Source organism: Bacteroides sp. HPS0048 (genome assembly GCF_964240755.1).
GTDB lineage: Bacteria > Bacteroidota > Bacteroidia > Bacteroidales > Bacteroidaceae > Bacteroides > Bacteroides nordii.
This window is the reverse complement of sequence record NZ_CAXSVC010000026.1, coordinates 1-57,671: the sequence shown is the minus strand read 5'-3', so window position 1 is coordinate 57,671 and position 57,671 is coordinate 1. Positions and strand designations below refer to the sequence as shown.

General features: G+C 41.1%; 34 protein-coding genes and 3 pseudogenes (1 of these 37 running past the window's edge). 27 read left to right on the top strand and 10 right to left on the bottom strand.

Going from position 1 to position 57,671, the window contains the following annotated elements:
* The 9 genes and pseudogenes from ACESQI_RS17895 to ACESQI_RS17855 form a co-directional block, all read left to right on the top strand.
* Positions 1 to 172, top strand: the final stretch of a protein-coding gene (locus ACESQI_RS17895) for a DUF4998 domain-containing protein (RefSeq protein WP_007487277.1). It extends 533 nt beyond the left edge of the window; only the last 172 of its 705 coding nucleotides appear in the window; its start codon lies beyond the left edge, outside the window; the stop codon is at positions 170 to 172.
* Between the two features lie 660 nt (positions 173 to 832).
* Entirely contained in the window at positions 833 to 3,538 is a 2,706-nt protein-coding gene (locus tag ACESQI_RS17890; protein WP_373126638.1) for a sugar-binding domain-containing protein, read from the top strand.
* Positions 3,539 to 3,546: 8 nt separating this feature from the next.
* Positions 3,547 to 6,126: a glycoside hydrolase family 2 protein gene (locus tag ACESQI_RS17885; protein ID WP_373126621.1), complete on the top strand. Its 2,580-nt coding sequence runs from the start codon at positions 3,547 to 3,549 to the stop codon at positions 6,124 to 6,126.
* Between the two features lie 22 nt (positions 6,127 to 6,148).
* A complete protein-coding gene (locus ACESQI_RS17880) occupies positions 6,149 to 7,720 on the top strand; it encodes a glycoside hydrolase family 28 protein (protein ID WP_007487280.1) in 1,572 nt (523 codons plus the stop codon).
* Positions 7,721 to 7,775: 55 nt separating this feature from the next.
* Positions 7,776 to 8,972, top strand: a complete 1,197-nt coding sequence (locus ACESQI_RS17875; protein WP_007487281.1) for a glycoside hydrolase family 88 protein — start codon at positions 7,776 to 7,778, stop codon at positions 8,970 to 8,972.
* Positions 8,973 to 8,982: 10 nt separating this feature from the next.
* Entirely contained in the window at positions 8,983 to 10,446 is a 1,464-nt protein-coding gene (locus tag ACESQI_RS17870; protein WP_320935114.1) for a glycosyl hydrolase family 28 protein, read from the top strand.
* Positions 10,447 to 10,456: 10 nt separating this feature from the next.
* The gene (locus ACESQI_RS17865; protein ID WP_373126620.1) at positions 10,457 to 15,241 is read left to right on the top strand and encodes a family 78 glycoside hydrolase catalytic domain; all 4,785 of its coding nucleotides are present in this window, start codon (positions 10,457 to 10,459) and stop codon (positions 15,239 to 15,241) included.
* A 302-nt stretch (positions 15,242 to 15,543) separates the two neighbouring features.
* Positions 15,544 to 15,741 (top strand): annotated as a pseudogene (locus tag ACESQI_RS17860) (SGNH/GDSL hydrolase N-terminal domain-containing protein); the annotation flags it as partial.
* Between the two features lie 151 nt (positions 15,742 to 15,892).
* A pseudogene (locus ACESQI_RS17855) lies at positions 15,893 to 16,342 on the top strand (deaminase); the annotation flags it as partial.
* A gap of 8 nt (positions 16,343 to 16,350) precedes the next feature.
* Here ACESQI_RS17855 and ACESQI_RS17850 read toward each other — a convergent pair.
* Entirely contained in the window at positions 16,351 to 17,247 is an 897-nt protein-coding gene (locus tag ACESQI_RS17850; RefSeq protein WP_234130236.1) for an Abi family protein, read from the bottom strand.
* A 402-nt stretch (positions 17,248 to 17,649) separates the two neighbouring features.
* Here ACESQI_RS17850 and ACESQI_RS17845 point away from each other — a divergent pair, with 402 nt between their 5' ends.
* Entirely contained in the window at positions 17,650 to 18,717 is a 1,068-nt protein-coding gene (locus ACESQI_RS17845; protein ID WP_234130235.1) for an SGNH/GDSL hydrolase family protein, read from the top strand.
* 187 nt (positions 18,718 to 18,904) lie between these two features.
* On the opposite strand, the gene ACESQI_RS17840 is transcribed toward ACESQI_RS17845, so the two are convergent.
* The 4 genes from ACESQI_RS17840 to ACESQI_RS17825 form a co-directional block, all read right to left on the bottom strand.
* Positions 18,905 to 20,164 (bottom strand): ABC transporter permease, encoded by a 1,260-nt coding sequence (locus ACESQI_RS17840; protein ID WP_002562225.1) that lies wholly within the window; start codon positions 20,162 to 20,164, stop codon positions 18,905 to 18,907.
* On the bottom strand, positions 20,164 to 21,345 hold the full coding sequence (locus ACESQI_RS17835; RefSeq protein WP_002562224.1) for an ABC transporter permease: 1,182 nt from the start codon (positions 21,343 to 21,345) through the stop codon (positions 20,164 to 20,166). Before ACESQI_RS17835 ends, ACESQI_RS17840 begins: the two co-directional genes overlap by 1 nt.
* A gap of 353 nt (positions 21,346 to 21,698) precedes the next feature.
* Positions 21,699 to 22,691, bottom strand: coding sequence for an HlyD family secretion protein (locus ACESQI_RS17830; RefSeq protein ID WP_007487285.1), 993 nt, complete (start codon positions 22,689 to 22,691; stop codon positions 21,699 to 21,701).
* Positions 22,692 to 22,895: 204 nt separating this feature from the next.
* Positions 22,896 to 24,365 (bottom strand): TolC family protein, encoded by a 1,470-nt coding sequence (locus tag ACESQI_RS17825; RefSeq protein ID WP_002562222.1) that lies wholly within the window; start codon positions 24,363 to 24,365, stop codon positions 22,896 to 22,898.
* Between the two features lie 563 nt (positions 24,366 to 24,928).
* Between ACESQI_RS17825 and ACESQI_RS17820 the strand changes: the two genes are divergently transcribed.
* The 4 genes from ACESQI_RS17820 to ACESQI_RS17805 all read left to right on the top strand — a co-directional run bounded on the left by ACESQI_RS17820 (position 24,929) and on the right by ACESQI_RS17805 (position 35,975).
* Complete coding sequence (locus tag ACESQI_RS17820) at positions 24,929 to 28,393, top strand: SusC/RagA family TonB-linked outer membrane protein (protein ID WP_373126619.1); 3,465 nt, start codon at positions 24,929 to 24,931, stop codon at positions 28,391 to 28,393.
* Between the two features lie 38 nt (positions 28,394 to 28,431).
* Complete coding sequence (locus ACESQI_RS17815) at positions 28,432 to 30,183, top strand: SusD/RagB family nutrient-binding outer membrane lipoprotein (RefSeq protein ID WP_320908738.1); 1,752 nt, start codon at positions 28,432 to 28,434, stop codon at positions 30,181 to 30,183.
* An 18-nt stretch (positions 30,184 to 30,201) separates the two neighbouring features.
* Positions 30,202 to 32,076, top strand: coding sequence for a hypothetical protein (locus ACESQI_RS17810; protein WP_320908737.1), 1,875 nt, complete (start codon positions 30,202 to 30,204; stop codon positions 32,074 to 32,076).
* 95 nt (positions 32,077 to 32,171) lie between these two features.
* Positions 32,172 to 35,975 carry a LamG-like jellyroll fold domain-containing protein gene (locus tag ACESQI_RS17805; protein ID WP_373126618.1) on the top strand — a complete coding sequence of 1,268 codons (3,804 nt, stop codon included), beginning with the start codon at positions 32,172 to 32,174 and terminating at the stop codon, positions 35,973 to 35,975.
* 259 nt (positions 35,976 to 36,234) lie between these two features.
* On the opposite strand, the gene ACESQI_RS17800 is transcribed toward ACESQI_RS17805, so the two are convergent.
* A complete protein-coding gene (locus tag ACESQI_RS17800; RefSeq protein WP_155896596.1) occupies positions 36,235 to 36,648 on the bottom strand; it encodes a hypothetical protein in 414 nt (137 codons plus the stop codon).
* A gap of 277 nt (positions 36,649 to 36,925) precedes the next feature.
* Positions 36,926 to 37,798 (bottom strand): hypothetical protein, encoded by an 873-nt coding sequence (locus ACESQI_RS17795; protein ID WP_002562212.1) that lies wholly within the window; start codon positions 37,796 to 37,798, stop codon positions 36,926 to 36,928.
* 353 nt (positions 37,799 to 38,151) lie between these two features.
* Between ACESQI_RS17795 and mdh the strand changes: the two genes are divergently transcribed.
* Positions 38,152 to 39,093 carry a malate dehydrogenase gene (mdh, locus tag ACESQI_RS17790; RefSeq protein ID WP_122202221.1) on the top strand — a complete coding sequence of 314 codons (942 nt, stop codon included), beginning with the start codon at positions 38,152 to 38,154 and terminating at the stop codon, positions 39,091 to 39,093.
* A 149-nt stretch (positions 39,094 to 39,242) separates the two neighbouring features.
* On the opposite strand, the gene ACESQI_RS17785 is transcribed toward mdh, so the two are convergent.
* Positions 39,243 to 41,303, bottom strand: coding sequence for a UvrD-helicase domain-containing protein (locus ACESQI_RS17785; RefSeq protein WP_234130232.1), 2,061 nt, complete (start codon positions 41,301 to 41,303; stop codon positions 39,243 to 39,245).
* A gap of 139 nt (positions 41,304 to 41,442) precedes the next feature.
* Between ACESQI_RS17785 and ACESQI_RS17780 the strand changes: the two genes are divergently transcribed.
* Complete coding sequence (locus tag ACESQI_RS17780; protein ID WP_195660019.1) at positions 41,443 to 42,027, top strand: phosphoglycerate mutase family protein; 585 nt, start codon at positions 41,443 to 41,445, stop codon at positions 42,025 to 42,027.
* Between the two features lie 16 nt (positions 42,028 to 42,043).
* On the opposite strand, the gene ACESQI_RS17775 is transcribed toward ACESQI_RS17780, so the two are convergent.
* Positions 42,044 to 42,811: a LuxR C-terminal-related transcriptional regulator gene (locus ACESQI_RS17775; RefSeq protein ID WP_256142907.1), complete on the bottom strand. Its 768-nt coding sequence runs from the start codon at positions 42,809 to 42,811 to the stop codon at positions 42,044 to 42,046.
* Between the two features lie 235 nt (positions 42,812 to 43,046).
* Between ACESQI_RS17775 and ACESQI_RS17770 the strand changes: the two genes are divergently transcribed.
* Positions 43,047 to 43,487: a DUF6078 family protein gene (locus ACESQI_RS17770; RefSeq protein ID WP_221650535.1), complete on the top strand. Its 441-nt coding sequence runs from the start codon at positions 43,047 to 43,049 to the stop codon at positions 43,485 to 43,487.
* Positions 43,477 to 43,617 carry a hypothetical protein gene (locus ACESQI_RS17765; protein ID WP_256142909.1) on the top strand — a complete coding sequence of 47 codons (141 nt, stop codon included), beginning with the start codon at positions 43,477 to 43,479 and terminating at the stop codon, positions 43,615 to 43,617. The genes ACESQI_RS17770 and ACESQI_RS17765 overlap by 11 nt, the downstream gene beginning before the upstream one ends.
* 123 nt (positions 43,618 to 43,740) lie before the next feature.
* Here the strand turns inward: ACESQI_RS17765 and ACESQI_RS17760 are convergent, their stop codons facing one another.
* The gene (locus ACESQI_RS17760; RefSeq protein WP_373126617.1) at positions 43,741 to 49,419 is read right to left on the bottom strand and encodes a C10 family peptidase; all 5,679 of its coding nucleotides are present in this window, start codon (positions 49,417 to 49,419) and stop codon (positions 43,741 to 43,743) included.
* Positions 49,420 to 50,271: 852 nt separating this feature from the next.
* On the opposite strand from ACESQI_RS17760, the gene ACESQI_RS17755 reads away from it, so the two are divergent.
* The 9 genes and pseudogenes from ACESQI_RS17755 to ACESQI_RS17715 form a co-directional block, all read left to right on the top strand.
* The gene (locus ACESQI_RS17755; protein WP_373126616.1) at positions 50,272 to 50,484 is read left to right on the top strand and encodes a hypothetical protein; all 213 of its coding nucleotides are present in this window, start codon (positions 50,272 to 50,274) and stop codon (positions 50,482 to 50,484) included.
* Positions 50,485 to 50,486: 2 nt separating this feature from the next.
* On the top strand, positions 50,487 to 51,191 hold the full coding sequence (locus ACESQI_RS17750) for a hypothetical protein (RefSeq protein WP_007487293.1): 705 nt from the start codon (positions 50,487 to 50,489) through the stop codon (positions 51,189 to 51,191).
* Between the two features lie 160 nt (positions 51,192 to 51,351).
* On the top strand, positions 51,352 to 51,723 hold the full coding sequence (locus tag ACESQI_RS17745) for a hypothetical protein (protein WP_007487294.1): 372 nt from the start codon (positions 51,352 to 51,354) through the stop codon (positions 51,721 to 51,723).
* Between the two features lie 268 nt (positions 51,724 to 51,991).
* Entirely contained in the window at positions 51,992 to 52,129 is a 138-nt protein-coding gene (locus ACESQI_RS17740) for a hypothetical protein (protein WP_373126615.1), read from the top strand.
* 7 nt (positions 52,130 to 52,136) lie between these two features.
* Complete coding sequence (locus ACESQI_RS17735) at positions 52,137 to 53,318, top strand: iron-containing alcohol dehydrogenase (RefSeq protein WP_025868042.1); 1,182 nt, start codon at positions 52,137 to 52,139, stop codon at positions 53,316 to 53,318.
* A gap of 65 nt (positions 53,319 to 53,383) precedes the next feature.
* The gene (locus tag ACESQI_RS17730) at positions 53,384 to 54,226 is read left to right on the top strand and encodes an AraC family transcriptional regulator (RefSeq protein ID WP_195660022.1); all 843 of its coding nucleotides are present in this window, start codon (positions 53,384 to 53,386) and stop codon (positions 54,224 to 54,226) included.
* Positions 54,227 to 54,783: 557 nt separating this feature from the next.
* Positions 54,784 to 56,082 (top strand): phage integrase SAM-like domain-containing protein, encoded by a 1,299-nt coding sequence (locus tag ACESQI_RS17725; protein WP_373126614.1) that lies wholly within the window; start codon positions 54,784 to 54,786, stop codon positions 56,080 to 56,082.
* A gap of 53 nt (positions 56,083 to 56,135) precedes the next feature.
* Positions 56,136 to 57,110: a virulence protein RhuM/Fic/DOC family protein gene (gene rhuM / locus ACESQI_RS17720; RefSeq protein WP_195571069.1), complete on the top strand. Its 975-nt coding sequence runs from the start codon at positions 56,136 to 56,138 to the stop codon at positions 57,108 to 57,110.
* A 25-nt stretch (positions 57,111 to 57,135) separates the two neighbouring features.
* Positions 57,136 to 57,671: pseudogene (locus ACESQI_RS17715) on the top strand (hypothetical protein); the annotation flags it as partial.

The following is a 57,671-nucleotide window of genomic DNA, read 5'->3' as shown; positions in this document are numbered from 1 at the left end:
TGAGAATGGCAATGAAAAAACACTTTCATGGAGTGAACGAACAGCTTATACCCTGACTCTTGAAGGATATGCAGAAGGAGGAATGGTTAAATACAGAAGTTGTTTCTTACCTCAGGAAGGAGCCATTGACGAATTCTGGACAGACTATACTTATTTAGCAGGCAGCGAATGAAAACAAGGATTTAGTTGATATAATAGTCTATTCTGTAAAGTACGTATTTAATGGTGTATTAAATACGTACTTTTTGTATATAAGAGTACGTATTTTTAGGGTATAAAAGTACGTACTCTTTTAATTAAAAGAATTGTATATTACTTTTTCTGTTAACAGTGTTAATCAAATGGTGAATGGTTTTAAAAAAAATCAATAGGATAATGGGTGTATAACTGATTTTTCTTGTTTCTGTTTATGAGTTTTCCGCAATCTGATTACAGATGATTCCGGTAAATGAGGCTTGTTTTTAATTTGTTTTTCCGATATATGCTGTGTTGTAATTCGTGTTTTTCAAAATAAGAAATTTGTCATGAGTGTGTTTAGGTTAATTTTCGATAAATGAGGGTCTAAAAGCTGGATCAGGTTCAAAAGCATACACATTAGGCGAGTATGAATACACGTAATTGATTATTTTTTACTAAAATAGCAGGCGGCCTTTTAAGAGAGTTAAAAACCAATTTTCTCTATACTGGCTCTAAGTGTTTGAGTATGCATCTGTGCCAAAAGTGTATTTCAGGTGTACATGTCCTGTTTATATCTATATATGGCTAAAATGGGCATGTTGTATCCTTTATTCTTTGGCTACATTTGCTTCCAACAAATTAAGTAACAAGTATGATGAACAAGCTATTATGTTTTTTGCTATTATTTCTGTCTGTCTCTAACACAACACAAGGGAGTAATGTAAATTATGCCAGAAACACTGACAGGATTTGGTTGGATTCTAAAGAGGTCCATCAAGGGGAGTATGTTTGGAAAATGAAGAAAGTGGATGAAGTGAAGGCTTCTGCCGGAGAGGTTTCGTCACTTGGATATAATACAAGTGACTGGCTTTCTGCTGTAGTTCCCGGAACTGTATTGAATTCTCTTGTTTACAATGAGAAGTATCCCGAACCTTATTATGGACTAAATAACAAACTGGAGTCCAATAAAATCCCCGATATATCAAAGGTGGGACGTGAGTTTTATACATATTGGTTCCGTACGGAGTTTGAGGTTCCCGAGTCTTTCAAAGGGAAGAACATATGGTTGCAACCGGATGGCATCAACTACCGGGCAGAAGTATGGGTGAATGGTAATCTGTTGAGTACCATTAATGGTATGTTTATAAACGATTATATAAATGTGACGGATTTTGTGAAGACAGGAGGTAAGAATGTACTTGCCGTTAAAGTCTATCCGGTGGATGTGCCGGGCACTACAATGTCTAAACCTTGGGGAGCTGTCGGAGAATTTCATAATGGAGGTAATGGAAACATTGGCTTGAATACAACGATGCTGATGACTGTGGGGTGGGATTTTACCTTTATGGATGGTATCCGTGATCGGAATACAGGTATCTGGAAGAGTATCTCTTTGTATACCACAGGCACGGTAGCTTTACGTCATCCGTTCATCAAATCGGAATTGAAAAAGCCGGGATATGATGTAGCACGCGAGACGATTTCTGTGGAAGTAAATAATCCTCTGAACTCTACGGATACGATTGATTGTGTAGTAAGAGGCGAGATTGTCGGTGAGAATATTATAGTAGAGAAACCGCTTCGTATTCTGCGTGGTGAGGACAAAACGGTTACGTTTACTCCCGAGGAGTTTCCTCAGTTATATATACAGAATCCCCGTTTATGGTGGCCGGTCAATAAGGGGCCTCAGAACTTGTATGAACTGAAAATGACTGTTTCTGTGGACGGAGTGGTTTGCGATTCTGTTAAAACGCGGTTTGGTATTCGTGAAATTACTTCTGATACGAATACACCGGATAAATCACGCGTATTCTATGTGAATGGAAAACGTATCTTCATTCGTGGTACAAACTGGATTCCGGAAGCAATGCTTCGTGGTTCGGATGAACGTACTTATGCTGAATTGCGTTACACGAAGCAGTCCGGAATAAATCTGGTTCGTTTTTGGGGAGGTGGTATTGCCGAATCTGATTATTTCTTTCAGCTTTGTGATGAATTCGGGTTACTTGTCTGGCAGGAATTCTGGATGACGGGAGATACACGCCATCCGCAGGATAAAGGAGTCTATTTAAGTAATGTGGAATCAACTGTGAAACGTATCCGCAATCACCCGGCTTTGGCCTATTACGTGGCTTCCAATGAAAGCTCGGAAGTGACGGGTACACGCGAATTACTGATGGTACTTGACGGAACACGCGGCTATCAGATGCAATCGGAGTGTGAAGGGGTACATGACGGGAGTCCATACAAGCAGGTGAACCCGATGCAGCATTATGAAAATACAGCCTCTCCCAGAGGTAGCCGTGTAGATGGTTTCAATCCTGAATATGGTGCTCCTACACTTCCTACAGTAGAGATCTTGAGGGAGATGATGGATGAAAAAGATCTGTGGCCTATTAATAAAGAGGTGTGGGATTATCTGGATGGCAATGGTTTCCATCTGATGTCTACCATGTATAAAGACCTGGTAAATAACTACGGTAAGTCTTCTTCTATTGATGAATTTGCCCAAAAAGGTCAGTTTGTGGGAGCTATGAATTCAAAGAGCATCTGGGAGGTCTGGAACTATAACAAGCTGGATTATGGAGATCGTTTCTGTTCCGGATTGCTTTTCTGGTATCACAACTGTCCCGTACGTCAGGTCAGTGCCCGTATGTGGGACTGGTCTCTGGAGCCAACTGCATCTCTTTATCATACGGCAAATGCACTTGAACCGTTGCATGCACAGTTTGATTATCTCAAGAATACGGTATCTGTAGTCAATGACTATTATAAGCCTTTTGAGGGTTATACAGTAGTGGCACAGGTATATGATATAAACAGTAAGAAAGTATTTGAAGAGTCTGCTAAGGTGAACTTACCGTCAGACGGAGTAGTGAATGATGCATTGACAATTCGTTTCCCGGAGGATATCTCACAAGTACATTTTATTAAGCTCAGGCTGAAAGATGAAAAGGGGAAAGAAGTCTCTTCTAACTTCTACTGGCGTTCCAATGACAAATACGAAGGTAAGGAAACACTGACCGGTCCTACTTCTTCCGGTTTTGAAGATTTAGCTAAGCTGAAACAGGCAAAGCTTAATACCTCTTATAAAGTAAGAAAGGCGGAGGGTAAGTATTTCGTGGATATCACTTTGAAGAATACTTCCAATTCCATTGCTTTCTTCAATCAGTTGCAATTTCTGGATCAGGAACTCTGCCCGGTTCGCCCGTCATTCTATACAGACAATTTCTTTTCACTCATGCCGGGCGAAAGTAAATCTGTAACGATAGAGACTGCCGATAAGAATCTGCAGGATGCGCCCGTATTGGTTGTTAAAGGATGGAATGTAGATAGAAAGCAGTTTAACCTGAAGAGATAAATTACCGGATGAAAATAAATAGAATCATAACGTTGTTATTGGTTGCGATTCAGTTTTCAATGATGGATGCCCGCCCCTTGCAACAATTCATACACGAGGGGTGGAGTTTCCGTCAGGCACGGGGTACAAATTGGTATCCGGCTACCGTCCCGGGAGTTGTTCATACCGATTTGTTGGACAACGGACTGATTGAGGACCCGTTTTATCGTTTGAACGAGCGGGGTGTACAATGGGTGGACAAAGAAGACTGGATGTATCGTACCACTTTTGATGTGAGCCCGGAACTTCTTTCAAAAGAGAATATTATCTTGCGTTTCGACGGATTGGATACCTATGCGGATGTTACTTTGAATGGAAAGAAGATTCTTTCTGCCGACAATATGTTCAGGGAGTGGCAGGCAGATGTCAGCTCTCTTTTGAAGTTGAAAGACAACCAACTGGAAGTGTACCTGCATTCACCCATCAAGATAGCGATGCCTAAATGGGAGGCGGTTCCGTTTCGATACCGAAGTTCTAATGACCAATCGGAGAATGGAGGACTGTTTGATCGTAAAGTAGGGGTGTTTGTACGTAAAGCCGGTTATCATTTTGGTTGGGATTGGGGGCCGCGCCTGGTTACTTCGGGCATTTGGCGTCCGGTTACTCTTGAAGCCTGGAACGATGCCCGTATCAATGATGTGTTTTACAATCAGAAAGCAGTCACAGAGCGCGAAGCATCTATTGATGTAGTGGTAGAACTGCTGGCAGATAAAGAGGTGACGGCAGAATTGAAAGTGGTGAACCGTACGGATCATCGCACGGAAAACCGTAAGTCTGTACATTTGACCAAAGGTTTGAATAAAGTACCTGTATCGTTTACCATGAAGAAACCTAAACTATGGTGGACGAACGGGCTTGGAGAACCTTTCCTGTATGATATGGCTGTGACCCTGGATCTGAACGGGACGGAGATCGATGTAAAAGAGCAGAAACTGGGGGTTCGTTCGTTGAAAGTAATTACTGCTCCCGATCGATACGGAGAGAGTTTCTATTTCGAACTCAACGGGAAGCCTCTTTTTGCCAAAGGTTCCAATTATATTCCTTGTGATAACTTTCTGCCCCGGGTTACGGACTCTATTTATGATAAGACAATCCGTGATGCGGTGGCTGCCAATATGAATATGCTTCGCGTATGGGGTGGGGGTATTTATGAGAACGACCTCTTTTACGAACTTTGTGATGAGCAGGGCATTCTCGTCTGGCAGGATTTCATGTTTGCTTGCAGCATGTTTCCGGCAGAAGGCGATTTGCTGGAGAATATTCGCAGGGAAGCGATTGATAACGTACGCCGCCTGCGCAATCATGCATGTATTGCTTTGTGGTGTGGAAATAACGAATGCCTGGATGCCTGGTTCAACTGGAACTGGAAGCCGACTTATGATAGGCAGAATCCGGCCTATTCGGAACTTATATGGAAACAGTTTAAAGACCAGTATTTTGTGACACTTCCTCAGGTGGTCGAAGAATATCATCCGGGAGCATGTTACCGGAAGTCTTCTCCCTATTCGGACGATAAGGGGACTCGTAACCATACGGTGGGCGATATGCATTATTGGGAAGTGTGGCAGGGGCTTAAACCCTTGTCGGAGTTTAACAAAGAGCGGAGTCGCTTTTTCAGTGAATACGGTTTCCAGTCGTTCCCGGAGTTTGAATCGATCAAACGCTATGCACCTCATGCCGGAGATTGGGAGCTTACATCGGAAGTGATGATGGCCCATCAGCGCGGAGGAACAGCTGCCAATAAGCGGATCAACGACTTTCTGCTGACTGAATACCGTAAGCCGAAAGATTTCCGGGCATTCACCTATATGAGCCAACTACTCCAGGCGGATGCTATGAAGATGGCAATGGAAGCACACCGGCGGGATATGCCTTATTGCATGGGATCATTGGTATGGCAACACAATGATTGCTGGCCGGTGGCTTCATGGTCGAGCCGTGACTACTACGGACGCTGGAAGGCACAGCATTACTTCACAGTAAAGTCATTTGACGATATATTGGTGTCTCCGATAGAAAAGTCGAAAGGGTTATTAGAAGTTTATGCCGTATCCGACCGCCTGAAACAAACTTCCGGGACATTGACCGTCCGTGTTTTAAAACTGACCGGAGGTATAGTGAAACAAGTAGTGAAGAAAGTGAATGTGCCTGCCAATACGAGTACGCCTATATGGACGGGGGATATGGATGAACTGCTTGGAGGACTTTCGAGAACAGACGTTGTTGTGAATGTGAATTACAAGGACAAGGGCGGAAGAGAATATGTCAACAACTATTTTCTGGCGAAGCAGAAAGACATGCGTTACCCGGAAGCCCGGATACAGAAAGAGATCATCCCGGTTGAGGGAGGATACGAGGTTACTTTAAGCAGTGATGTTTTTGCTCGTGGGGTTTTTGTATCGATAGAGGGAGACACAGACAATTTTGTATCGGACAACTATATGGATTTGCTGCCGGGTGAACCGGTGAAAGTGAGGGTAAACACCTCTCTGGCATCTTCTCCGTTTACTGCAAAGTTGAAGGTGGTTTCTTTCTCTGAAATGTATTAAGGTAAAAAGATTATTAAGAACTATGGTTAGAATTATTTTATTATGTGTACTAATGATAGGTAGTACGATGCTCCGTGCGGCAGAAGCCACACAGGTAGTTACTTATCCGTTGGCATCCTGCTATCAGCAGGGTGAGCAGCATACGCTTCGTGTCGGGGAGACGGAGGTTCCGGTACAGGCGTTTACTCCTATTTACGATTTTACTCACTTTTCGTTTTCGGGCAGACAAACGGTTACTATCACGGTGAACGAGGAAATCACGAATTATACGATAACTCCGCTTTCGTTAGGGCTGAAAGCTACGGTAGATGGTAATAAACTGTCGTTTGATATAGAAGGTTCCCGTTATCTGATTGTGAAGATCAATAATCTGAAGGAACTGGCTATTGCAGGAGACAATCTGGAAACAGAGGTACCCGATAGCGAAGGGGAGGGGATTTATAACATTCTTTCCAAACCATACAAGGCAGATAAGAAAGGAAAGAAACCAAGTACAGTTGCCATTCAGACTGCCATTGACGATGCATGCCGCAACGGCGGTGGAATTGTATATGTGCCGGCTGGCTTGTATTATTGCGGTAACTTGGTTTTGCGCAGCAATGTACATATCTATATGGAAGGGGGAGCCGTCATTCGTGGGACGGGAAACCCGAAAGATTACATCACCCATTACCGGAAAGAATCGTTGCAGATGGATGGTACCTGGTTTATCTATACGGACGAGAACACCTCTAATATAAAGATATACGGTCGCGGTACGATTGATGGTAATGGCTCTTACATGCGTAACCAGCATAAGTACCTGAACAACCTGCTGATGCCTATGCAGTGCAGTGGTTTTACGGTGGATGGCATTACCTTTATCGACAGTGGTTTATGGGGTGTGATCCCTACCCGTTGTGATCATGTGCTGTTGCAAAATACCAAGCATTATAATGAGAATGACAAGGATCATGAAGATGATTCAATCGACATTCAGGAATGCCAGCATGTGTTGGTGAGACATACCATTGCCATTGCGGAAGATGATACTTATTCTACCAAGACGTGGACCCACACTACTGATATTGCCGATAAGTGGTATGGTGATCCCGAACCGCTTGATGATGTGACTTTTGATGACTGCCTGGGATGGAGCCGCTGTGCTACGTTCAAACTGGGATTCGGTGTGGAGCAGGACCAGACGAACCTGCGTTTTGTGAACTCCACCTCTTATAAGAGTATGCGCGCCATCGCTGTCAATCATAAGTGGGGGAAAGGGATAGCCCGTAACGTTGTATTTGATAATATTGATATCGAAGGTTTCTGGCCCAGGGATAAGAACAATAGCCGTTGGCTGGAAATTTATCTGCAAGCCCCTGAGACGGTGGAAGATATTGTGATCCGTAACGTTCGTGTCCGCGATAAAGGCAATACCCCTTCCATCATCAAAGGTTATGATGCAAAGCATCCGTTGAAGAACATTATACTGGAGAATATCTATATGTATGATCGCAACGTACCGGCTTACAGCCTGGAAGAGATGAATATAACCGATGTGAATAAATATATTGAGAGGTTACAACTGATACAGACTTATCATGCCAACCGGTAATAATCTGTATTTTTGCTTTTGATTACTATAAACGATTAAAACGAATTGAATAACCATGAGAATATCAACATTAGTATTTGGAGCTGCTATGGCTTGCTTTTTGTCCGTTGGAGATTTATTGGCTGCTACTCCCAAAGGAAAAGTGGATGTGGACAAAGCTTTGGAGAATGCAGGACGTCAATACCTGTTTATGAGAGATGAGTTGAAAGGGACCGATGTGTTTCCAAAAACATACGATACAAAGAAACAGAAACCGGAGAACAGTTCGTCCAAATGGTGGTGTAGTGGCTTCTATCCCGGTACTTTGTTTTATTTGTATGAGGAAACCGGTAATAAGGAGTTGTGTGCAGAGGGAGAACGTATGCTGAAACTATTGGAACCCGAACAATACAATGTCAGTACACACGATGTTGGTTTCATGCTCTATTGCAGTTATGGTAATGCCAACCGTATCTCACCGAAGCCCGGGTATAAGGACATTATGGTGAATGGTGCCCGTTCATTGATTTCACGTTTCAGCCCTATAGTGGGATGTATTAAATCTCATAATCGTAAACCGAATGACTATGGAGTAATCATTGATAACATGATGAATCTGGAACTGCTGTTCTGGGCTGCCGAGGTTACGGGAGATAATACATTCTATGATATTGCGGTGAAGCATGCCGATACTACTTTAAAGAATCATTTTAGGGCAGACAATAGTCTGTACCATGGTATTAATTACGATCCGAAAACCGGTGGTATTCAGAATTACCAGGGTGGGCAGGGTGTTTCGGAACAATCAGCATGGGCACGTGGCCAGGCTTGGGGATTGTATGGATATACAATGATGTATCGTTTTACGAAGGATCCTAAATACCTCGATCAGGCAGTCAAGATAGCCGAATTTGTACTGAATCATCCTAATATGCCGAAAGACCTGATTCCTTATTGGGATTATAATGCGCCCGGTATACCGGATGCATTGAGAGATGCTTCGGCAGCTGCCATCAACTGTGCGGGATTGCTCGAACTGTCTCAGTATTTGCCGGCGAAGCAAGGAGATAAATATTTTAAAGCAGCCGAGAAGATACTACAGGTGTTATCTTCACCCGAATATACAGCAGAAGTGGGTACGAATGGCGGATTTATCCTGAAGCATTCTGTAGGTAATATGCCCGCAGGTACGGAGGTAGATGCACCTTTGACTTATGCTGATTATTATTATGTAGAGGCCCTGTGCCGATATAAGTCATTAACCAATAAATAAGATACTTGCCATGATAAACAAATGTAAGACAATACTACTGACAGCCTCTTTGCTGTTTTCGTCTACCCTCTTTGCGGTGACGATTGATATAACAAAACGTGGTGCCAAAGGAGATGGTGTTACGGATAACACGGTGGTTATACAAAAAGCGGTGGATGAGTGTTCCGCAAAAGGTGGCGGCACAGTCCTTATCCCTTCCGGAACTTATCTGATACGTCCTATTGAGCTCAAGTCGAATGTGAATCTGCATCTCGACTTCGGTGCATTGGTTTTGGGCAGTACACGTTTGGCGGATTATGATCATGCCTTCCCCTATAAAGAAGGTTCTATGAATCAGTCCTCAGGACTACTGTTTGCACGTGGGCAAAAGAATATTTCGCTTACCGGCTTCGGAACCATAGACGGACAGGGAGGAAATGAGTCGTTTCAGTTTGGCAATGATGCGGACGGTGGTCCGAAACGTCCTAAAATTATCTATTTGGTAGAATGCCAGGGGATTGTTGTGACGGATCTTACGTTGCGCAATTCTGCTTATTGGGTACAGCACTATGAACGATGTGAGGATGTTACTATCCGTGGACTGAAGGTATTCAGCCATTGTAATTATAACAATGACGGACTCGATATTGACGCAAAGAATGCAACGATATCCGATTGCTATATTGATGTGGAAGACGATGCCATCTGTTTTAAGAGTGATCATCCCGAGTTTTGCGAAAATATAACGGTGACTAATTGTGTAACGGCAAGCAATTGCAATGCTATCAAGTTCGGTACCGCTTCTCACGGGGGATATCGCAATATAGCCGTCTCCAATTGTGTGGTTCGCCGGGCTGCCGAAGACAATATACGCCACTGGAGCAAGCAGTTGGAACATATTTCTGCAGAGGTCACCGTCATTTCGGGAGTTGCTATTGAGATGGTAGACGGAGGAATTATTGACGGCATCACTGTGTCTAATATTTCTATGAGAGATGTACAGACACCTGTTTTTATCCGTTTAGGCGACCGGCACCGTACTTTCAGAAAAGAAGGCGGAGTGTTGAAGAACATCAATATCAGTAATATTGTAGCTACTGCCGAGAGCTTGATCGCTTGTTCGATAACCGGTGTGGAGAATTCTTTTGTAGAAAACGTATCCATTAATAATGTACAGGTGAGTTATCCCGGTGGTGGAACAACGGAGATGTTGATGACTCCCGTTCCCGAGGAAGTTAGCAGTTATCCGGAAAACAGAATGTTCGGGAATACGCTTCCGGCAGCCGGATTCTATGTACGCCATGCCCGGAATGTACGGTTTAACAATGTACGATTCTGTGCCAAACAGCCGGATGCACGTCCACTCTTCTTCTTAGACGATGTAGTGGGGGCTGAGTTCAATCAGTGCAAGGGCGTAGCTCCGGCGGATTCTAAATTTATCAGAACCGTACGGAGTTGTGACATCGTGGCGGATGGCAAGTATCTGAGTAAATAAAGGGACTGTTATGAGAAGATTGTTAGTATTATTTTCTTTCGTAGGATTGTTCTTCTCCTCCTTCGCATTTGCGGGAGGAGATGTCAATGCACAAAAAGAGCTGGACGAACTGACCCGGCGGCTGATTGCTTCGCATCTGGAAGGAGAGGTCGATGAGGAGGCTATAGGCCGTTTTATGGAGTCTATGCAATCGGACGGTAGTTTTCCGAAGATTGATTATGTCACTGTATTTGCCGGTTTCCCGGCAGGAACGCATCTGAAGCGTCTGAAAGCCATGGCCCATGCCTACCGCAAGCCGGGGAACAAATATTATAACTCGAAGAAACTGCTCAATAAAATACAATTGGGGTTTGAGTACTGGAACCGGATGCAGCCGAAGTCTAAAAACTGGTGGTTTATCGATATAGGGGCTCCCCAGGATTATATGGTGGCACTGATTCTGCTGAAAGATAAAATCAGTGAGAAGAAGTTGTTGCAATACTCCGCTTATCTGGAAGATCGCACGGGTAACCAGGGGCATAAAGGAAAGAACCGTACCTGGGTTTCGGATGTAACCATCCACAAAGGATGCATTGAGAACAATATGGAACTGGTACGGATTGGATTTGAATCCATTGCTTCCACTATTAAGATTGTACCCCGGCAAGGAGACGAAGGAATAAAGATAGACGGTAGTTTCCATCAGCATCGTCCGCAACTCTATTCGGGAGGGTATGGACTGTCGTTCATGGATGATCTGGTTTATTACATTCATCTGGTGAACGGTACTGCTTTTGCTGCTTATTTTACTCCGGAAAAGAGACAGATCCTTTCGGATGTTCTTTTGAACGGACAGCGTCTCTTTGGGTATAGAAGTACGTTTGAATTTGGGGCGACTGGGCGTAACATCACCCGTAAAGGTGGGGTTAACAATGTTTCTGCCACGATGTTGAACCGTATGATACAGAACGATCCGGAACATGCGGCCGAATATCAGGCATGGATGGAACATTTAGGAGGTGCACCGTTTCCGGTTCCCGGAAACAAGTACTTCTGGAAGTCGGATATCATGACGCAGCACGGTGCCAATTATTATCTGTCGGCAAAAGTTCTTTCTACCCGTACCAACGGGACGGAAATGATTAATAATGAGAATCTGAAAGGATACAATCTACCTTTAGGAGCTACCAATATATTGACTTCAGGAGAGGAGTATAAGAATATATTCCCACTTTGGAACTGGACCCGTATACCCGGTACTACAGCAGTCCAGCATCCCGATTCGGCACGGCTTACAGGGTATTTTTACGGTACGAATGTCTTTGCCGGTGGGGTTAGCTCCGGCAGGAACGGACTGATTGCTTACGAGCATGATTATCGGGGCTTGCAGGCCAAGAAGGCATATTTCTTTCTGGATGATGTGTTGCTTTGTTTAGGAGCAGGCATTACTTCCGATTCGCCGGAAGAGGCAGCTACTACCGTGAACCAATGTTACTTTTCAGGAGAGTTGACCGTTGGTACCACCGCAGGTTCGGTTTCTTACAAAAAAGATGCATGGGTTGAGAATCCGCTATGGGTATACCATGACAGGGTAGGATATCTTTTCCCTATGGGTGGGAATGTTGGTGTCAGTAGTAAAACGCAGACGGGCTCATGGAGAGATATTAATATTGATGGAGACAAGCGTGTACTCTCTGCCGATATTTTTAACCTGTGGATCAGTCATGGCAGAAAGGCTACGGATGCAACGTATGCCTATATGGTAGTGCCCGATCAGTCACTGCCCGATTTTGAGAGATTTGTTACAGATCACACCTATCGAATCATTAAAAACACGGCTGATATCCAGGCTGTGAAATTGGCAAAGGCACAGGCGTATGCCATTGTATTCTATACTCCGGGAACCGTAGATATGGGTGACGGACTGACGGTAGGTGCCGATAAGAAATCCATCGTCTATATAGAGAAGGTAGAGGACGGATTTAAAATATGGGCAGCCGATCCGCTTCATAGCCAAAAGGACGTTCATATCATGCTTAATGGGAGAGAGGTGACGATAGCCTTTCCGGACGGAGCAACTACAGGAAGTACTGCCACCGTAGATATTGCCTGGGTGGAACCTGCCGATTTGCAATGCGAATATCTGAAGAATCCGTTAGGGCTGGATGTTTCCCGCCCGCGTTTGAGCTGGAAAATGGGAACTACCCTGACTGCACGCGGACAAAAACAGACTGCTTATCAGATTCTGGTAGCAAGCAGCCGGGCGCTGCTCGATAAGAATCAGGGTGATTTGTGGGATAGCGGACGGGTGGATTCAGGCGAATCGGTGAATATTGTGTATGACGGAAAACCGCTCGCTACCGGTCTAAAGTGTTTCTGGAAAGTTCGTTTAGTCGATGAACAGGGTAATTGGACATCGTGGAGTGAGCCCGCTACCTGGCAGATGGGCTTGTTTGCCGATGACTGGAAAGCCCGGTGGATAGGTAGTGCCGAAATGGAGTCTCAGAGTGTAGGTGGACGGCCGATAGACAATAAAATGCCCGACCCATGGTTCCGTAAAACGTTCACCTTATCCGAAGCTCCGCAGGAGGCACTGATATATGTAGCTTCCATTGGCTATCATGAACTGTATGTGAACGGAGAGAGAATAGGCGATGCCGTGCTTTCTCCTTCTGTGACGGATCATAAGTCGCGTGCCCGATTCATGACCTATGATATCGCTCCTTATCTGAAAGCCGGGGAGAATGTACTTGCTTTGTGGTTAGGTACTTCCTGGGCTATATTTCCCGCTTATCAGCAGGAAGGCCGGCCGGCTATCCCGATGGTATTGGCACAGGCGGAAATTACTTTACCCTCTGGTGAAAAACTCCGGGTGATGACGGATGATAGTTGGAAGACCCATGCAAGCTCCAATACCTTGATGGGATACTGGGATGCACACCACTTTGCCGGAGAGTTTCAGGATGCTTCTTTAGAGATAGAAGGATGGAATGAAACGGGTTTTGATGATTCAGCCTGGACAGGAGTAAAGGTATACCAGCCACAGATTGTCGTGTCTGCCGATAAGACACAGCCCAACCGGCTGATGGAAGAGATCAAACCGCTTTCTGTCAAGGAGGTGAAACCGGGAGTGTACCGGGTGGATATGGGCATTAATTATGCCGGCTGGTTTGAAATGCAGCTTGCCGGACAGCCGGGCGATTCAATTGTTTTCCAGTTTTCGGAGCGGGAGAAGGATGTGTGCAGCTACGGCATACGTAGTATTTATAAGCTCAGTCCAGATGGAAAGGGCATTTTCTGCAATCACTTTAATTATATGACAGGACGCTGGGTTCAGATCACCGGTTTGCGCTCTGCACCAAAGTTAGAACAGATCCAAGGCTGGATGATTCGTCCTGACTATCAGCAGGCATCCGGCTTTGAATGTGATATGCCTCTGTTGAACGATCTTTATCGCACCACACTGTGGACTTTTGAGAATCTGAGCTTAGGTAATTTTGTTGTAGACTGCCCGCATCGCGAACGTCGCGGATATGGTGGCGATGCATTGGCTACCACGCGTGCCGGCATGGACAATTATCAGTTGCCCGCTTTTTATACAAAGTGGATGGAAGACTGGCGGGATGTACAGGCAGAAGACGGCAGTGTACCGCATACGGCTCCAACCTATATCGGTGGCGGCGGCCCTTCATGGAGCGGATTTTGTATAACCCTTCCCTGGGAGATGTACCGGCAATATGGTGATGTGCGTGTTTTATCAGAGAGCTTTTCTACCATTCAGCGCTGGCTCGATTTTGTAGAAACAAAATCCAAAGACAACATGCTGGTTCGCTGGGGGAGCAAGTGGAGCTTCTTAGGAGACTGGCTTTGGCCGGATGCCTGGACAGAACGCTCGGCTATGGAGAAACAGGGAAAAGCCTTGGGGGATACCCGGGAGACATTGTTCTTCAACAATTGCCACTGGATTTACAGTTTGGAGACGGCTGCCCGCATCGCGGATGTATTGGGAAATGAAACAGCGGCTACTGCCTGGCGTAAAAGAGCGGCGGAAGTACGCAAATCCGTACATACTACTTTCTTCAACTCTCGTGATAACAGCTATGTGAATGGATATCCTTCTTATCTGGCTATCGCCCTGATGGTGGATCTGCCTCCTGAGCATCTGAAAGCAAAGGTTTGGAAACGTCTTGAGCAGGAGATACGTATCAATCGTAAAGGACATTTCTGGGGAGGTATTACGGCAGGTTCTTTCCTCTTCCATACTTTACTGGACAATCATCGGAACGACTTGATCTGCGAGATGGTTACCAAAGAAGATTTCCCGGGTTGGGGGAATATGCTTAAAAAAGGGAACGGTACTTTCTTTGAAGATTGGGAATGCAGAGGGTCTGCTTTGCACAGCTCTTATCTGTATATTGGTACTTGGTTTATTGAGGCATTGGGTGGTATTCAGCGTCCGGAAGCAGGATTCAAGGAGTTCATCATAGCCCCTTGGATCAATGAAAAGGGACCGAAACAGGTACGCTCACACTACAACTCTATGTATGGTACCATCGTTTCCAACTGGGAAGTGCGGGATGGTAAACTGGATATCGAAGTGGTGATACCTGCCAATACCACGGCTCTTTTGAAGCTGCCGAATGTTCGTCTGGCTTCTGTAAAAGAAGGAGGTATCGGATGGAAAGAGGCAAAGGGAGTACGTTTAGAGTCTCAACAAAAGGATACGGTTACTTTCGCATTGGAGGCAGGAACCTATCACTTTTCAGCAATGATGTGCTTCCCGCATGGGGAGGTTCGCCAGGCAATGATTGAGTGAATGTAGTATAATATTACTATCCATGTGCGTTTCGGAACGCTAAATGATGTGTTTGTAATGTGCTGATAATCAGCAATTGTATAGCTCGTTTTCCTCCCCGGAGCCGAGCAGCTTCCTCCCCGGAGCCGAAGGGTCTTCTCCTCGGAGCCGAGGTACCCTCTCCCCGGAGCCGGGCATGACGTGCGGCTTCGGGGAAATGTTTTGTGTAAAATAATAATCAAACGCTTTGCCTTTTCCCAACCTCTCTCTTTACTTGATGAATTTTATTTCTTACCTTTGGGGAGTCTTAATTTCAGTAACATATGAAAAATTACATCCTTTCAGTAGCTTTGCTATTTTGTACGCTGGCTTTAAAAGCCCAGCTTGTGTACCATGATGCTTCCGCCTTTCCATTGTTGGGTAAGGCAACACAAAATTCGGCAACCCGCTATGAGAGGTTACCCGATTCTCTAAGGAGCATCTCTCGCAAGCCTGTATGGGCATTGGGACAAAACAGTGCCGAGGAAGCATACGTTCCTTCCTGAACTTCATCAATAACAGTACCGACTCATGACAGAGTAACCTTCGGGTGCTTCCCGCACGGGGAGGTCCACTCATCATTAAGATGGTGGATTTGCGAGATAACATGAATACGTCCCGGTTGAAAGAACCATTGACGGGTGTGCTGCCTGTGCCGACAAACAGGTAGACGATGTTGTTCTGAAAGCCGATTGCCTGCTCTTGGATGAAGAAACCTATCTGGATGTATTTATGAATCATCTCGGCTGGCCGCTGACGGAGAAAGAAACTTTTGTAGTGGCGCGCCGATTGTAACCTGACGGAAAAAGAAGGGGTGTAGTTCCTTACAGGGGATGCCGTGGCGGAACTTTCACGGATGAAAGGTGCGGGTGACGGGGGGGGATGGTCGCCTACGGTGAAAGAATTGCAGTTGTGTTGCTCAATAGCGGGCTGGCGGATGAAATCGTGGTAGTTACGCTGCCGAAGGTTGCAGGGAGTGACGAAAAGGCTTTGCGGTATATTACGGGTGACGGTGCGGCATGGATGGTGCGGTCTTGTAAGGTGCTGGACGACGAGAAGGTGAGGACGGTGTACGGAAGGGTGTGTGTTGCCTATTTCCAAATATCCTCGTTTTCCCAACCAGCCGGAAAGCCCATAGCACGGACATCTATCGAAGGATAGCGGGAAAGCAAATCCTTGAACCTTTCGACAAATGAGTGGTTCGGATTGATTATATCCAACAGATAAACGGTCATGCTCAATATGAAATAAACCTGCCGTGTGCCATTCGCCGGAAGCGTGACAAAGGGCTTGCGTGGTGAACGGGGCATTAACGGGCGGATGCTAAGTGTCCGATTCCATAAGCGGCAATGATGTGCGCAAATATTACGGATATAAACAATGCTGTGTAACCATGAAGCAAAAACGGTGTCGGGCAACCCGAAATAAGCCGCAATGCTCCGCTTTGCCCTTCCGGGAAGCAGATTATTGTATAGAATCGACAATGTACCGAAAGAAGTTATCTCCATCGTTATCCAACTTGGTGGAAAAGGATCAGAATACTTGGATTTGAAAGCTGTAACAAATTCCTCGTCACTGCGCTGGTACTCTTCAGCTATCTTTGACAATATCTTGGCGTGACGTATCGGATTGTTAAAATGGGAAGCATCGGCAAACCAATATCCATCCCATTGCGAAGAGAGTATATAGGCGGTCTGTGTGCGTACAGCCACTTCAATCTTTTCCAGTTCCGTAATAATCAGCTTGCGAAGCTCGCTATCAAACTTATAGATATTGTAAGCGGTATCGAATGTACTGCCGGGCTTGAACAAATGGTTTTGCTTGTCTGCCAGCAAAGGATACCAGTAGCCGCTCAAGCGGTAATAACTGATATTGCGTAGCAGGTGTAAGGCTTTGGTTTCGTCCGTGAAAACAAGCCCACGCCGTTTGAGCAAAGCAATCTGATCCGGAAAAGATATGAGTTGTTTGGGGTAAGGAATTTTAGTCATGGGGGTATAAAAAATAAAAGGCTTACCCTAAGCGCGCTGATCTGACGGGAAGCGGGGTAAGCATGTTGCTGCAAAGATAAAGTTATTCTCTTGAAATACAAAACACTTGCCATATTTATTTTGATTTTATAGGGGGTATACGGGTGTACGGGTGTACGGGGGCCGTCCCGAACACCCGAAACAAAATTGTGTATTACGGATGTAATGCCTTAAAATCCCGGCTGCCGCTGTCGTCTATCAGCCCGTTCTTACGTAGTCGTAAAAGGATTTCGGTTGTTGACTGACTGAACGGAACGTAGGTATTCCCCTTTTTTCTATCCGTTTCTGTAGTAATCAATGAATAAAGAGGTTATATCTACCACTTTATTCCTATCTTTGCTTCCATCTTAATTTCAATAACCTATGAAACAATTTATCCTTGCAGTAACTTTACTGCTCTATGCATCAATTTCTTACGGCCAGCTTGTGTACCATGATGCTTCCGCCTTTCCATTGTTGGGTAAGGCAACACAAAATTCGGCAACCCGCTATGAGAGGTTACCCGATTCTCTAAGGAGCATCTCTCGCAAGCCTGTATGGGCATTGGGGCAAAACAGTGCCGGGCTGGCACTGCGCTTCCGCTCCAATTCCACCACCATTGCCGCGAAGTGGGAAGTACTTCTCAACCGGAACATGAACCACATGACCCCGACGGGTATCAAAGGGCTCGATCTTTATTGCCTTCAGGATGGCAAGTGGGTATTTGTCAACAGCGGACGTCCGTCCGGTAAGGTAAACGAGGCGAAGATCATCTCCCATATGAAACCGGTGGAACGGGAATATATGCTGTATCTTCCACTTTACGATGGAGTGACTTCACTTTCTATCGGAGTTGATTCACTGGCAGAGATCTCCCAACCGGAAGTTAATCTTCCGATACGTGAGAAACCGGTAGTGTTTTATGGTACCAGCATCTTGCAGGGAGGTTGTGCGAGTCGTCCGGGAATGGCGCATACCAATATTATCTCCCGTTGGCTGAACCGTGAATGTATAAATTTAGGATTTAGCGGAAATGCTTTGCTCGATCTGGAAATAGCGGAGGTAATGGCTGGCGTAGATGCTTCCGTGTATGTGCTCGATTTTGTGCCCAATGCCAATGTGCAACAAATGAAGGAACGTGCCGATAAGTTTTATACAATCATCCGCAGTAGGCATCCTGATACTCCGGTTATCTTTCTGGAAGATCCGATCTTTACTCATACCCGTTTCGATCAGCGTATTGCCGAGGAAGTGGCACGGAAGAACGAAACGGTGAATGCCGTTTTTCAGTCGCTCAAAAAGCGGGGAGAGAAGAATATCTATATGATCTCATCAAAAGATATGTTAGGGCATGATGGAGAGGCTACCGTGGACGGCGTTCATTTTACCGACCTGGGGATGATGCGTTATGCCGAACTGGTCTGCCCCATCATCAAAAAGCATATCCGGTAGCACCATTGCTTTTGAAGAAGGTGCGTTGAAAGCCGGATAAAGCTTCAATATGCAACTTTTAGAAACGCAGATGATCGCTGATTGACGCAGATTTAATTGAATCTTTGCGTCAATTAGCGATCATCTGTGTTTGGTTGATAACGAGTTTTACTTTTGATACCCTCTCTATTGATGGCGAACTCTTTCCTTACTTCTCCCTTCTCAATTCTCCCTTCTCCCTTTCTTTCAGCTCTTTATACCGCTCGATCGCGTGTTTGCGGCTCATCAAAATCTGCCAGCGATATACGAGGCAAGTGGTAAGGAAATAGAATCCGGTTTGCAGCCACAAGGCTTTGTATTCAAATGCTACTTCGCTAAGCGTACCTCCCATATTGTTGATGCGTACAAACCCATTAATGCCGAACGTTGACGGGAAAATATAGGAGAAGTACTTCCAGAACGGAGGGATGGCGGCTCCCGGCCAGGATATTCCCGAAATGAACAGCAGGGGAACGGAGGTGAATACGAAAACCAACATACACGTCTCCCGGTTGCGGATAGCTATGGAAGCGGTCATGGCAAAAAAGATACAGGCTGCCAGATAGGGCAGCATGAACAGTGCCAGGGTACCGGGTTGCCCGATTTGATTCAGACTGAATATGCGCGGAACTACGCAGAGTACATATACTGATACCAACGAATAAACCATGTAGTAACTCAATCCCTTCCCCATAACGATACGCAATGTTCCGTTATAGTGGCGGTTGATGGGTACAAGATCTTTGAAACGGTTGTTCTCCCGGGCAGTTCCTGCCGAGAGACCGATACCAAGCAATAATGTCTGTTGTATCAGCAGAATCAATACGGCCGGGATCAGGAAAGCGGCAAAACCATTGGTGGGATTGAACAAGGCGACATCTTCGTACTCTATCGGATAACCGGTGATTTCGTCCTGTCGGGCAGTGGTGTTGCCCGCGCGTTCTATCTTGATGTCCCGGTTCATATCCAGAGACACGGCTGTATTGGCAAGTAGCATACTCTTGTAATAGAGCAATCCGCTCATGTCACAATAGATGCTGACTTGTGTTTGCTTGCCCCGTGCAATATCCTGGCTGAATTCCGAAGGGATATAGATGATACCATAAGCCAACCGGTCTTTCAACATCTGTTGTGCCTCTTCCATATCGGCACAGTAGGCCACAATATTGATATCCGGAGTAGCGTCTACTTTCCGCAGATACTCACGGCTTAGTGAGCTTCGCGAAGCATCCACGACAACGGCAGGAACTTCGCGTACCACTTCGTTCGTATAAATGAATCCGTAGATGAGCGGGTATACCAGTGGTACGAGTACAAAGAAGATAAGTACCCCCTGGTCACGGAAAGTAGTACGGAACTCTCGCAGCCAAATGTAAAACAGGTCGTTGATGCCTTGTTTCACTTTCTCTTTGAATGTTATATCTTTCATTAGGGTACGTATTTATAGTATATCAATGCTTCTTTCAGGCGGTGAACCACCAGGAAGGGGAGCATCATGAATATCAGTAATGCCATATAGTTGGGCCACGAATAGGCCATACTGTAACCGTTGAGTGCCTGGTCTACATAGATCAGGAAATAATGGCGCAGCGGAAACAGGTTGCTTAATGCCTGAAGAATCGGGTGCATTGCCATTACCGGGAATGAGAAGCCGGAAATGGAGAACGAGATAACTCCCCATAAGGAAGCAAAACTCAATCCGAGACGCAGTGTTGGCAGTGTACCTATCATCACCACCCCACAACATTGGGAAGCAAGCACCAGACAAAGGGTAGCCAGTATCATGGGCAGGATGCCGCTGTTGCACGGGAAATGCAGAAAACCATACAGGTACACATTATAGAAGATACCCATAATGAAGAATATCACCGTGTGGGGCAGTAACTTACCCGCCAATGCAATGTATATGGAGTTGTTACTCATGCGAAGCCATTCACGGGCGGTGCGGTCTTTTATTTCCGTACCGATGGAGTAGACGGTGATCATGAATATCATCAGCATGAGTACGCCGGGTACCAGTGTGTTGCACAGATAAACGGAGTAGTTCAGCCAGGGATTGTTCAGCGGATGTGTATCAATCACAATGGGTTGCAACAGAGCCATTGCCTGGTCTTCGGTAGCTCCTTTGGCATAAAGTACCGAACGGCCGGCAGCTCCGGCCGCCAGTTCGCTCATCATCTTCATATCTTTGAAGAGTAATGAACCGGCTATGAGATAGGAATTGTTGGTATAGAATGAAATCTTGGGCTGACGTTGGCTTTGCGCATCTGCCGATAGTCCTTTGGGGATATAGAAGAAGCCATAAATCTTTCCTTCCTGCACGGCAATACGGGCATCGGCCACGCTTCCGTAATGTGCTACTACTGCCGTCTGTCCGAAAGCATCCAGATTACGGATCAGATTTCGGGAGGTGGCTGACTGGTCCATATCTACCGCACCTACAGGCAGGTTGGTAGGCAGCCCCGAATCCATAAGTGTAGTAAAGAATATGTAGCAGAACAGCGGTGCAATAACCATGCAAAAGAGATAAAGCGGACGTGACACGAGGCGGCGACATTCGCGCTTCATGACCAGCCACAAGGCTATGTATTTCTTTTCTCTTTCTTTCATATGAATAGTGTTCTAATTAATAATGTGTCAATTGGATAATATGCCAATATACCAATATGCCAATTAAATAATATAAGTAATCGTTCATCATTATATGATGCTATTATTGAAACGCAGAAACTCGCAGATTCACGCAAAACATATCATCGCTCAAGTATAGCGCAGCTATTTAATCTGCGAAAATCTGCGATTATTTGCGTTTCAATAAAACGCTGTCATAGTACGAACTAAATTTGAAGTACTACTTACCAATATATTACGCGACAGCAGTACACCTTCCTTGCCTTATTGCACAGCATCATAGCGCAGCCAATTGGCATATTGGCACATTATCCAATTGGCACATTATTCAATTATTTCTTAATAATCACCGACATGCCCGGGCGCAACCCTTCTACAATTTCCATGGGGCGGGCACGTACTTCAAAGGTCTTCAAGTCAAACTGACCGGTTGTCTTAGTTGCTTTCCAGGCTGCATAAGTACCCAGGTCTTTCATATAATCTACCTTTAGTTTGATGGCTTTGTTGTCCAGTGCAGGAACAATGGCCTCAAATTCTGCTCCCATAGTGAGGTTCTTCAACAGGTCTTCGCGTACGTTGAAGGTTACCCACATATCTTTCAGAATGGCAATGTTCATGATGGGGGCTCCGGTACCGACTAACTCACCTACTTTAGGGAATATTTCGGAAACCTCTCCAGCCGCTTGTGCAATGAGGAAAGTCTCTTTAACGTAAGACTCTACTTCTGCCACAGCTCCTTTAGCACGTTCTACAAGAGCGGCAGCAGCCATTTTATCTTCACGTTCGGCACCGTTCTTCGCCATTGTGTATTGGGCTTTTGCTGCTTTCTCTGTAGCAATAGCCGCATTACGTTGTGCAGTCACTTCATCTAATTTCTGTGCTGGCATAACTCCTTGTTCAAACAGGTTTTTAACCCGTTTGTATGATTTCTCGGCAATATCAACACCTGCCTGAGCCTTCTGCCACATTTCGTATGCAGCCTGTATTTGTTCCTGGCGTGCTCCTTTGATTGCTTTCTCATTTTGTGCCTGTGCAGCAGCTTCTGCGGCACGTGCCTGCTCCATTTTTGCAGCAATGTCCGGTGCTTCAAGAATAGCGAGGGTATCTCCCGCTTGTACGGTTTGTCCTTCCTTTACACGAAATTCAAGGATACGTCCCGGGACTTTACTCGATACACGATATTCATCTACCTCTGCCTGCCCTTGGATAATCTCCGGTCCTTTGCGGAGCATGAAGAAACCAACGACTGCAACCAATGCAATAACTCCCAACAGAGTAAGAAATGCAAGCAGCATATTGCTGTTCTGTGATTTTTGTGATGCCATTGTTATTTAGTTATTTAATTGACAATTGACAGTTGACAATTGACAGTTGCTATGCAGGTGTGCAAAACAACTCGTTTTCAACTATTGTTATTTACTTATTTAATTTACAGTTTACAGTTATTTAATTTACAGTTTACAATTGACAATCGTAAATTGATAGTTGACAGCGCAGCTAACTGTCAATTGTCAATTGTCAACTGTCCACTATTTAAGTGTTCCTAATGACTTCTGTAGATATATCTCCGTCAGTTTTACATCTATCTGAGCGTCTATTTTCTCTGATTGGGCAGATAGCCAGGCGGTCTGAGCTTCGAGTACATTGCTGGTAGCTATAACACCCTCTTGAAATCCCAAACGGGCATAGCGCAGATTTTCGTCTGCCTTCTCTTGATTCTTTTCAGCCATTACCAGTTTCTTGGTGGCCTCGTTTACTTTAAAGGCAGCTTGGTTAACCTGTAACTCTATTTTTTCTTTCGCATCCTCCAACTGATATTGTGCGATGCGGGATTCTGCTTTTGCCGCTTTTACTTTATACATTCCCTCTCCCCAGTGCCAGATAGGTAATTGTACCATAACACCTACATTCCACATTCCTTTGAATTTATTTTCAAAGCCGTTGAAGACAGAAGGGTTAGTAACCATGTAGTTTCCCATTAATGCTACCGAGGGCAGATGTTCGGCACGGGTTACGTTTATTTTCTGCTTATATATTTGAGTTGCAAGTTCCAGGCTACGTATCTCCGGACGATTGGCATAGGCAGTGGTCATGTCAAATTGTGCATTTGATTTTAACAGCGGCAAATCTTCTATATTTTCATCAGCTAGCATGATAGGAGTAGTTAAATCAAGACCACATAGTTGACAAAGCAACATTCTTGAAAGACTGAGTCCGTCCTCTACTTTAGTCAGTGTCATTTCGGCTTCGTTTACTTTCACACGTACAGATAATCCATCGGCTTTAGTTGCTACCCCTTCGGCAATCATCTTCTCTACATCGCTATCTAATTTCTGAAGAAGCTCTAGATATCCTTCCGCCAATTTCTTCTTATTTACCAGTGAAACCACTTGCCAGTAAGCCTGATCTGTACTTAAAATAACTTCTTGTAAGCCAGAATGGTGTTGCTGGCGCGCCAGCTCTTCAGCATATTTAGTGATTTTGTTGTAAGCACGGATTTTACCTCCCATATAGAGGGGTTGTGTCAAGGTAATGGCACCTGCATATACATTTCGGGTGTCAGTGCGAAAGGCATCTACCAAAGATTCTCCTGCTCCGTTGAGAGCAGGGATCATTTCGTTTCCCATTTGTGTGATGACCGGGGCGAGCTTTTGTGCTAATTCAGGGGGGAGTTGTCCTAAAACGGCTTGTCCTGCTTGTTGTAAAGGACCTCCTATACTGGTTCCTAACCCTGATAACGCACCCTTTTGAGCATCATTTAATAGCGAAAACTCTTTTTGATTTCTCATGTAGGCTCCCGTTGCCGAGATATTGGGAAGATAATTGGTAAAAGCAGCTTTTCGCTGGTAATGTGCAGCATTTATTTTCTCATTACTGATGAGTAACTCTTTATTATTAGCTAAAGCCAATGCACGGCAACTATCTAAGTTGAGTATACTCTGTGCTTTTGTTGAAAAGAAAATGTTTAGCAGAATTGTCAGAATGAATAATTTTTTCATTGCATCTTGCGTATTATAAAGGTGATACTTCTTTTTTTACAACATAAAATTCAACTACTTTGTTTATGAAGATTTCCTGTTTTTCTCTTGCGATTAGTAGAATAATAATTGCATAAACAACGAAACAAAAGTAGAGGCTTTCTATGAATTGACAAAATGATTTAAGTTTTTTTGAGTATAATAATTGAGTATAATAATAAGGATACTTCTTTTATAGGATAATAAGACGGAATTACGGAACTAATGATAGATACTATTTTTTGTATGTTGATCTTACTCATCAAAGGATTTACTTTACTTAGTTTGCTACATTTATTTTTCAATAATCAGATTTGGGTATAAATAATATAATAAAATACTTTTCTTGTTTAGTATCATTTGTTTTTGGATTGTAATATTAATATATGACCTTAAAATGAGAATTAAAATTAATATATATTGTTTTATATTGAATAATGAAGAACATGAATGAAAAAAGTTAATGGAAGAAAATTTGTATTTAGTACAAAATGTACATCTACGATTAAGGTAATAAGTATTTTGTTAACGTTAAAAAATGCCCAATGAAAAAAAATCTAAAGTACAAGATTGAACTCTTGTTGTTTTCCCTATTTCTTTTTGTTCCATTCTTTACGTATGCTACAGCACAAAATGATGTAACAATAAGTTTGGATTTTACGAATGTTCCTTTAAGTAAAGTATTGAATGAGATCGGTCGTCAAACTTCACTACGTATTGTATACAATACTAAAGATGTGAACCCTGACCAAATTGTTTCAGTGAAAGTGAATTATCAGAAATTATCTTCTGTTATGGCGAATTTACTGGAAAACACTAATGCAACATTTACGGTAAAGAATGATTATCTGGTGCTTTATTCTTCTAAAGGTACTAATGCTGTAAAAGAAGTAGTTCAACAGAATAAGCGTATTATTAAGGGTCTGGTTTCTGATGAATTTGGAGAACCACTAATTGGCGTGAGTGTATTAGTGAAAGGTACTGCTACGGGAACTATCACTGATGTTGGTGGAAATTACTCTATAGAGATTCCAGATGACAATGCCGTACTTGAATTTAGTTATATAGGTTATCAAAAAACGCGATTATCAGTGGCCGGTACTACTTTATTTAATGTCGTTATGAAAGAAGATGCTCAGATTTTAGGTGAGGTAGTTGTAACAGCTATGGGCATTGAACGCGAGGCTAAGTCATTGACGTATGCTACTCAAACAGTAAAAGCTGAGGAAGTGACACGTATTAAAGAACCGAATTTTATTAATTCTCTTCAAGGTAAAAGTGCTGGTTTATTGATTACCCCGAATAATTCAGGAGCTGGCGGGGGATCTACAAAGATTGTATTACGTGGTCAGACTTCTATTTTGGGTACCAATCAGCCATTGATTGTTTTGGATGGTGTGCCGATGTCTAATGGCATGAGTGAACAAGCTACAGAATTAATGTCGGGAGCTGCCAGAGATGGTGGTGATTTACTTTCTACCATTAATCCGGATGATATTGCTTCTATGACAATTTTAAAAGGTCCGAATGCGGCTGCTCTATACGGTAGTTCTGCTAATAATGGTGTAATAATAATTAATACCAAGGCAGGTGAGCAAGGTTCGGTAAAAGTAAATGTTTCAAGCTCTACTTCTGTAGAAACATTATTCATGTATCCTAAAACCCAACAGGTTTATGGGCTAACTCCGAATGCAACATTAGAAGCTTGGGGACCGAAGATTAACGATATGACAACGGATGATATCGCTTCACAACCTTATTATACAGCTAATCCGCGTGATCCGGTGAAAGATTTTTTCGATGTGGGATTAACATTGAATAATGGCGTGACATTGAGTGGTGGTACAGAATTGGCCCGAACTTATTTCTCTTATAATAATACGACGCAATTTGGCATGGTACCTAATAATAAATTCAGTCGTCACAACTTTATGTTCAAAGAATCTTTTTCTCTCTTTAATAAAAAATTGGATATTAGTACTAGTTTGAATTATATTCATCAAAAAACGACTAACCGACCTGTGATTGGACGTGTATTAAGCCCATTACATGCACTTTATAGAATGCCATCTAATGTAGATATGCGTTATTTCCGTAATCACTATCAGCATACAGGAACTACTGCTGATCAGATGGTATATGATACGGCGCGAGGTAATCCTAAATTGGCGGGACAACCCATTCAGACGTGGTATTGGTACGATCAGCATCTGAATAACCCTTATTGGTTAGCTAATATGATGAACGATGAGGCTTATAAAAATCGAATACTTGGGAATTTGACAGCTAGAGTAAAAATATGGAAAAGTGTTGATTATCAAGCACGTGTTAATGTAGATATGACATTGAGTTCCGGGTTGAATACAGAATATGCTACGTCAATGCGTGAAGCACAGGGAAAAGGTGGTAAGTATTGGACTTCAAGTGGTAAGTCTGTAGATATCTATAACGATCATATGGTGACTATGAGTGAGCGTTTTGATGATAAAATAGACTTGAATATAGCTTTGGGTGCCAGCCTTTCGCGCTCATATAGTCGTTCTCATAATATCACAACTGAAATAGATACGGCAGGCATCCCAAATGCATTTGTTCCACAAAATTCGGCCTACAAACGTCCAGGTAATCCGAATGGTAGTGCTACACGAGCAGAAGATACATACGATTATTCTGATTGGTCGGCTGCTACTTTCGCTACGGCTTCAATAGGTTTTTGGGATAAAGTATATGTAGACGGAAGTTATCGTTTGGAATGGGCACAATCTTTTCAGCAGTTTGTAAAGCCTGCTTCCGGTTATACCTCATTTAATTATTATTCTGCTGGTCTTAATATTTTATTGGATAAAGTGCTTCCTTGGGATATGCCTGCTGTAAACCAGATGAAGTTGCGTGGAAGTTGGTCGGTTGTTGGTAACCCGATTCCGAATCAATTCTATGCTCGTCAGCAATACAATTTCAGTGATGGTAGTATATCTGCCCGTCCGCCTACATTCGATGATCCTAAACCCGAAACAACTACTGCCTATGAAACGGGATTAGAAGTTTGGATGTTTGACAATAAGTTCAATTTTGATATTACTTATTATAATGCTACGCTTAAGAACCAATTTATGAAGGTTACGACAAGTACCGGGGAAGAGAAACCTGTGAATACCGGTAAAATCAGAAATTATGGTGTTGAGTTTTCGGCTAATTATCGCTGGGCTATTACTCCTGATTTCCGTTGGACAACCGGCTTTAATATAGCCTATAACAATAATAAAATACTTGAAACGTACAAAACAGCGTCAGGAGCTCCTTATACAGTTCAGATAGGTCCCGTCGGTTTCAAAATTAAATATGTAGAAGGCGGTTCATTCGGTGATATTTATGTAAATAGTTTTGAGAGAAATGATGATGGAAGTATCGTGGTGAATAATGCCGGTGACTACGAAAATGCTGTGCCTGCTATGGCTTCTGGTAAATATGAAACATTTGTAGGGAATGCGACCGCCCCGGTTAATTTGGGTTGGAATAACACATTTACTTGGAAAAATCTAACTTTTTACTTTCTTATCGATGGCAAAATTGGAGGTAAGGTAATGTCTTTAACCGAGCCGGATAGAGATTATTATGGTCTGTCTGAGAGAACGGCTAACGATCGCTTGTCTGGAGAACGTGTCGTACAGAATGGGAAAGAATATATTTTGAAAGCATTACCTGATGGGCAGAAAGTTTCGGTAGAGAAGTATTATCGTACGGTAGGTTCTAATCCGATGGAAGATTATATCTATGATGCTACTAATTTTCGATTACGTGATTTGTCATTGGGCTACACTTTCCAGAATGTATTTGGAAAAGGACGTCACTTGACAGCTTCTTTTACAGTAAAGAATGTTTGTTTCTTGTACAAAAACGCACCTGTTGATCCTGATATTTCAGTTTCTGCCGCTAACGGTATGTCTGGAATTGATTCTTATTCTTTGCCTACGGTTCGTTCTTACGGCTTGAATTTAAAGTTAGATTTTTAATACTTTCATAACGCAAGAATTAATTAAAAATAGAAGATATGAAAAGAAAATATAAAATATTAATGCTTAGCTATTATTCTTTGGGGCTTTTTATGGCTATTGGACTGACTGGTTGTGGTGATAAATACCTTGATCCATATCCTTGGATTGTAGGTAGTCAAGAAGAAGTGAATGATTCTGAAGGAGAAGATGGATTGGGAGCTACGGATATTTCAGTTTTGGAAGCGGAATTAAAAGGTGCGATTCCTGAGATGATTGTTTATTTATCCAAAGGTCATGAGTATCAGTACCAACGTTCTAATTCCATTGATAATTATGCAGGATATTGGACAACCAGTCAGAATAACTTTACATTCGGTGGTCCGTTGCCTACATTGTATACTTATCCGAATAACTATTTGGGGGGGCCGCGTAGTAATGCTGTGTTTATACAAGCAAAGAACGCGATTTTCCATGCAGAGGAATTGGGGAAACCCGAATGGCGTGCGGTGGCATTGATTATTCAGGCTTATGTAGGTCATGAAGTAACTGATTTTTATGGATGTATCCCTTTTAACGATTGGAGAAATGTGAAACGTACTCCTCCTTTGGTCTACGAAAAGGGAGCCGATATTTATAAACAGATTTTTGCAGATTTGGATGAGGCTATTCAGATATTGAAAGATAGGCAACCATCTGCAGAGGAATGGAGCAAAATTGAAGACTCAAAAAGTACTTTGAGTAGAGGTGATTGGAAACGCTGGGTGAAGTTTGCTAATTCCATCAAGTTACGTATGGCAATGAATATCGTGAAATACGATGCTGCTAAAGCGCAATTACATGCCGAAACTGCTGTTAATGATGAAATTGGTGTTTTGACGGAAAAGGATGCCTACGATATCGGTTATTATTATGAGGACACAGCTGAAGATCATCCTTTGTATACTATTAGTAAAAGTTGGATGGATATTCGTTTAGGAGCCTCTCTAGAGAACATACTAAAGCGTTATGAAAATCCATTATTAGGTATTTGGTTTGATAAGAATGTTGCACCAATTAACACGAATACCGGAAATTTTTCAGGCATTGGAGAAAATCAGGATTATATAGGTATACGTCAGGGAGTGGCTATGATTAATAAGAGCAATGAACAGACTGGTTATGGCCCATTTTCTGCTTCTTCCAATTATCTTCGAACACTGCCCAAAGCCTACTTTAAGCGCGTAGAAGCTTTATTTCTGAGAGCGGAAGGTGCTTTGAGAGGATGGAACATGGGTGGTACTGCAAAAGAATTCTATGAAAAAGGTATTCGCTTGGCTTTTACTGAAAATAATTATAATGATGAGGCTTTTATTACCGAATACTTGAATAAAGAAACTGTCAAAGTCGTGGATTACCAAGATCCGTACTCTCCGGGTAACAGTATAAAGGGACGCGTAACAGCCAGCGTAAAGTGGAATGAAGGCGATACAGACGAACTAAAGTTGGAAAAAATTATTACGCAGAAATACATTGCTAATTTCCCGATGGGAGCTGAGGCGTGGACAAACTTTAGACGTACGGGATATCCGCGTCTTTTCCCTGTTAAATTGAATAATATGAAAGATGTGGATTCCGAATTACAGATTCGCCGTATTCCTTTAGTGGAAGATGAAAATAATAAACAAGAGTTTCAGGAAAGTATGATTCCGGCTTTGGGAGGTCCAAATACCGGAGGTACACGTGTATTTTGGGATACGGAGACAGAACTTCGAGGAGAGATCATTGAAGATGGTAGTCAGTGGCAAGTAGTGATTCCTGTTAATTTCTAATTCTAAAAAAAATAAGTGATGAAAAAATATAGAAATATATTCTTTTTAAGTGTTTTCTTTTTCTCACTTCTCTCCATAGTGGGATGTAAAGAAGATAATACTTTGGATGGGGCTGAAGAAGTTTATATTGAGATCAGCCCAAAGGATGGGTATATCATGCTGGGAGATACAGTTTCTCTGAAAGCTGTAGTTAGTAATGTGAGCGGTGATGTGATTGATACGCCTGTAAAATGGTCGGTGGATGATGGCCGGGTGTTGAAATTGGAAAATGGTAATATAACAGCAATAGAAGGGGCGCAAGGAAAAACTACTAATGTACGTGCTACCCTACAGAATGGGAAATATGCTATTTCAAAAATGACAGTGACTAATCATATTGTAGATGGTGTAGGAGCTTTGGTGGATACTTATTATTCTTATAATAATGATTTTGATACTATATGGTTTGTAGTCAACCCGAAGAATTTGTTGCTTGATTATGAACCTATAGTGGAGAATTCGAATAAAGAATTGGTAGTACCGAAGGCTACTGCTTTGAAAGTGAACAAAGAAGCCGGTATGGTGGGATATGCCTTCTCTTCTGCACGAGAGGCTGGGGCAGCTACTATTACTTTGTCTATCGGTCCATCTGGTAATGAGAAGAAAGCGTCAACGGAAGTAGTGTTGTGTCCGGTCGTAGAGGCTTCGTTTTCATCCGATTTTAGTTATCCTACTTATGAATACTATACAACGATGGATCTCAATGTAGAAGATACGGTTTGGTTATATACACGAGTAACTCCTGCTCAAAATACTGATTTGGAAAATGCCCGGAAGTTCTATAAATGGTCTGCTACGGGAAATGCCGCACAGTTGGTTAAGAGTGATGTAGAAGTTGTGGAATTTAGAGGACATGATGCTTATATTGTACTTCGTTCTGCCGCTTTTGAAGGGACCTCTCAGTTTAAATTTACTTGTTACGGCTCAGAAGCGACAGTCACTATTGATGTACAGGATTACAAACGTCGTTATCCGGTAGACAAGTTGTATACGGATAAAGAAAGTTATTCTGTGCCAATGGAAGCAACAATTTTGGTTATCCCATCAGTTGAACCTCTATCTTCTTATGCTTATCACCAGCCACATTTTACGGTTGAAGATGAAACGCTTGCTGAACTTCTGGGATATGACGGAAGTGCAATGCGTGTAAGGGGATTGAAAGAAGGAAATACTAATCTTATTATTACCTCAAATGATAAAACGATAAGAGTACCTTTAGAAATAACTGAAAAAGTGAATAAGATTATATGGGAATCGGGTAATCCGCTGACTATGTTTGTAGGAACATCTGTGAAATGGAAAGTAAAAGTTGAAACTGTATCCGGGCGCATTTATCCGGTAAGTTGGACTTCACTGAATAGTGATATTGCAGTGGCAGTACCTAATGAAGACGATTCATCTATAGCTACTATTACTGCATCCAGTGCAGGCCAGGCATATTTCAAAGCGGAAGCTGGTGGTAAAATTACAACTAATAGTCCTATCAAAGTACTTCCAATACCGAAAGAGGATATTGTTTTGACAGATAAGAATACAATTAGCGATGGTAATGCAGCCTATGAAGATTTCGTGGACAATGAGTCTGTATTGTCGGTAATACTTACCTCAAAGGATTCTGAATATGGTGTGTTTCGTATTTATATTCATGGTTTTGTATCAGGTTCCGATCCAACGGGTACTTATGATGCGACTACTTCTGTGATGACATTGGATGTTGGTGGAGCTAAAGCTGAAATTGTATCAGGAACTGTTTCTGTAGCTTATGATAACGATGGAACATCTATTATCAATATAAATGTGATAGTTAAGGTAGGAGATAAGAGATTTACTTTGAAAGCATCTATAGGATCATAAAAAGACATTATCCGGAAAGTATTTATTTAAAGGATGATTTTCCGGATAATCTTTTTATGTAGATTGTATATTTATTAATTTTAAATTTTAAGACAATGAAAAAAAAGTATCTTATTTTTTCAGGATTGACTTTCTTAGCATTAACGGTGAATGCTCAGGAATTGCAAGAAGGTTACATCGACTGGGGAAAGACGAGTGAAAATTTCAGCACCGTTCTATCCAATTGGTCAAAAGGGAGTAAGGTGACGGAAGACGACAACTTCTTCATTTCCCGTGTAAAGCCTAAACAACACTTTCGTAATGCGGCTACGCAGGTAAATCAGCAGTTAGATGCAAAAAATGATAAAAAATTAGTATATTGGGTGCCCATTAATACACCGCCTAACAATGCATTGCCTAACGGTGTATTTGATAGTGAAGTGTTTCCAATGTGGTCGTATGTCACCCACTATGGTAATTGGTCTGCTCCGTTTGTGCGTATGCCGGGTAATTTTGCTGATGTAGCTCATAAGAATGGTGTTGGTGTTTCTGTTGTAGCTGGAGTACCTTATGGAGGCTTAAGTACCGGTTGGGGAAATGAATTGACAGCTCTTACCGAGATCGGTGCGGAAAAGATGGCTGATTTTATGGAATATTATGGTGTAGACGGGTTAGGATACAACTCGGAATTCTCTACAAGCAATTCTGCTCTTCTTGAAAATATACGGACATTTCACAGTGAACTTTATAAATTGGAGAAAACGTCCGGTAAGAATCCATTGTTTGAAAATTTCTGGTATGATGGAACAAATGATAATGGAGGTATCACTTTTGACCAGGGTTTAGGAGGCCATAATGAGCAAACTTTCGGGGATAGTGATAATCCCAGAACTTCTTTGTTTTTCAATTACAATTGGAATAATGTATCCAGAATGGAAACCTCTATAGCTAATGCAGAAAAGATGGGACGTGATCCGTTGGATTTGTATTGTGGTTTTAATATGCAGGGAGCAGAACCAAAGTATGGAACTCGTTGGCCACTTTTGGAAGGAAGAAATCTTTCTATTGGTCTCTGGGGAGCGCATAGCGAAAATATGCCTTTTGAATCACGTGGTGAGTTAGGTGCTTTGCCCGAAGTAAAACAGCGTACTTACATGCTACGCGTAGAACGTTGGTTCAGTAGTGGCTCACGTAATCCGGTGAATGATTTGCCTATTACCAGTGCAATGAATTACAATGCCTATAATTACAATTTCTTTGGTATGTCTAAATTTATGACTGCCAGAAGTTCCTTAAAATGGGATCTGTCTGAAGAACCGTTTATAACTAACTTTAATTTAGGTAATGGTAAGTTCTTTAATTGGGCCGGTGAACGCCAATCAAACAGCGAATGGTATAATATTGGTATTCAGGACTATTTACCTACTTGGCGTTGGTGGTTTTCTAGTAAGTTTATAGGGCGTGATGTTAAAGATGTTCCTGCATCTGGTTTGGATGCTGAGTTCATTTGGGATGATGCTTGGATGGGTGGCTCTTTGTTACGCATATATGGTACACATGAAAATGAATATTTACACTTGTTTAAGACGGAATTTGGTTTAGCAGCGGGTGACGTAATTACAGTCCGTTATAAAGTGATGGGTGGTAGTGCTGACATGACATTAGCTCTCTCTGCCAGAGGTAACGAAAATGCAGTATTAGGCGAGAACAATTTGAAAGTAATCGAAAGTGCTTCGATTGAGGTTGGTGAGTGGATAGAAAAAACATTTAGAATTTCCGGAGCTTTGAATGTACTCAATGGTAAAGATTTAGCTATGGTAGCTCTGCACTTTAAAAATGCAAAAGACCTCAATTTATATTTAGGCGAGTTTTCTATTGTTCGTGGTACTGCAACTTCTACTGTTCCAGCAAAACCTGTTATAACTACTACAAAAGTTTTAGTTTCTAACCATAATGGTGTAGACGGAAAGATTATTTTCGAGATGCCTAATGATAAGGGTGATAACATCTGTTATAATTTGGATGTAAAGACTTCGATGTTTAAGCTTTATGCACAGCAGGAAGGAAAAGAGCCAGTTCAGATGAGTGCTACTACTTCATGGGCCGGCATGTATTTTGCTGTTCCGATTGATTATGAAGTATCTGAAGCGAAGGTTCGTTTTGGTGTATCGGCAGTTTCATTGGATATGAAATCTGAATCGGAAATAGCGTGGGGTGATTATCTCTCTACTGGTGAATATATAATAAACGATGATATTCAGATAACGAAGACAACAATCAAACCGGGTGAGGATTTTGAAGTTTTCTATGTAGATCCTAAACATGAAGTTGGTACTTGGGAAGTCTTGGATAGTGATGGAAACTCTGTTGTGAAGAAAGAAGGTGTAGCCTTATTCTCTGTTCCGGAAGGTTTGACTGAAATCGGCAATTATACGTTAGTGTTGACTGGTCCGGAAGCAGATGAAAATGGTGACCGTGTAGAAACAGTCAGAAGATTTCCGGGTTACATTCAGATTACCAGCAAGAGCGTGGGGGCGTTACCTCAAATTTTGAGTTTAAAGGCCAATGATAAAGAAGCTGATATTAGTGTGGGAGTAGCTGAACCGATCAATATGACTTATACAGGTCGTGAAGCAGACGGTTCAAGTTCTCGAGGCTTGAGTACAGGCGAATTAGGATTTGGATTTAAAGTTGGTGAAATGGCATTAGAGGCTCACAAACCTTTTACTATCGCTTATTGGGTGAAAGTTAATAATTTTAATGCTGATTCAAATAGTTTGTTACATATCCGTGATAAGAAAGAAGGTTGGCCGATGACAGACTGGGGATTCATGTGGAACTTCGTAAAACGTGACGGTACTTTCAATAAGTTCTCATTCCGGGGAAAAGGTCTCGCTTCAGATAGTTATGAATTACATTATTATTATGATAAGTCAAGATTGGAAACAGGACTTTGGACACATTTGACTTATGTTTTTGATTACGATGCTGCTAAAAACTTTAAATTTACGTTCTATATTAATGGTGAAAAACAAGAAGTTACTTCCTATGATGGAGCAGAAGATGGGTATAAAGTACATACAGGAGAACCCGAATGGTGGCCAAGAGGACAATATGGCTTGAGAGAAGCTCATGTGGTTGCTATAGGTACGGCTTCATCTGGTGTTGGCGGTCTTGACGGTGTTATAGATAATTTCCAATGCTGGAACAAAGCTTTGACTGCTGAAGAAGTTTTGACGACGATGGGAGATGTTGATGTAAATAATGTCCCAGAAAATATGGTTGGTTACTGGACGTATGAAAAAGACCCGAATGAAGAAGGTGGATTTATGAATGAAGGAAGCAAAGAAGGTGTATTGGGTGGCCTTCATTCTTATACAGCCGGGACAGCTGAAGGTGAAGGTAATTTCCAATGGGAACATGCTTCTTACGCACCTGGATGTCCGTTTGTAGCTGGTACTTCTTATCCAGTGACTACATCTCCTAAGTGGACTATTGATAAGGGGAATATTACAAATACAACAGGTTCTGACACGGGTGGTAGTGCTCAGGTTACATTTGCTAAAAATGGTACTTACTCTGCTACCTTAACTCTTGAAAACGGTTGGGGTACCGATTCTAAGACATTTGATTTTATTACAGTAGGTGGCCCAGACGGCGTTGAAGAGGTCGATTTTGCGGCAGAATTAAGAGCATATCCGAATCCATTTATTGACCATGTAAATGTACGGTTTACTGTAGAAGGTGTATACACAGTGCGTATTTGTGATATGAACGGTATGGTTGTTTGTGAGAAAGCACAGCAGGTATCTGCAGGTGAGATGATCCGTATCAATGTTAACGTAGGTGGTGGAACTTATGTAGGACAAGTTCTAAAAGATGGTAAGTTAGTACGTGCTGTTAAATTACTGAAGAAGTAAATGTGTTAAATAGTTATATATCTTAGATTTAAAGATAGTAATTATAACTTTAAAAAGAGACCGGCTCGGAATATTTAGGATGGGCCGGTCTTTTTATTATTGTATGTTTGATATATTAACTGAGGATTTACATGATTATTTTTTGTTTAAATTTAGACTATTCTGCTAACGGATACAAAGTTTACATTGCTATCAGTGATTTACTTTGTTCGTTCTTAAAACAGTACTATCATGATTTCTGTGTTTTATCTCGCTAATATTAAAAAGATGCTGAAATTTTATAATTTCCGAGTTTAGTAAGTGTTACGTATAAACTGGGAGATTTGGTATCGGGAACTTGAACGTAAATGGTACCTGAATTACCACCTTCAAGATGTAGATATGCATATACTTCAATGATATCTCCAGGATATACATCTATTTGTGGCTTAAATTCAATTTGAGAATTACCATATAACATATAACCATCTCCCCAATACCCTTGATATAAGGGCTGATTATTAATATATAAAAATAAAATTCCAGGCATACCACCATTCACATAAATAGTTAAGTCTACAGGAACAGCATTCTCTGAAGTAATACTAACGGGCTCTTGAATTTCAGATTTTGCCCATGTATTGAATGTGTAAAAACAGATAAATAGGAATAATAAAAATCTTGTAGTTTTCATAAGCATAAATTTATAGAGTTAATAATAGTATTTATACTTAATACAACTGATAAACAAGTCTTACTAAATTCATAGGTAGAATTAATCGTATTTTAATAGCAAGGAGGTGGATGTAAAGTATTGTTCGAGAGTAGAGATTATTACTTAATACTACTATTTTTCCCTCCAATAATAAATGAATGATCTTTTAATTTATCATTTTAACACAAGACAGAATCAGTCAAAAGTTAATTCACTTTATTTAACTCGGATAAAGAATAGAGACATAGGAAATGAATCATTCGAGGGTGAACCGTTGTGAACCAATCATAGTACCATCTGCAAAAATATCTACGCGGTATGTGCCAGCAGAGAGATACTCTTCTACATTCCAAAAAACGGTGATGGGTTGTTCTTCTCCATTATATTCAATATACTTTTTGATAGAGTAGGGGAGTGAACGATTTTCATATTCAAACGTATTGGCAGCGTTCTTTGTCAGCACTTCATTATTGGGTTTGTAGATATTGATATACAATGTACGTTCACCTGTTTCTGCAGTAATGTTCTTGACAATGGTAAAACCGATAGTAAACTTTACTACATCTTTTACCTTTTTCACTTTCTTGTCACGTTTGTTTTTGGGTTCTACCCAAATATTGGTAGCATCCAGTTGAGCAGCCAGAGTTACTTTCTTATTCAGATTCTTCTTCTCTTCTGATAGATTGTTTATCTGGCGTGAAGCAGCGTTATATTTCTGTGTTACTTCAGCGATCACTTGCTTTTGTTGATTAGTTAGTTTATTGAGAGAGTCAATCTGATTGATATAACCGATCATAATTTTACGCAATGAACTCAATTCTTTTTTCAGACGGCGAATTTCAGTGGCATTACTACTTTTAACTGTACGCAATTCTTCAAGAAGACGTTGGGTCTTGATTTGCTCCTGCTCTAATAAGACGGACAGTGAATCATTGGATACTGTAAGTTTCAGTTCATCATATTGCTGGGCAAAACGGGTATATTCGTTTTCCAGATCTTCTTTCTCAAGAGCAAATTCTTCAACCAGTTCGCGATTATTCTGCTTTTCGGTGAACAGTAGATACGTGATGCCGACAAGAGCAATCACCAATACCGATACGGCGATAATGAGCAGGGTCTTTTTATTCATGTTTCTTTAGTTAGATGATAATTCGCCGCAAATTTAATCATTTCACTACATAGTAACACAGCGTTTCACGTAGTTTTTTCTTTTAAGAGCTTGTTTAAGTTTTCTTTTCCTGAACACGTAAGTTAATAATCGGATGAAATGTAGCTGTTATTCGGACGGAGTACGATTGGCACTCGGATGAAGTACAACTGCCGATTTAATAGAAGAGAAGTATTAGTACAACTACATATTGGCAGGAGTTGTCTCTTTAACTAAAATTATTACGGAAATATTTCTTTAATAACGATTATCGTTGTACTTTTGTCGTCGCAAAAAGATAGAACTAATTATCAACTTTTTAAAATATAAGTATTATGTCAAAAGTAACCGTAGTAGGCGCAGGTAACGTAGGTGCTACATGTGCAAATGTACTTGCTTTCAATGAAGTAGCAGACGAAGTAGTAATGCTGGACGTAAAAGAAGGCGTTTCAGAAGGTAAGGCAATGGATATGATGCAGACAGCTCAACTGTTGGGATTCGACACTACCATTGTTGGTTGCACCAATGATTATGCTCAGACTGCAAACTCTGACGTTGTTGTTATTACTTCTGGTATTCCTCGTAAACCGGGTATGACTCGCGAAGAACTGATTGGTGTGAATGCTGGTATCGTGAAATCAGTAGCTGAAAACATCCTGAAATATTCTCCTAACGCTATTATCGTAGTTATCTCTAACCCGATGGATACAATGACTTACTTGGCACTGAAAGCTTTGGGTGTACCAAAGAATCGTATCATTGGTATGGGGGGGGCTTTGGATAGCTCACGTTTCAAATATTTCTTGTCTCAGGCTTTGGGTTGCAATGCTAACGAAGTAGAAGGTATGGTTATCGGTGGCCATGGTGATACTACTATGATTCCTTTGACTCGTTTTGCTACTTACAAAGGTATGCCGGTTTCTAACTTCCTGTCAGCAGAACAGTTGGAGAAAGTTGCAGCTGACACAATGGTAGGTGGTGCTACACTGACTAAGTTGTTGGGTACTTCTGCATGGTATGCACCGGGTGCAGCAGGAGCATTTGTAGTTGAATCTATCATCCACGATCAGAAGAAGATGATTCCTTGCTCTGTAGCTTTGGAAGGTGAATATGGTGAAAACGATCTTTGCTGTGGGGTACCTGTAATCCTGGGTAAGAACGGTATCGAGAAAATTGTAGAACTTCCGTTGAACGAAGAAGAAATGGCTAAGTTCAAAGCAAGTGCTGAGGCTGTTCGCAAAACAAATGCAGCTTTGAAAGAAGTAGGCGCTCTTTAATAAAGAAGGGGGTTATATACTTGAAATAATAAAAAGGACGGTTCTTCTGTAAGAGAGGAATCGTCCTTCTTCTGTCTGTTCTTTTGCTTTTAAAACCCTATTTGTAATCCAGCTGAAATATAATCAATACTAAGAAGAGTTACCTGAATTTAAGGAATAAATTTACTCAACTTTCCACAATGGGTTATTGTTAATTTATGCATAGCTCTTGTTACTGCTACATAAAGCATACTTTTATCAATTGCCGAACAATAGTTTCTATCATCCACCTGTGGTATAATAACTTCGTCAAACTCCAGGCCTTTCGCCATGTGCGACGAAGTGATGAGGATACCTTTTGCAAAAGCCGAACTTTGGTTCGACAGGAAATAAACATTTTCTATGTGTACCTGAAGTTTGTCTGCAAGGGATTTTGCCTGGGCTTCTGTTTTGCATACAATCCCAAGTGACTTATTATTTGATTTCTTAAAAGTGAATATTAAATCTGTAATACCGGATATCTCTTCTTCTGTATTTCTGTATTGAAGAATCACCGGTTGTTCACCATGTCTTACGACAGGTTCTAACTCTTCATTGGGCAGAATTTTTTGTGCAAAACTGGTAATTTCAAAAGTAGAACGATAACTTTTGCATAGTTTCATCACTTCTCCCGTTGTAAATACTCTTTGAATCATATCAGCAGTGGATGAGCCATAGGGATTGACTGATTGGGATGCATCACCCAGAATCGTCTTCCGGCAAGGATAAAGTTTTTGAATGACTTTATACTGTATAGGAGAATAATCTTGCATTTCGTCTATCAGGATATGCTTGACATGGCTGTGAGTTTTTTTTCCTTCTAATGCTATATGTAGGTATGCTAAAGGAGCTAAATCAGAATATTCCAACGTATGATTTTTGCGCATCCTGAACATTTCGCTTTTACCTGCCCATTCAAAAAAGTTCTTATAGACCTGAATATCATTATTGCCGGCAAACATTTTTCTTATTTCTTTTTTCAACAGATTCTTCTCTGCGGTAGTAACTGTGAAATTATATTTGATTGTCATCATTTCCAGAATATAATCGGTCATCGTCTCAAAACGTTGGCGCATTGGGTAGCGGCTGAATCGCCTGAATTGTTCATTAATAAATTCGGCCGGAATAGTAATGTGTCTGGTTAGTTTTACGTCTGTTGCTCTGAAATAGTTATTTTCCATATATAGAATAAATTTATCGAGGAGTGAGATGAAATCAAATGAAGCCTTATACTGTATTCTTTCGATAAATTCTTCTGTAGGCTTTCCAAGTAATTCTGTTACTTGTTCAAAGAAGTTCTGGTATTTATATTTGTGACCGAGTACATCCGAAAGAATATATTCCATACTGGTTTCAGGAACAGTCTCCTCACCAAGTTCCGGGAGTACATTAGAGATGTAATCGGCAAAAACTTTGTTGGGCGAAACCACCAATATGTTTTTGGAGGAAATATCTCCTTTCAGTGTATAAAGAAGATAAGCGATGCGATGTAAAGCGATGGAGGTTTTACCCGATCCGGCAACTCCTTGTATGATAAGTACGTGTGCATCTTCATTACGAATAATGCGGTTCTGTTCCCGCTGAATGGTTGTGACGATGTTTTTCATTTTATCATCAGCGTTCGAACTTAGTTCTTTCTGTAAAATATCGTCATGTACAGTCAGAGAGCTTTCAAGCATATATTCCATTTTGCCATTGCGGATACGGTACTGACGTTTCAGCAAAATCTCTCCGCTAATTTCACCCAAAGGGGATGAATACGTAGCTTTTCCCAGTTCATTATCGTAGAACATACCCGATATGGGAGCTCTCCAGTCATATATCCGGTTTATCTTTTTGTTAGTGTCATAAAATGTGTGTATTCCTATATAAACCGGTATTGTCTGGCTTTTCTCCCTTTCTTCTTTAAAGTCTATCCGGCCGAAGTAAGGAATGTCTACTATTTTACTCAGTCTTTTGCGCTTGTCAATCACACTTTCACCCAATGCAAAATGATTTAAGATGCTTTCCCTCATAGAACGAATTTCATGTGGATCAATATCTTTATTTGACCATAAATACTCTTTGTACTCTTGTAGTGTATCTACGTGTTCTTTCACTGATATACCCGTATTATTAATTACGTCGTTGAGGGTGTTGATTATCTCCTGCAAATATTCTTTCTCTTGCTCTTCTGTTTTATTAAATACCATAACTCTTTCATTACTATATTAAAAACGGTCTGAAAAGACAGCAAAGTTAGTTCATTCCATTGGGGCGATAAATAGTTATTTATAGCTATATATCCAGCCTTTTTTCTACTTTTGCACACTTTACTTCAAATGCGGAAAGATGGATATTCTTGATATGGCGGGACGGAACCAGCAAAAAGCCTGGGAGATAATAGAAAGTACCGGTGTTATCCCGATATGGGAAAGTATTGGTGCAAAAGTGAATTTGGTGGGTTCCTTGAGTACAGGGTTATTGATGAAACACCGGGATATTGATTTGCATATTTATACCTCACCTTTGAGCTTGGCTGATAGTTTCCGGGCAATGGCACAGTTTTCAGAAAATATAGCTATAAAGAAGATGGAGTGTGTAAATCTTTTGCATACTGTTGAAGCCTGTGTGGAGTGGCATGCCTGGTATCAGGATTCTGAGAGTGAACTTTGGCAGATTGATATGATTCATATCCGGAAAGGCTCCCGGTATGATGGCTATTTTGAAAAAGTGGCGGAACGTTTGAGAGCTGTTTTGACTGACGAAACAAGACTGGCTATTTTGAAATTGAAGTATGAAACTCCTGAAACGGAAAAGATTATAGGGATAGAATATTATCAGGCTGTTATTCGGGATGGAGTAAGAAGTTATGCGGAATTTGAGGTATGGCGGCAAGAGCATCCGGTTACAGGCATTGTAGAATGGATGCCATGATGTGTCGATATGAGATTTAATTCAACAGCCCCAGTTTCAATCCAGTATTAATGGCTTCAATAGAATTTTGTACACCTAATTTATGTAATAGATTCTGCCGATGGATATGAACCGTATGGATACTGATACAAAGTTTGTCAGCTATCTCTTTACTTAGAAGCCCTTTCTGAATATACTGTAAGATTTCAGTTTCACGTTGCGTCAGAATTATTTGTGTTGTTGATAATAGAGAGGGAGAGAATATTTCTCCGTTTTTAAGATTCAGTACAGTACAATCTACTTGATTGGATTCCTTTTGATTGGGGGCAATATCCATATTTCCTATTATGAGCCAGGCTTTTCCGTTATGAGCCTGTTCTAAAACCTGCTGTTTGCTGATAACTCGTATATATTGTTGTCTGGCATTGCGTACCCGGAAACTATAGATATTACAGTAATCATTCCTTTGTTCGATAGGCAAACCGAATATAAACTTACCAAGATCAACCTGTAGCCGTTTTAGTTGTGATAAATCATCTGGATGAATGCGTGATTCTAAATAATCACCTTGTCTTTCCAATGTAGCTATCTTGTGGCTGTCATATCCCAGTAAATCTACGAAGTTGGAGGATGCGAAAGCATACCTGCATTTATAAACATCAACAACGAATGTACAGTTGTGACTTAGTTTAGACATGCGGTGAAGCATGCTTTTGTCACGTTCCCAAAGACTGTAATCAATGTCTGATGCCGATAGATGCTGCTTTGCCCACATTTCTTCCCTGGTTATATTCATTGACCTCATATAGTATGGCTATAAATTATTGTTTTTGTTCCACAAAGGTAAAATTAATATTTAATGATGGAAATAATTATAGAGGTTAGACATTGTTTTATTACTGGGAATGGTGTAGTTTTACTTCAGCTAAGTTTTCTTTTGTACTCATTTAATGGTAGAATAAAGAAAGAATACACTTATCTTTGTATTAGTGATTGTTTGTAACCGGAATATCACAATAATGCCGGGTGATAATAAAATTATGAAGACAAAAGAAATAGATCGTTTTTCGGAAGTTCCACAAGACTATCCTCTGTGCATTAATTATCAATGTCCTCGGGCGTCTACTTGTTTGAGGCAATTAGTTGCACAGGAAGCTGCTGATAGTATAAAGTTTTTAATGATTATCAATCCGAAGCATCAAGCTACTTTGAAAAAAGATTGCCCTTATTATCGTTCAAGTACCAAAGTTCGCTTTGCCAAAGGCTTTATGAATATCATAGAGAATCTGACTCAAAAGCAAATACGGGAAGTAATTCCTCAACTGATAAATCGATTCAGTGAAAGAACATATTATCGTATTCGTAAAGGAGAGCGTTTACTCTCACCTGCCGAGCAACAAAGTGTGGTGAATATTTTAAAAAAATATGGGGCGGCCGAGCCGATCGTATTTGATGATTATATAGAGGGTTATGAGTGGTAGAGCTGGATCGTATAATGTACTTCTTGCCATCACATTGGCAGAGTCCTGCCAATGTGATGGCAAGGTGTTGCCAATAGGTTGGCAAAGTCTTGCCAATACGATGGCAAAAGAGGATATCATATCTGTGTAAATATCGAATTACGCATAGGCGATTACATTAAGAAAATAATAAAAGTTGGTTATAAGGGTTTGGAAAAACTTTTATAACCAACTTTTATTATATTTCAATCCGTATTTGTCGGAAAGGTTATGATTAGAAAATCACTTTGATACCGTCGACTATGTAAATACCCGGATTAAGGAAAATTGTGTTAGAGCCGGGTTTAACGGAGATTGATATGACAGGTATTCCTGAGACGGTAAATATGTCAATATCTTGTTCCACATCCGAGATTATCACAAGATTTGAACCTTCCTTGATAAGTTTTAGTTTTTCACCTTGGAAGAGTGCCTGGTTGTCAACACCGGTTGCGATGTTTACCTTACCAACTTCAAATGAATCCTCAACTTCGGAAGTATTAGCTTTTGCATAGACCGAGAAAGGTGCGATAACAAGATTTGTTTCTTCATCGCCGATACGGTTAAATCTGTAACCTTCATCATCAAGTACGTATGTGTCAGAAGCAGCATTGGTAGAAGTATAATTACCGAATAGAGTGAAATCCCTACCTGCTTTTGAGATAGATTCCGATAGCGGAGTCATAGGTACGTCAAACGTAAGCGATTCGTCTGTTTGCGTAGCGGGTGTGCCGTTCGCATAGAATGTAAAGTTGACTGAATCATCCACTTCTCCGTTGAGATGTATCATATACGGTTTATTTGCTTCAATTGAAGGTTGGTTTTCGAGTATTGTAGCGTTGTCGTTGAATGACAATATACTGACTGTATGGTTACCCGAAGTACCGATAGTATAGTCATAACCTTTTTCATCGGACATGCGCGTGGGTACAAACGGTAAGACTATACCTTTCCATTCTTTGCTTTCATTTCCGGATGGGTAGTTCAGTTCAACTGACAGTGAGATGGTCTTCTCACCGAGATTAAAGCTTGCCGGAGCATTGAAAGCATAACCGTCAGTGAGGACGATGTCGGTTGAAGCCACCCGCGTACCACCACTGTTGACCACAATGTTTGACTTCGAAGAGATTGATTTTTCCAGACCTCCTGCAACATATATTATACAGTTGGGATTTATACCCTCAAACGATTGATCGTTTATACCTGCGGTATTACGTACACGGGTGGAGCCTTGCTCCTTGTCAGACTGTGAGTTTCCGAAAAGCGTGATACTCGTCAACGAAGAACATCCGTCAAAAGCTCCGGCGTCTATCGCATCGACCGAATTGAGTGTCAGCGATTCGAGTTGCGAACAACCGGCGAACGCATTTTTTCCTATAGAGGTAACGTTTTCCGGAATCACTACATTTGTAAGGTTTTCCATTCCGGCAAATGCATTTGAAGGTATTTCGCTGTTTTCAATGGCAGACATGTCAATGGTTTCCAAAGACGTGAAGTTTTCACGTATGTGTTCAAAGGCCGTATCGGTCATTTCTCCCGACAATCCGAGTTCAACAATCCCATCGGCTTCTTCTTTATCAATATGGATCACTTCTTCCGGTTTAAGAACCGCACCTTCAACAGGAACCATCGTGATTTCAACTTCCATATCCGACTGTAGGTTAGTGATCACATAAATACCGTTTTCATCCGGAAGAGCAACTTCACCGGCTATTTTGACTTTAGGAGTCATATTCGGAGTTTCGGAAACGACCGTAAATTTGTAATCGCAACCTTCCTTGTAGAGGGTTTTACGTTCATTAGAACCTTGAACAAACAGAGCCATATTGACACCATTCCATACATTTACCTCATTAAGGTTTACAAAGTTGACTTTAGATTTTCCGGACACATCTTTGACCTTGATATCATAATGGAACACCACGTCAATGATATGGTTTTGCGGACAGGATAGATATTTCGGATCTGTTACATTACCATAGAATTTCACTAGATAATAACCGCCGGGATTGAAGAAATCAGTGGGATCGAGTGGATCAAGCTGATTTGTTACATCTTGTTTATTGTCATAAAGTTTAAATGCAACTCCAGGACGGTAGGTCGGATTGGGCTTATAAGAGGTTGGCTTAAAATTGGGCAAGCCAAGCATTACAGTTTTAGTTGCACTTCCTACAGGTCCCTCAATTTTGGTCAATGGTTCTCTTTCCGAATATTGGAAAGTTCTGTCCGGGTCAATCTGAATGTTATAGAATACTTTTGAAGTTGTATGTTGGAGTTCTTTCCAGAATTCACTGTTCGTATATGCCGATTCAGTACCTTTGGGCACTTCAAGGGTTATTTGAGTATTCGTTGGGAATGGATTACTTTTCAATGGTACCGGAGTTTTTGACAGAACAACTATCTTTTCAAGTTTAATGCATGCTGCGAAAGCGCCACTTCCAATATAAGCTACTTTTTCCGGAATTGTAATTTCTTTTACATTGATACAACGATAGAATGCATTTTCTTCTATACTCTCCAGATTCTTAGGCAGAAGGATTGTTGACAGAGCCGTTTTTCCCATCGGATTTGATGCTGCAAAAGCATTTGTAGGCAGTGAGTTTGGAGTGGGCAGACTTTTTATTGTCACATCGGTCAAGTCAAGAGCTACAAGTTTATCTGCATTCTTCTGCAATGTCGCAAAATCGGAGGCATTCATCTCACCCATTAGTTTGAGTCGTGAAGGGAAAACTTCGGAAGTTTTTGATGCAAGCTCTCCTGCATGGAGGTTCATAGCTGTATAAGTTTCGTCTCCGGCAGCCACTACTTGTATGGCTATGTCAAGATCTTCACGTACACTTTCAACCTTTATTTGGGCTACTCCCTGACGATCAGCCACAATCTTACCATTGATCGACACCGTTATTGCGTCGGCAACAGAAACCGGCATGATCTTACATGTAAAGTCCATACCATGGACGATCTGATCAATAGCCCCCTGGATAGTGGCTCCCTGAACAGAAGATGGCATAGTGATCTTGTGGTACAACACCTCATTACCTACAGCCTTGATTGAATCTTTTACGTTTTCATTTATTCCTTTGACGAGATGCCATTCTTTCTTGTTGTACGAAGTTGCGACACGTACAAGATTGCCCTCACGTACCGAAGCTTCTTTCACCTGACAACTGAAGCTACATGGCAGGTCGCCGTAATTCGTTCCTGAGTTAGTAAACACAGGCGAAATGAATTCTTTAATAGCACCATTAGCATCCGTAAGTACGGCAGCATAGAACATTAAGGCGTCATCCTGAGGAATAGCCAATGCGTTGGCACGTATGGTAAATGTCTTGCCGGAAATAACATTGATTGCGTCGGTTACCAGTCCTACACCACCCCTTGAGTCAGTTAACTTCCACGAAGATATGCGAGTAGTAGGTTGTGGCTGAACAAAATTAGCGTGAATCATAGTGTTGGCGTTGACGGTGATGGTATATCTGTTATCAGTTCCGGCATTCAATTTGGTTGTATTGGCGAAAACTTCCATTCTGGCATCACCAAAACGATTGTCAGTTTCAACGGTGAATGAGAACAATGAACCGGGTGTCACTTCAAGACTTTCGGAATCAGGAGTGATCTTTACACCTTCTGTCTCCTCAAGAACAATCATATAGGAAGAAGCCGGAACAGGATTTTCTTCAACGATCTCTTTGAAATCCTGCCAGTTCTCCTTTGACGAATATGCCGTTTTTGCGTTAACCGGTACTACAAGTTTAGATTTAGGTGTTCCTGTGAACACACACCAGTTGATCCATGCCGGCGATTGACGGCGTACAATGACTTCTCTCAGATTACTGCAATTTAAGAATATATTGTATTCGTAAGTACCCACTGATGCCGGAATTTCGATTTTTTGCAGACCAGTGGCATTGAAACAGCCATTTTTCAAAATGGTGAGAGACTTTGGCAACTTAATATGTTGTAACGAATGGTAGCCACTGAATGCTTTAGTGGGGATAGCGTTAGCAGGATTCGAACCATTGGCTACTATGTTCACACCAGAAATATCAAGCATGGTTAGCTTCATACGTTCGCGTATAAATGTGAAATCACGGACGTCGATCGTTCCATAAAGTGTCAGTTCCTTAATCGTTCCGGCATCGGCTTCACTGATAAGCTTTTCAAGGTTACCGGCAGTTACCCATAGATTACGTTTATTCACTACATCCTCCATTGACTGTACGATAATACGGATTTGCTGGTCAGTGGTGACATTTTCAATTTTGTAAACATTATCGGCACTTGGAGTCAGGATGAATCCGTTTGCTTTGACTGTAACAACCTTGTCAGGGGAAGCGGATTGGACTTTAAATGTGTAGTCGCGACCTTTGATTACTTTTACATCGGCATACGATATGATAGCTCCGTCTACGTTGAGCGGTATGTCAATTGAAAAATACGGTATGGAATTGTTTTTTGCTTTAATCTCATTTATTGTGATGAGGTCGCCGGTAACGGGCAACCACTCGTCAGAGCCGTTGGCTATAGTGACCATACGGATTATATCATCGTTAGCGACAACGGTTTCGGCAGGTACCGAACATGTAAAATCAGAATAAAGTCTTGGCATCATCACCTGCATTGCTTGAAGTGATAACCCTTTACCATCATGCAGTAATGTTTTCAATTTCCCATTAGCAGAGAAAAGAGCCACAGAAATTTTTCCTGAGAAATTTTCATATGAAACGTTTTTAAAGGCACCTGCTCTTATGCTGAACTTCATTCCGGGGTTGATATCTACTGCGTCGGAAGTTATACCGATCTGACGTTCGTCGGCTGTGATATGAACAGGTGACCACTTGACTGTTGTTTCGGCAGGTTTGATATTATAGATGATAGTGGTCTGGTCGTTGAAACTGTGTGATGTACTTACAGTGGGGTTGAGAGCGTCGGAAGAAAAATAACCGTTGGCCGAACCACCCCAGCCCCAATTGATGTGGAAATAAGGTACTGAACCTTTTATCTCATATCCGTCGCACACAAAAGCATGACCTACTGAGACATCTTGACCACTATAGATCACTGGTCGTCCGGCATTGATCTCGTCAACAATTATGGCATCCCATACAGTTCGGTCGGTTTCCGAACGCTTTTTATAGGATACCCCTGGGTCATATCCGAAAAATGATATAAGGGCGGCAGGAACACGTACTTCAAAGGCACTCGAACCATACATTCCGAAATCTGTTTTTATTGATATAGCACAATGAGCCATCAGTGTAGCCACGGCATCAGCTTCGGCTGTAGAATATCCTGAACGATAGTTATCCATTCTCATATTACCCCAATCATATTGGGTATTGAAATCAGTACCGTCAAGTGAGCCATTACCCATTGAGGGGTAATTATAATATTTCATAACGGTAGCCATGGCAGTACCAACGCAACCTACAAGGCGGCGGTTAGGTATCTGACCGTTGAATGGAGCTTCCTGACTCCATTCCGGAGTTTTGATAGACTTTGTCAGTGAAGTTTGCATACTTACACGCTTGCGAAGCTCGGTGATATTATTTCCAACCGGTTTTACAGCATTGTTAAGCATCATTGTAGTGACATCAGATATTTCATCTGGCACATATGAAGACTCATAGGAGTATCCAACAACCGGGATTGCCTTGTCATCAGCCGATATGATGATAAATCCTTGTCCATCCTTGGCATTAAATACATAATAAATAGGTGTTCCGTCACTTTTTTGTGAGGTATACACCAATTCAAAAGCACTGGGAGAGCTTAGTCGCGAAATGTTACCAGCATTAAAAAAATTAGCAGCGGCTTCAGCAGCTTCTTCTGTAGTCAACATTTTGGCATGGAGGCTGTACGGGTAAACAGCACACACCAGAAGAAGCAGTACTTGTAAAAACTGTTTCAGCATAAGATAAATAGCTTTTAATTAAGTTATAAATAATATAAATGTTTAATATGAATACGGCAAACCTGTGAGGCGTATAGATTATGAATCAATAAACATAAATTCGCTCATTATTAGTGTCTTATTTTATCGATAGGACACTTGATTTTTATCAAAAACTATTACGGGGTGCAAATTTAACTATATTTTCATAACAAACTATCTCATTTTTTTATTAAAAAATACAAATAGGTGTCCAAAATCAGGTGATATAATAAAGGATAAAAATAGTTATTCAGGTCAGAAGATGATAAAGAAATGGAAAACTCAAATCACTCAGTATGATTCAAGGTTTCGATCTGATTGTTAATGTCACCTAAAAAAAACTTTATGCTTATAAATAAATTGGTGGAAGGGAGGCTTTCGAGTATATTGCTAAAGTATTCGTACGTTGTTAATGAAGAAATTCAAAATATTTTTGGCTGTTTTATAAAATAGTTAAGAACTGCCAGTCCATTTAAGCAAGATTATTTCGAAATTTTTGGGATACTGGATATTACTTATCGTTGATTAATATATCAAGGTATTCTATTCTTATTATATCGAGAGGGAGATAAATTCAATGGTGTATAATTGTTATGAAATGAAGTCTTTCCTTTTCAAAATTAAAGTAAAATGAAAAAGATTAATTACTATTATTTCGTTGCTGGATTTTTAGCGATTCTATTTTCTATAACGCATGAATTGAATGGATAACAAGTCTTACTTCCAGCTCTATATACCGGGGAATTAGATATAACAACTGTAACGACATTCAAATATATTTGGCATATAATTACAGCTGAGAATTTTGTTTTTGGTATTATGTTTATTATCATGGCATTTTATAAAAAACAAGAACAAGTGAGGTTTGCTGCATGGTTGATTTGTGTAATCCTGTTGATTCGTTTATTTGTTATTGTGATTACAACTTTGATGATGGGAGGTAAAATGGACAATTTAGGCATTGATATAATTGCGATAATAGTCTATACAACGATTATTCTTTTGGGAACACGCGCCGGGAATAGAATTAAAGTAAATGGATAGAAATGAAATATTTAAATCGGGAAATAGAAACTCTATTAAAAAAAAGAGGAGCAGAACTGATACGATGTGTCAGCATATCCCATTTAGATCAAAGGCAAAGCAGGCGATTTTCTCATGCCATTGTTTTCACATTTCCACTAACCGCTAAATATATTAGAGAGGTGGCCGATACTCCCAATTATGTCCAGGCGCGAATAGATGATAATTTTAATTTTGATGATGATGAATACTTACAAGTTGAACTCAAAACAGGAAAAATAGCAGATGAATTAGCAAGATTGCTTAATGCCAAGGGCTATAAATCTATATCTCAATCTGATGAGGAATTGATAACAGAAGGAGCATTTGATTTTGATACAAAAACTTCTGTTTTACCTCATAAAACAATAGCATTACTTAGTGGAATTGGTTGGATCGGTAAAAATAATCTGCTTATTACCCCTGAGTATGGATCGGCACAATGTCTTGGTACGGTTTTAACAGATGCACCGCTGAAGACCATAATACATGAACCCCTTTTACCAAAATGTGGTAACTGTGTTGCCTGTATAGATATATGTGAAAAGCATGTATTGAAGAGAGGTGTTTGGAGTATAGGAGTATCAAGAGATGAGATAATCGATGTATTCGGATGTAGTACTTGCTTGAAATGTCTTGTACATTGCTCCGTAACACAAGCATATGTGAAAAGGCATCTGCTAAAATGAAAGTTGTATTTTGAAATATGTTTCTGAGTGATCAGATTCTTTTAACAAACATATTATTGTCGTTTTTGGACAAAAATATGGCTTAATTTTCAATTTACTCAATCTCCTTAAACTTTATCTTTGTCAACGAAACGTAAATGTATAACTATTATAAAATGGTATGCGAAATAAACTGATTATTGCCGGAGGGGGATTACTGATAATACTTGCCTTGTTTCATCTTTCATTCTGGAGCTTATTCAATTGGCAGGAAGAATTACCTAAGTTGAGTGCCGAAAATAGTGGAATTATGCAAATGTCTGCTATCGGATTTGTGTGTCTGTTTTTATCTTTAGGAATGATCTTTATAAGTTTTCGCAAAGAAATTGCTAATACCAAATTAGGCCAAGCATTATTATTTACTCTGGCTATCTTTTTTCTTATAAGGACTATTGCTGAATTTATATTTCCGGGAAGTTCAATTGAATTAGGTGTTTTTCTGGCTATATGTACTCTTGTTTTCTTGATACCAGCAACTGTAAAGAAGATATGATGAACAGCATGATAATGTGGATACTAATTGAATGTTATTTCTTTAGATGATTGATTAATACAGCTGATATATAGGTCATCTTTCGATTACCTTATCATTACTGTTAGGAATCGTTGTTGTATCTTTTCCTATGATAATATCAATGAACAGAAAAGATTCATGAAAAGGATATTGGACATTTAAGAAAAGTATATTTGGACTTTTGGAAAAAACATAATAATATTTTTTAGCGTAACTTTGCATCGAAAATTTTTAAACATAAAAAGTTATGGCTAAGTTAAATCCCCAAACAATAGGGCTGCTCAGTAGTTTTTTGATAATTCTATTCGGATGTGTTAAAAATCATTCTGAATGTAAAATTTATGTGAATGATGAATTTGGTGAAAGATTAGAACTTGGTAAATAAAACGGGTATGAAAAATTTTAATTATTATACTCCAACAGAAATCGTTTTCGGGAATGATTCAGAAAGCAAGATAGGGTATCTTGTCAGACGATATGAAGGTACGAAAGTTCTTATACATTATGGTGGAAAGAGTGCAGAGCGTTCCGGATTACTCAACGATATCTGTCGGCAATTAGATGCGGAAGGTATTTTATATGTAAAGCTGGGAGGTGTTGTGCCTAATCCTCGTCTGTCAAAAGTGTATGAAGGGATAGAGTTATGTCGCAAGGAAGGGGTGAATCACATCCTTGCCATTGGTGGTGGGAGCGTCATTGATTCGGCGAAAGCCATTGCGTACGGTCTTGCTTATGATGGTGATGTGTGGGATTTATTTGACGGAAAAGCCGAGGCGAAAGCTTGTTATCCTATAGGAGTGGTCCTTACGATTCCTGCTGCCGGAAGTGAGATGAGTAACGGTTGTGTGATAACTAATGAAGTAGGCTCAAGAAAACGAGCTTATAACAATGATCTTGCCCGTCCGAAATTTGCGATAATGAACCCTGAACGTACCTTTTCATTATCTACATATCAAACAGCGTGCGGTATTGTAGATATTATGATGCATACAATGGAACGATATTTCTCACAGGAAGATGATATGATACTTACTGATGAATTGGCTGAATCTCTACTGCGTACCGTAAAAAACAGTGCATATAAAGTTATGCTTACTCCGGAAGACTATCGGCACAGAGCGCAAGTTATGTGGGCTGGAAGTCTTTCGCACAATGGCTTGACAGGATGTGGGACTGTGGGGGATTATGCCACTCATATGCTTGAACATGAATTGAGTGCATTGTTCGATGTTGCTCATGGTGCGGGATTGGCTGCTTTATGGGGAAGTTGGGCACGTTACGTTTTCAAAGAAAATATTTCTCGATTTGTTCGTTTTGCAGTAAATGTAATGGGGCTTCCGAATGATTTCACGAATCCGGAATCTACAGCATTGGCTGGTATTGAGGCTATGGAGCGATTCTATCATGATATGTCTATGCCTATTTCTATTCAAGAACTCATCGGACGGGATATTGCCGATGATGAAATACGGCTGATGGCGGAAAAATGTAGTTTGGGAAATACGAGTACTATCGGGAATTTTAAAAAGCTGAACATGGAAGATATGGAAGAAATATATCGAATGGCAAGATGAAATAGGGATAATATGGCAGGATACAATTAATAATTCTTATATTAATGATTTAGTATAATTCAAATATGGCGAAATTTAAAATAAACGAAGGCAATGTAGAAAACTTCTTTTGTTGTACTACTATTTTTGACAGAATTTGTGAAGGTGTAGTAGACGAACACATGCTTGGTTTTGTTTTATCTGGAGAACTTACATTGCAGACGAAAGAAAAGAAAGTCAATATTCGTAATGGGGAAGCTGTATTCATCCGTCGTAATCATCTTGTAACTAAGTTGAAACAGCCTGCTAAAAATGGACAACCGTTTAAAGGGTTGTTCTTGCGGATTAATGTCCCATTTCTTAAAAGCATTTCCAAACAGATCGTGTTACCTATACACCCATTATCTGATTCTTTATCTAATTCGTTGCATTTCTATTTGCCGCAACATCCTTTCTTAACAGGTTTATTCCAGTCATTGGATGCTTATTTCACTACAGGACAACTTCCTTCCCCCACGATTATAGAGACTAAACTTAAAGAAGCCGTATTGGTTTTATTGGAACTTAAGCCTCAATTGGCAGGTGCCTTATTCGACTTTGAAGAACCGTGGAAAATAGATTTGCGGGAATTTATGAATCGAAATTATACTTGTGATTTGACTCTTGAACAACTTGCACATTATACAGGGCGAAGCTTGTCTGCATTTAAACGTGATTTTGCAGATACTTTTGAAGGCGAGACACCTGCCCGTTGGATAATAAGACGGCGATTAGAGGAAGCAATGATATTATTGAAAAAAGGGGTGCCGGCATCAAGTGTATATCTCAAAGTAGGTTTTAAAAACTTATCACATTTTTCAACAGCGTTCAAACGACAGTTTGGTATATTGCCAACCCAAGCCAAATCTATACAAAACCTATATTTTTAATTGAATTATTTAATAATTATCTCATTACAAAATATGGTATGTTACGAGAAGAATAATATATGCTGTGAGAACCACACATACATCTCACATATTTTCCTTAATTCGTAATAAGTTGACAACTTCTTCCTACTTTCTTCTTCACTTAAGTAGTACATACATGTACGGGGCTTACATTTGTTCTGGTTGTACTGATTAAGAGGCATTGTATGCCTCCTCTGGTAGTGCGGGTTCTGCCTGAGTCCAATACACAACTGAGTTATAGGCTTAATCAGTTTGCTGGTTGAGGTTTGATTCATCGCAAGAATAAGTGTAAATGCAAAGTGTAAAAGATTGCATATCGGTAGATAGTGCCGAATATTCGAGTGGGCACCCGTCTGGGCTCCCAAAAAGAAAAAGCCTTGTAAGTTCTTGTCTTACAAGGTTTTTTTCTTTCGTTTGTGGTGCCACTAGGAATATAAATGTTAAATTATTATCAATCCGCTTAAATCTTTACAAATGCTAATATGCTAATATTAAAGTATATTAAACCATGTTCAATTTAAGAGAATCGGGACTGATTGAAGAAAAATAGTGACTCATGTCCTGAGAAATGGATGCGTCACCAGAGAGCCAATTTTAATCTGCATGATTCGCTCAACAGAATAGAGCTTGTTGTTAAGTCGGAGGTAGGGGGCATGTCATTTGACAAGTCGCACGTCGAGTTGGAAATCCTTGCCATTGCAAATCCGAAGAAGGCGGAAGCCATGATGAAAGCAAGGCGCGAAGAAGAGGAACGTCGCCAGGAGGAAGAACGCATCAAGGAAGAGCAGGTCAGATTGATAAAGGAGGGCATCGATGCCGAACGAGCCAAGATATGGAATTTCCTCAATCGTTTTTGCGAGGAGATAAAGAGTGGTAACAGATTGAACGGGCATAACCGGTACGCTCCAGGGACAGTCAAGGCGTGGTTTAGTTTTCGGAAGCTATATGACCAGTTTGACAGAAAACACCGATTTACATGGTATCAGATTGACCGTGCCTTCGTCACCAAGTTCTTCGTCTTTATGGAGAAAAACGACTATATGGTGTCAGCCCAGAACAAATATTTGGTGGATCTTCGTGCCATCGTCAATTATGCCTATCTTGACGGCATACACGACAACGACCGTGCCATGCAGTATTTCTCAAAGAAGAAAATAGAGGATGATGACAAAGCAATAGAAATCTACCTCACGGAAACTGAATTACAGGCATTATACGAGATGCCTTTATCCGGCAAGCAGGATGAAGTGCGCGACATATTCCTTGTAGGTTGCTATACTTGCCAACGTGTGAGCGACTACAACGATATAGACAAGGACTGCTTCACAACGACCGCAAAGGGAACACCGGTTATCCGACTCATTCAGAAGAAAACGCGTAATGAGGTGAAGATTCCCATAATGAATCCTAACCTAAAAGCCATCTGCGAGAAATACTCCTACAATCTCCCTTCTGTTGTCGACGTAATACTCAACCGTTACATAAAGGATATTTTGAAGAAACTCTCCGAAACTACCCCTTCTCTCGGCAAGAAAGTGACAACCAAACTCACCATGAAGCAGAAGCAACTGGAGGAGAATGACAAACTCGTTGTCGAGCGCAACGAAAAGGGAGAGGTGATAATGCCCCGCTACAACTGCGTAACGACACACACTGCTCGACGCAGCGGAATCACCAACATGTACCTAACCCACAAATACACCATCATCCAGATGATGCATGTCAGCGGACATAAGACACAAAAAACTTTCATGGACTACATCAAGCTCTCCTCTGATGAAATCGCCGACGAGATAGATGCAATCGCCAATGGCACAAAATCCGAAGTATTCTGACGATTATTACTCGCAGTCAGCTACAAATCAAAATATAAATTGTAATTTTGAATATGGAAACAAATAATTCACAGCTCGTAATCTATCAGGCACCGGACGGGAATATGTCAATCGATGTGACAGTTCAAAATGATACCGTATGGCTGAGCCAAGGGCAGATGGCCGAACTATTTTACAAAGATCAGTCCGTTATTGCCCGTCACATCTCCAATGTTTTCAAGGAAGGCGAGCTGGAGAAAGAAAGTAATATGCAAATTTTGCATAATACTCTGTCTAAGTACAAGCCAACTCAAGTTTACAGCCTTGATGTGATTATATCTGTTGGCTATCGCGTTAAATCCAAACGTGGTACTCAATTCCGCATCTGGGCAAATAGGATATTGAAGCAGTATCTCCTTCAAGGCTATTCCATAAACGAGCGCATAGCTGCACAGAAATATGACGAGTTGAGTCAGTTGGTAAAAGTGCTTGGTCGCACAATCCAAAATCAGGAAAGGTTTACGGAGGATAGCCGTTCATTGCTTGATGTTGTCGTTGATTACACATACGCCCTCGACACCCTTGACCGCTACGACTATCAGGAACTGAAGATTGAGGACACCACAGGCAGAGAGTCATTTCATGCCACTTACGAAAACGCCATGGAAGTCATCCGCGAGTTGCATGAGAAATTCGGTGGCAGCACATTGTTCGGCAACGAGAAAGACGATTCTTTCAAAAGCTCCATCGGTCAGATATACCAGGCCTTCGGAGGCGTTGACCTCTATCCCTCAGTGGAGGAGAAAGCAGCCATGCTCCTGTATCTCGTAACCAAAAACCACTCGTTTAGCGATGGCAACAAGCGCATTGCCGCCACACTGTTCCTGTGGTTCCTAAACGGCAACGGCATTCTCTACAACGAAGACGGCACAAAGCGCATTGCCGACAACACCCTTGTAGCCCTTACCCTTATGATAGCAGAAAGCCGCACCGAGGAAAAGGATACAATGGTAAAAGTCATCGTCAACCTCATCAACAAGAACAACTGAAATTCAAAAATATCAAAGGTAGTATATGTGTGAGTATAAGTCTTTATTTAGATTGAGAGAAGCAACAGATATAACCATTTCTGAGTTGGAGACTCCCCATCTATATTTTTCTACACCAAATGCTTATAAGGATAAGAATGATGCTAATATATGGGGATTTGTTGAAGGTGATGATAATATATATGAAACATTCAATAGATTTCTAAATGATGAAGGAATTAAACACCTCGCTAATCGCCTTAGAAGCATCGGTATCTGTTGTTTCACTACTGCCATCCCCGGAGGAAAGGCGAAAAGCAAATTTCTTAATTGGCGTAAACCAATTTGCATAGAATATGATCCTGTTATTGTTGAGAATTCATTTGCAAAAAATAAAAATGGAATAGTTCCGTTTCATGTTGGACCAGTAAGCTATCATAATGAACCGCTTATCTTTGAAAAGGATAAAGAGTCATCATGGCATATTCTTTGGGAAGAGAACAAATGGCTCAGTCTGAAACCTTGGGGGATTGCGTTAAAATTCTTATTTTTGCATCATGAAAACATCCTCTTCCCAAACGA

Bases quoted from the DNA above. Each gene is read 5' to 3' on its own strand.
- ACESQI_RS17890 (WP_373126638.1), top strand. From the start codon at position 833: ATGAACAAGCTATTATGTTTTTTGCTATTATTTCTGTCTGTCTCTAAC.
- ACESQI_RS17885 (WP_373126621.1), top strand. From the start codon at position 3,547: ATGAAAATAAATAGAATCATAACGTTGTTATTGGTTGCGATTCAGTTT.
- ACESQI_RS17880 (WP_007487280.1), top strand. From the start codon at position 6,149: ATGGTTAGAATTATTTTATTATGTGTACTAATGATAGGTAGTACGATG.
- ACESQI_RS17875 (WP_007487281.1), top strand. From the start codon at position 7,776: ATGAGAATATCAACATTAGTATTTGGAGCTGCTATGGCTTGCTTTTTG.
- ACESQI_RS17870 (WP_320935114.1), top strand. From the start codon at position 8,983: ATGATAAACAAATGTAAGACAATACTACTGACAGCCTCTTTGCTGTTT.
- ACESQI_RS17865 (WP_373126620.1), top strand. From the start codon at position 10,457: ATGAGAAGATTGTTAGTATTATTTTCTTTCGTAGGATTGTTCTTCTCC.
- ACESQI_RS17850 (WP_234130236.1), bottom strand. From the start codon at position 17,247: ATGACTAAAATTCCTTACCCCAAACAACTCATATCTTTTCCGGATCAG.
- ACESQI_RS17845 (WP_234130235.1), top strand. From the start codon at position 17,650: ATGAAACAATTTATCCTTGCAGTAACTTTACTGCTCTATGCATCAATT.
- ACESQI_RS17840 (WP_002562225.1), bottom strand. From the start codon at position 20,164: ATGAAAGATATAACATTCAAAGAGAAAGTGAAACAAGGCATCAACGAC.
- ACESQI_RS17835 (WP_002562224.1), bottom strand. From the start codon at position 21,345: ATGAAAGAAAGAGAAAAGAAATACATAGCCTTGTGGCTGGTCATGAAG.
- ACESQI_RS17830 (WP_007487285.1), bottom strand. From the start codon at position 22,691: ATGGCATCACAAAAATCACAGAACAGCAATATGCTGCTTGCATTTCTT.
- ACESQI_RS17825 (WP_002562222.1), bottom strand. From the start codon at position 24,365: ATGAAAAAATTATTCATTCTGACAATTCTGCTAAACATTTTCTTTTCA.
- ACESQI_RS17820 (WP_373126619.1), top strand. From the start codon at position 24,929: ATGAAAAAAAATCTAAAGTACAAGATTGAACTCTTGTTGTTTTCCCTA.
- ACESQI_RS17815 (WP_320908738.1), top strand. From the start codon at position 28,432: ATGAAAAGAAAATATAAAATATTAATGCTTAGCTATTATTCTTTGGGG.
- ACESQI_RS17810 (WP_320908737.1), top strand. From the start codon at position 30,202: ATGAAAAAATATAGAAATATATTCTTTTTAAGTGTTTTCTTTTTCTCA.
- ACESQI_RS17805 (WP_373126618.1), top strand. From the start codon at position 32,172: ATGAAAAAAAAGTATCTTATTTTTTCAGGATTGACTTTCTTAGCATTA.
- ACESQI_RS17800 (WP_155896596.1), bottom strand. From the start codon at position 36,648: ATGAAAACTACAAGATTTTTATTATTCCTATTTATCTGTTTTTACACA.
- ACESQI_RS17795 (WP_002562212.1), bottom strand. From the start codon at position 37,798: ATGAATAAAAAGACCCTGCTCATTATCGCCGTATCGGTATTGGTGATT.
- mdh (WP_122202221.1), top strand. From the start codon at position 38,152: ATGTCAAAAGTAACCGTAGTAGGCGCAGGTAACGTAGGTGCTACATGT.
- ACESQI_RS17785 (WP_234130232.1), bottom strand. From the start codon at position 41,303: ATGGTATTTAATAAAACAGAAGAGCAAGAGAAAGAATATTTGCAGGAG.
- ACESQI_RS17780 (WP_195660019.1), top strand. From the start codon at position 41,443: ATGGATATTCTTGATATGGCGGGACGGAACCAGCAAAAAGCCTGGGAG.
- ACESQI_RS17775 (WP_256142907.1), bottom strand. From the start codon at position 42,811: ATGAGGTCAATGAATATAACCAGGGAAGAAATGTGGGCAAAGCAGCAT.
- ACESQI_RS17770 (WP_221650535.1), top strand. From the start codon at position 43,047: ATGAAGACAAAAGAAATAGATCGTTTTTCGGAAGTTCCACAAGACTAT.
- ACESQI_RS17765 (WP_256142909.1), top strand. From the start codon at position 43,477: ATGAGTGGTAGAGCTGGATCGTATAATGTACTTCTTGCCATCACATTG.
- ACESQI_RS17760 (WP_373126617.1), bottom strand. From the start codon at position 49,419: ATGCTGAAACAGTTTTTACAAGTACTGCTTCTTCTGGTGTGTGCTGTT.
- ACESQI_RS17755 (WP_373126616.1), top strand. From the start codon at position 50,272: ATGGCATTTTATAAAAAACAAGAACAAGTGAGGTTTGCTGCATGGTTG.
- ACESQI_RS17750 (WP_007487293.1), top strand. From the start codon at position 50,487: ATGAAATATTTAAATCGGGAAATAGAAACTCTATTAAAAAAAAGAGGA.
- ACESQI_RS17745 (WP_007487294.1), top strand. From the start codon at position 51,352: ATGCGAAATAAACTGATTATTGCCGGAGGGGGATTACTGATAATACTT.
- ACESQI_RS17740 (WP_373126615.1), top strand. From the start codon at position 51,992: ATGGCTAAGTTAAATCCCCAAACAATAGGGCTGCTCAGTAGTTTTTTG.
- ACESQI_RS17735 (WP_025868042.1), top strand. From the start codon at position 52,137: ATGAAAAATTTTAATTATTATACTCCAACAGAAATCGTTTTCGGGAAT.
- ACESQI_RS17730 (WP_195660022.1), top strand. From the start codon at position 53,384: ATGGCGAAATTTAAAATAAACGAAGGCAATGTAGAAAACTTCTTTTGT.
- rhuM (WP_195571069.1), top strand. From the start codon at position 56,136: ATGGAAACAAATAATTCACAGCTCGTAATCTATCAGGCACCGGACGGG.